The sequence below is a fragment of the Lysobacter sp. Hz25 genome, from assembly GCF_046097045.1.
In the GTDB taxonomy this organism is placed as follows: domain Bacteria; phylum Pseudomonadota; class Gammaproteobacteria; order Xanthomonadales; family Xanthomonadaceae; genus Lysobacter; species Lysobacter antibioticus_B.
Genome location: NZ_CP175666.1, coordinates 4,504,451 through 4,562,121 on the forward strand (window position 1 = coordinate 4,504,451; position 57,671 = coordinate 4,562,121).

The 57,671-nt window shown below is 66.3% G+C and carries 44 protein-coding genes, 5 tRNA genes and 1 pseudogene (2 of these 50 running past the window's edge); 15 read left to right on the forward strand and 35 right to left on the reverse strand.

Annotated elements, in window-relative coordinates; genetic code table 11:
• The 21 genes from rpoC to ACKN61_RS18670 form a co-directional block, all read right to left on the reverse strand.
• Positions 1–1,429: the 5' portion of a DNA-directed RNA polymerase subunit beta' gene (rpoC, locus tag ACKN61_RS18570; protein WP_408950740.1), read on the reverse strand. Its footprint begins 2,813 nt before the window's first position; 1,429 of the gene's 4,242 nt are visible here — the first part of the coding sequence; it begins with the start codon at positions 1,427–1,429; its stop codon lies beyond the left edge, outside the window.
• 111 nt (positions 1,430–1,540) lie between these two features.
• Entirely contained in the window at positions 1,541–5,704 is a 4,164-nt protein-coding gene (rpoB, locus tag ACKN61_RS18575) for a DNA-directed RNA polymerase subunit beta (RefSeq protein WP_408950741.1), read from the reverse strand.
• Positions 5,705–5,978: 274 nt separating this feature from the next.
• Positions 5,979–6,350, reverse strand: a complete 372-nt coding sequence (rplL, locus tag ACKN61_RS18580; RefSeq protein WP_057918903.1) for a 50S ribosomal protein L7/L12 — start codon at positions 6,348–6,350, stop codon at positions 5,979–5,981.
• Between the two features lie 71 nt (positions 6,351–6,421).
• A complete protein-coding gene (gene rplJ / locus ACKN61_RS18585) occupies positions 6,422–6,955 on the reverse strand; it encodes a 50S ribosomal protein L10 (RefSeq protein ID WP_031373758.1) in 534 nt (177 codons plus the stop codon).
• Positions 6,956–7,522: 567 nt separating this feature from the next.
• Positions 7,523–8,221, reverse strand: coding sequence for a 50S ribosomal protein L1 (rplA, locus tag ACKN61_RS18590; RefSeq protein WP_031373757.1), 699 nt, complete (start codon positions 8,219–8,221; stop codon positions 7,523–7,525).
• Between the two features lie 2 nt (positions 8,222–8,223).
• Complete coding sequence (gene rplK, locus ACKN61_RS18595) at positions 8,224–8,652, reverse strand: 50S ribosomal protein L11 (RefSeq protein WP_031373756.1); 429 nt, start codon at positions 8,650–8,652, stop codon at positions 8,224–8,226.
• Positions 8,653–8,900: 248 nt separating this feature from the next.
• Positions 8,901–9,476, reverse strand: coding sequence for a transcription termination/antitermination protein NusG (nusG, locus tag ACKN61_RS18600; protein WP_031373755.1), 576 nt, complete (start codon positions 9,474–9,476; stop codon positions 8,901–8,903).
• A gap of 13 nt (positions 9,477–9,489) precedes the next feature.
• Positions 9,490–9,867, reverse strand: coding sequence for a preprotein translocase subunit SecE (gene secE, locus ACKN61_RS18605; protein ID WP_057918904.1), 378 nt, complete (start codon positions 9,865–9,867; stop codon positions 9,490–9,492).
• A 96-nt stretch (positions 9,868–9,963) separates the two neighbouring features.
• Positions 9,964–10,039 (reverse strand) — tRNA-Trp (locus ACKN61_RS18610).
• Between the two features lie 151 nt (positions 10,040–10,190).
• Positions 10,191–11,381: an elongation factor Tu gene (gene tuf / locus ACKN61_RS18615; protein ID WP_031373753.1), complete on the reverse strand. Its 1,191-nt coding sequence runs from the start codon at positions 11,379–11,381 to the stop codon at positions 10,191–10,193.
• Between the two features lie 72 nt (positions 11,382–11,453).
• Positions 11,454–11,529: transfer RNA gene (locus ACKN61_RS18620), tRNA-Thr, on the reverse strand.
• A 94-nt stretch (positions 11,530–11,623) separates the two neighbouring features.
• Positions 11,624–11,698 (reverse strand) — tRNA-Gly (locus ACKN61_RS18625).
• 160 nt (positions 11,699–11,858) lie between these two features.
• Positions 11,859–11,944: transfer RNA gene (locus ACKN61_RS18630), tRNA-Tyr, on the reverse strand.
• Positions 11,945–12,071: 127 nt separating this feature from the next.
• Positions 12,072–13,163 (reverse strand): redox-regulated ATPase YchF, encoded by a 1,092-nt coding sequence (gene ychF, locus ACKN61_RS18635; RefSeq protein ID WP_031373752.1) that lies wholly within the window; start codon positions 13,161–13,163, stop codon positions 12,072–12,074.
• A gap of 85 nt (positions 13,164–13,248) precedes the next feature.
• Positions 13,249–13,830 carry an aminoacyl-tRNA hydrolase gene (gene pth / locus ACKN61_RS18640; RefSeq protein WP_408950742.1) on the reverse strand — a complete coding sequence of 194 codons (582 nt, stop codon included), beginning with the start codon at positions 13,828–13,830 and terminating at the stop codon, positions 13,249–13,251.
• Between the two features lie 59 nt (positions 13,831–13,889).
• Complete coding sequence (locus tag ACKN61_RS18645; RefSeq protein ID WP_408950743.1) at positions 13,890–14,549, reverse strand: 50S ribosomal protein L25/general stress protein Ctc; 660 nt, start codon at positions 14,547–14,549, stop codon at positions 13,890–13,892.
• Positions 14,550–14,724: 175 nt separating this feature from the next.
• A complete protein-coding gene (locus tag ACKN61_RS18650) occupies positions 14,725–15,684 on the reverse strand; it encodes a ribose-phosphate diphosphokinase (protein ID WP_408950744.1) in 960 nt (319 codons plus the stop codon).
• An 84-nt stretch (positions 15,685–15,768) separates the two neighbouring features.
• A tRNA-Gln gene (locus tag ACKN61_RS18655) sits at positions 15,769–15,845 on the reverse strand.
• The gene (gene ispE / locus ACKN61_RS18660) at positions 15,808–16,737 is read right to left on the reverse strand and encodes a 4-(cytidine 5'-diphospho)-2-C-methyl-D-erythritol kinase (protein ID WP_408950745.1); all 930 of its coding nucleotides are present in this window, start codon (positions 16,735–16,737) and stop codon (positions 15,808–15,810) included. Before ispE ends, ACKN61_RS18655 begins: the two co-directional genes overlap by 38 nt.
• Before the next feature lie 64 nt (positions 16,738–16,801).
• Positions 16,802–17,416, reverse strand: coding sequence for a lipoprotein insertase outer membrane protein LolB (gene lolB, locus ACKN61_RS18665; RefSeq protein WP_408950746.1), 615 nt, complete (start codon positions 17,414–17,416; stop codon positions 16,802–16,804).
• Between the two features lie 89 nt (positions 17,417–17,505).
• Positions 17,506–19,149 carry a tetratricopeptide repeat protein gene (locus tag ACKN61_RS18670; protein ID WP_408953859.1) on the reverse strand — a complete coding sequence of 548 codons (1,644 nt, stop codon included), beginning with the start codon at positions 19,147–19,149 and terminating at the stop codon, positions 17,506–17,508.
• Between the two features lie 371 nt (positions 19,150–19,520).
• Between ACKN61_RS18670 and hemA the strand changes: the two genes are divergently transcribed.
• The 4 genes from hemA (at position 19,521) to ACKN61_RS18690 (ending at position 24,590) form a co-directional block, all read left to right on the forward strand.
• Positions 19,521–20,825 (forward strand): glutamyl-tRNA reductase, encoded by a 1,305-nt coding sequence (hemA, locus tag ACKN61_RS18675; RefSeq protein ID WP_408950747.1) that lies wholly within the window; start codon positions 19,521–19,523, stop codon positions 20,823–20,825.
• A gap of 64 nt (positions 20,826–20,889) precedes the next feature.
• On the forward strand, positions 20,890–21,984 hold the full coding sequence (gene prfA / locus ACKN61_RS18680; protein WP_408950748.1) for a peptide chain release factor 1: 1,095 nt from the start codon (positions 20,890–20,892) through the stop codon (positions 21,982–21,984).
• A 356-nt stretch (positions 21,985–22,340) separates the two neighbouring features.
• Positions 22,341–22,799, forward strand: a complete 459-nt coding sequence (locus tag ACKN61_RS18685) for a GNAT family N-acetyltransferase (protein ID WP_408950749.1) — start codon at positions 22,341–22,343, stop codon at positions 22,797–22,799.
• A 123-nt stretch (positions 22,800–22,922) separates the two neighbouring features.
• The gene (locus tag ACKN61_RS18690) at positions 22,923–24,590 is read left to right on the forward strand and encodes a tetratricopeptide repeat protein (protein ID WP_408953860.1); all 1,668 of its coding nucleotides are present in this window, start codon (positions 22,923–22,925) and stop codon (positions 24,588–24,590) included.
• A 25-nt stretch (positions 24,591–24,615) separates the two neighbouring features.
• Here the strand turns inward: ACKN61_RS18690 and ACKN61_RS18695 are convergent, their stop codons facing one another.
• Positions 24,616–26,427 carry a right-handed parallel beta-helix repeat-containing protein gene (locus tag ACKN61_RS18695; protein WP_408950750.1) on the reverse strand — a complete coding sequence of 604 codons (1,812 nt, stop codon included), beginning with the start codon at positions 26,425–26,427 and terminating at the stop codon, positions 24,616–24,618.
• 173 nt (positions 26,428–26,600) lie between these two features.
• Here ACKN61_RS18695 and moaB point away from each other — a divergent pair, with 173 nt between their 5' ends.
• Genes moaB through ppk2 form a run of 3 tightly spaced genes read left to right on the forward strand, consistent with a single transcriptional unit; the run spans position 26,601 to position 28,269 of the window.
• A complete protein-coding gene (gene moaB, locus ACKN61_RS18700) occupies positions 26,601–27,119 on the forward strand; it encodes a molybdenum cofactor biosynthesis protein B (protein WP_408950751.1) in 519 nt (172 codons plus the stop codon).
• Positions 27,120–27,124: 5 nt separating this feature from the next.
• Complete coding sequence (locus ACKN61_RS18705; protein WP_408950752.1) at positions 27,125–27,493, forward strand: helix-turn-helix domain-containing protein; 369 nt, start codon at positions 27,125–27,127, stop codon at positions 27,491–27,493.
• Positions 27,490–28,269, forward strand: coding sequence for a polyphosphate kinase 2 (gene ppk2 / locus ACKN61_RS18710; RefSeq protein WP_408950753.1), 780 nt, complete (start codon positions 27,490–27,492; stop codon positions 28,267–28,269). The genes ACKN61_RS18705 and ppk2 overlap by 4 nt, the downstream gene beginning before the upstream one ends.
• 1,098 nt (positions 28,270–29,367) lie before the next feature.
• Here the strand turns inward: ppk2 and ACKN61_RS18715 are convergent.
• A complete protein-coding gene (locus ACKN61_RS18715) occupies positions 29,368–30,111 on the reverse strand; it encodes a helix-turn-helix transcriptional regulator (protein WP_051885348.1) in 744 nt (247 codons plus the stop codon).
• Positions 30,112–30,245: 134 nt separating this feature from the next.
• Here ACKN61_RS18715 and ACKN61_RS18720 point away from each other — a divergent pair, with 134 nt between their 5' ends.
• Positions 30,246–30,668, forward strand: coding sequence for an AbrB/MazE/SpoVT family DNA-binding domain-containing protein (locus ACKN61_RS18720; RefSeq protein WP_408950754.1), 423 nt, complete (start codon positions 30,246–30,248; stop codon positions 30,666–30,668).
• A gap of 53 nt (positions 30,669–30,721) precedes the next feature.
• Positions 30,722–31,531, forward strand: coding sequence for a DUF2145 domain-containing protein (locus ACKN61_RS18725; protein WP_408950755.1), 810 nt, complete (start codon positions 30,722–30,724; stop codon positions 31,529–31,531).
• A gap of 6 nt (positions 31,532–31,537) precedes the next feature.
• On the opposite strand, the gene yccX is transcribed toward ACKN61_RS18725, so the two are convergent.
• The 3 genes from yccX to ACKN61_RS18740 are packed head-to-tail and all read right to left on the reverse strand — an operon-like array spanning position 31,538 to position 33,722.
• A complete protein-coding gene (yccX, locus tag ACKN61_RS18730; RefSeq protein ID WP_408950756.1) occupies positions 31,538–31,807 on the reverse strand; it encodes an acylphosphatase in 270 nt (89 codons plus the stop codon).
• Complete coding sequence (locus ACKN61_RS18735; RefSeq protein WP_408950757.1) at positions 31,804–32,454, reverse strand: TlpA family protein disulfide reductase; 651 nt, start codon at positions 32,452–32,454, stop codon at positions 31,804–31,806. The genes yccX and ACKN61_RS18735 overlap by 4 nt, the downstream gene beginning before the upstream one ends.
• A complete protein-coding gene (locus ACKN61_RS18740) occupies positions 32,451–33,722 on the reverse strand; it encodes a YihY family inner membrane protein (protein ID WP_408950758.1) in 1,272 nt (423 codons plus the stop codon). Before ACKN61_RS18740 ends, ACKN61_RS18735 begins: the two co-directional genes overlap by 4 nt.
• Before the next feature lie 191 nt (positions 33,723–33,913).
• Between ACKN61_RS18740 and wrbA the strand changes: the two genes are divergently transcribed.
• From wrbA to ACKN61_RS18770, 6 genes are all read left to right on the forward strand, one after another.
• Positions 33,914–34,507, forward strand: coding sequence for an NAD(P)H:quinone oxidoreductase (wrbA, locus tag ACKN61_RS18745; protein WP_408950759.1), 594 nt, complete (start codon positions 33,914–33,916; stop codon positions 34,505–34,507).
• Positions 34,504–34,854: a DUF2069 domain-containing protein gene (locus ACKN61_RS18750; RefSeq protein ID WP_408950760.1), complete on the forward strand. Its 351-nt coding sequence runs from the start codon at positions 34,504–34,506 to the stop codon at positions 34,852–34,854. The genes wrbA and ACKN61_RS18750 overlap by 4 nt, the downstream gene beginning before the upstream one ends.
• Positions 34,855–34,994: 140 nt before the next feature.
• Positions 34,995–35,480: an asparaginase domain-containing protein gene (locus tag ACKN61_RS18755; RefSeq protein WP_031373731.1), complete on the forward strand. Its 486-nt coding sequence runs from the start codon at positions 34,995–34,997 to the stop codon at positions 35,478–35,480.
• A gap of 106 nt (positions 35,481–35,586) precedes the next feature.
• Positions 35,587–36,237, forward strand: a complete 651-nt coding sequence (locus ACKN61_RS18760) for a hypothetical protein (protein ID WP_408950761.1) — start codon at positions 35,587–35,589, stop codon at positions 36,235–36,237.
• Positions 36,238–36,401: 164 nt separating this feature from the next.
• The gene (locus ACKN61_RS18765; RefSeq protein ID WP_408950762.1) at positions 36,402–37,037 is read left to right on the forward strand and encodes an ECF-type sigma factor; all 636 of its coding nucleotides are present in this window, start codon (positions 36,402–36,404) and stop codon (positions 37,035–37,037) included.
• A gap of 14 nt (positions 37,038–37,051) precedes the next feature.
• Entirely contained in the window at positions 37,052–39,925 is a 2,874-nt protein-coding gene (locus ACKN61_RS18770; RefSeq protein ID WP_408950763.1) for a protein kinase domain-containing protein, read from the forward strand.
• A 27-nt stretch (positions 39,926–39,952) separates the two neighbouring features.
• Here ACKN61_RS18770 and ACKN61_RS18775 read toward each other — a convergent pair whose 3' ends face one another.
• The 9 genes and pseudogenes from ACKN61_RS18775 to ACKN61_RS18815 all read right to left on the reverse strand — a co-directional run.
• On the reverse strand, positions 39,953–43,864 hold the full coding sequence (locus ACKN61_RS18775) for a beta strand repeat-containing protein (protein WP_408950764.1): 3,912 nt from the start codon (positions 43,862–43,864) through the stop codon (positions 39,953–39,955).
• A 551-nt stretch (positions 43,865–44,415) separates the two neighbouring features.
• Positions 44,416–46,056, reverse strand: coding sequence for a M20/M25/M40 family metallo-hydrolase (locus ACKN61_RS18780; RefSeq protein WP_408950765.1), 1,641 nt, complete (start codon positions 46,054–46,056; stop codon positions 44,416–44,418).
• A 484-nt stretch (positions 46,057–46,540) separates the two neighbouring features.
• Positions 46,541–48,823 (reverse strand): M14 family zinc carboxypeptidase, encoded by a 2,283-nt coding sequence (locus ACKN61_RS18785; protein ID WP_408950766.1) that lies wholly within the window; start codon positions 48,821–48,823, stop codon positions 46,541–46,543.
• Positions 48,824–49,135: 312 nt separating this feature from the next.
• Positions 49,136–51,151 (reverse strand): proprotein convertase P-domain-containing protein, encoded by a 2,016-nt coding sequence (locus tag ACKN61_RS18790; protein ID WP_408950767.1) that lies wholly within the window; start codon positions 51,149–51,151, stop codon positions 49,136–49,138.
• Between the two features lie 706 nt (positions 51,152–51,857).
• Positions 51,858–53,861, reverse strand: a complete 2,004-nt coding sequence (locus ACKN61_RS18795; protein ID WP_408950768.1) for a PKD domain-containing protein — start codon at positions 53,859–53,861, stop codon at positions 51,858–51,860.
• 295 nt (positions 53,862–54,156) lie between these two features.
• A complete protein-coding gene (locus tag ACKN61_RS18800; protein WP_408953861.1) occupies positions 54,157–54,786 on the reverse strand; it encodes a PKD domain-containing protein in 630 nt (209 codons plus the stop codon).
• Positions 54,772–56,109, reverse strand: a pseudogene (locus ACKN61_RS18805) (M12 family metallo-peptidase); the annotation flags it as partial. The pseudogene ACKN61_RS18805 and the gene ACKN61_RS18800, both read right to left, overlap by 15 nt.
• Before the next feature lie 439 nt (positions 56,110–56,548).
• Positions 56,549–57,067 carry a hypothetical protein gene (locus ACKN61_RS18810; protein ID WP_408950769.1) on the reverse strand — a complete coding sequence of 173 codons (519 nt, stop codon included), beginning with the start codon at positions 57,065–57,067 and terminating at the stop codon, positions 56,549–56,551.
• A 285-nt stretch (positions 57,068–57,352) separates the two neighbouring features.
• Positions 57,353–57,671: the 3' portion of a S8 family peptidase gene (locus tag ACKN61_RS18815; protein WP_408950770.1), read on the reverse strand. It continues 1,460 nt past the right edge of the window; 319 of the gene's 1,779 nt are visible here — the last part of the coding sequence; its start codon lies off the right edge, out of view; it ends in the stop codon at positions 57,353–57,355.

The following is a 57,671-nucleotide window of genomic DNA, read 5'->3' on the forward strand; positions in this document are numbered from 1 at the left end:
GGGCTTCCAGCGAGAGCGGCACGTGGACGGCCATCTGGTCACCGTCGAAGTCGGCGTTGAACGCGGTGCAGACCAGCGGGTGCAACTGGATCGCCTTGCCTTCGATCAACACCGGCTCGAACGCCTGGATGCCGAGACGGTGCAGGGTCGGAGCGCGGTTCAACAGCACCGGATGCTCGCGGATCACCTCTTCGAGGATGTCCCACACCTCGGCCTCTTCACGCTCGACCAGCTTCTTGGCGGCCTTGATCGTGGTGGCCAGGCCGCGACGCTGCAGCTTGGCGAAGATGAAGGGCTTGAACAGCTCCAGCGCCATCTTCTTCGGCAGGCCGCACTCGTGCAGACGCAGGGTCGGGCCGACCACGATGACCGAACGGCCCGAGTAGTCGACGCGCTTGCCGAGCAGGTTCTGACGGAAACGGCCCTGCTTGCCCTTGATCATGTCGGCGAGCGACTTGAGCGGGCGCTTGTTGGTGCCGGTGATGGCGCGGCCGCGACGGCCGTTGTCCATCAGGGCGTCGACCGACTCCTGCAGCATGCGCTTCTCGTTACGCACGATGATGTCGGGCGCATTGAGTTCGAGCAGGCGGCGCAGGCGGTTGTTGCGGTTGATGACGCGGCGGTACAGATCGTTCAGGTCGGAGGTCGCGAAGCGGCCGCCGTCCAGCGGCACCAGCGGACGCAGGTCCGGCGGCAGCACCGGCAGCACGGTCATGACCATCCACTCCGGACGGTTGCCGGACTCGAGGAAGGCTTCGACCAGCTTGATGCGCTTGGTGAGGCGCTTGAGCTTGGTTTCGCTGTTGGTCGAGGCGATCTCCTCGCGCAGCTGCAGCATTTCGGCCTGCAGGTCGATCGTGCGCAGCAGGTCGTACACGGCCTCGGCGCCCATCGCGGCTTCGAAGTCGTCGCCGTGCTCCTGACGCGCGGTCAGGTACTGCTCTTCGGTCAGCAGGTTGCCGCGTTCCATCGGGGTCAGGCCCGGCTCGGTCACGACGTAGGCTTCGAAGTACAGGATGCGCTCGATGTCGCGCAGGGTCATGTCGAGCATCAGGCCGATGCGCGAGGGCAGCGACTTCAGGAACCAGATGTGCGCGACCGGCGAAGCCAGGTCGATGTGGCCCATGCGCTCGCGGCGCACCTTGGCCAGGGTCACTTCGGTGCCGCACTTCTCGCAGACCACGCCGCGGTGCTTCATGCGCTTGTACTTGCCGCACAGGCACTCGTAGTCCTTGATCGGTCCGAAGATGGCGGCGCAGAACAGGCCGTCGCGTTCGGGCTTGAAAGTACGGTAGTTGATGGTTTCCGGCTTCTTCACTTCGCCGAACGACCACGAACGGATCAGGTCGGGCGACGCCAGCGCGATCTTGATCGCGTCGAAGTCCAGCGCGGGACGCTGCTGGTTGAAGAGATTGAGCAAGTCTTTCATGGGTTTCTCCGGGAATCGGGAATCGAGAATTGGGAGTCGTCAGATCGGGCTTCGGGACGGGGACGGAACGCTTTCGCGATTCCCTCCCGCATTCCCGACCCCCGGCGGTCCTCAGTTCTCTTCCAGCTCCATGTTGATCGCGAGCGAGCGGATTTCCTTCACGAGCACGTTGAAGGACTCCGGCATGCCGGCGACCATCTCGTACTCGCCGTCGACGATGTTCTTGTACATCTGGTTGCGGCCCTGCACGTCGTCGGACTTCACCGTCAGCATTTCCTGCAGGGTGTAGGCCGCGCCGTAGGCTTCCAGCGCCCAGACTTCCATTTCGCCGAAACGCTGGCCGCCAAACTGCGCCTTGCCGCCCAGCGGCTGCTGGGTGACGAGCGAGTACGGACCGGTCGAACGCGCGTGCATCTTGTCGTCGACGAGGTGGTTCAGCTTCAGCATGTGCATGTAGCCGATCGTGACCGGACGTTCGAATGCCTCGCCGGTGCGGCCGTCGTGCAGGATCGTCTGACCGCTGCTCGGCAGCTCGGCCAGCTCGAGCATGCGCTTGATCTCGAACTCGGCCGCGCCGTCGAACACCGGCGTCGCCATCGGCACGCCGTCGACCAGGTTGTGCGCCAGGGTCAGCAGCTCTTCGTCGGTGAACTGCTTCAGATCGACGCGTTGACCGTGCAGCTTCTGGTCGTGGTTGTAGATGTCGTCGAGGAACTTGCGCAGTTCGGCGATCTTCTGCTGCGCTTCCAGCATGCGCTGGATCTTCTGGCCCAGGCCCTTGGCGGCCCAGCCCAGATGCACTTCGAGGATCTGGCCGATGTTCATACGCGACGGCACGCCCAACGGGTTCAGCACGATGTCGACGGTCTGGCCGTCGGCCGCGTACGGCATGTCTTCGACCGGCACGATGGTCGACACGACACCCTTGTTGCCGTGACGGCCGGCCATCTTGTCGCCCGGCTGGATGCGGCGCTTAACCGCCAGGAACACCTTGACCATCTTGAGCACGCCCGGCGCGAGGTCGTCGCCCTGGGTGATCTTGCCGCGCTTGTCGGCGAAGCGGCGGTCGAATTCCTTCTGGTGGACGTCGATCTGCTTCTGGGCGCGTTCGATCGCTTCGATCGCGTCCTCGTCCTTCATGCGCAGGGTGAACCAATCGGACTTCTTCAGGCCGTCGAGCACCAGGCTGGTGACCGTGTCGCCCTTCTTCAGGCCGGCGCCGCCGTTGGCGGTCTTGCCGATCAGCTGCGAACGCAGACGGTCGTAGATCGCCGCTTCGAGGATGCGGAACTGGTCGTCGAAGTCCTTCTTGACGCGACGGATTTCCGACTCTTCGATCTGGCGGGCGCGCTTGTCCTTCTCGATGCCGTCGCGGGTGAAGACCTGCACGTCGATGACGGTGCCGTCCATGCCTGGGGGCACGCGCAGCGAGCTGTCCTTAACGTCCGAAGCCTTCTCGCCGAAGATCGCGCGCAGCAGCTTCTCTTCCGGGGTCAGCTGGCTCTCGCCCTTCGGCGTGACCTTGCCGACCAGGATGTCGCCGGCGCGGACTTCGGCGCCGATGTAGACCACACCCGACTCGTCGAGGCGGTTCAACGCCTGCTCGGAGACGTTCGGGATGTCGGCGGAGATTTCCTCCGGTCCCAGCTTGGTGTCGCGCGCGACGCAGGTCAGCTCTTCGATGTGGATCGTGGTGTAGCGATCCTCTTCGACCACGCGCTCGGAGAGCAGGATCGAGTCTTCGAAGTTGTAGCCGTTCCACGGCATGAACGCGACCAGCATGTTCTGGCCGAGCGCGAGCTCGCCGATGTCGGTCGAGGGGCCGTCGGCCAGCACGTCGCCGCGGGCGATCACGTCGCCGACCTTGACCAGCGGGCTCTGGTTGATACAGGTGTTCTGGTTCGAACGCGTGTACTTGATCAGGTTGTAGATGTCGACGCCGGCATCGGCGACGCCGGAGATTTCCGACTCGTTGACCTTGACCACGATGCGGGCCGCATCGATCTGCTCGATCGTGCCGCCGCGCAGCGCATTCACGGTCACGCCCGAGTCGCGCGCCACGGCGCGCTCGATGCCGGTACCGACCAGCGGCTTCTGCGCCTTCAGGGTCGGGACGGCCTGGCGCTGCATGTTCGCGCCCATCAACGCGCGGTTGGCGTCGTCGTGCTCGAGGAACGGAACCAGCGCAGCCGCGACCGACACGGTCTGCATCGGCGAGACGTCCATGAAGTGGATCTCGGACGGCGGCTTGAGCAGGGTTTCGCCCTGGTAACGGCAGGCGACGAACTGCGAGCTGATCATGCCCTTGTCGTCCTGCGGCGCATTGGCCTGGGCGATGACGTACTCGTTCTCTTCGATCGCCGAGAGGAACTCGACGTCGTCGGTGACCTTGCCGTCCACGACCTTGCGGTACGGCGTCTCGAGGAAGCCGTACTTGTTGGTGCGGGCGAACACGGCCAGCGAGTTGATCAGGCCGATGTTCGGGCCTTCAGGCGTTTCGATGGTGCAGACGCGGCCGTAATGGGTCGGGTGCACGTCGCGCACTTCGAAGCCGGCGCGCTCGCGGGTCAGACCGCCCGGGCCGAGGGCCGACACGCGACGCTTGTGCGTGACTTCCGACAGCGGGTTGTTCTGGTCCATGAACTGCGACAGCTGCGAGGAGCCGAAGAACTCCTTGATCGCGGCGGCCACCGGCTTGGCGTTGATCAGTTCCTGCGGCGTGAGACCTTCGGACTCGGCCATCGACAGGCGTTCCTTGACCGCGCGCTCGACGCGGACCAGGCCGACGCGGAAGGTGTTCTCGGCCATTTCGCCGACCGAACGCACGCGACGGTTGCCCAGGTGATCGATGTCGTCGACCACGCCGCGGCCGTTGCGGATCTCGGTCAGGACGCGGATGACGTCGAGGATGTCCGAGGTCTTGCCCAGCTCGGTGCGCAGGCGCACGGACTCGTCGTCCTTGCGCTCGGCGAAGTACTTGGCGTCGTACAGCACCGAGGCGCCGAGGGTTTCCTTGCGGCCGATGCGGCGGTTGAACTTCATCCGGCCCACGCCCGACAGGTCGTAGCGCTCGAAGGTGAAGAACAGGTTGTGGAACAGGTTCTGCGCGGCGTCCTTGGTCGGCGGCTCGCCGGGACGCATCATCCGGTAGATTTCGACCAGGGCTTCCAGCTGCGTCTTCGACGGATCGATGCGCAGGGTGTTGGAGATGTACGGACCGCGGTCGAGGTCGTTGACCCAGATCGTGCCGACCGACTCGATGCCGGCCTTGCGGAACGCGGCGAGCTGGTCGTCGCTGATTTCGTCGTTGGCCGAGGCCAGCAGTTCGCCGGAACGGGTGTCGACGACGTCGTGCGACAGGATGCGGCCGACCAGGTAGCTGTCGGGCACGGCCAGCGCGGCGATGCCGGACTGCTCGAGCTGCTTGACGTGGCGCGCGGTGATGCGCTTGCCGGCTTCGACGATGACCTTGTCGCCGTCGGCCAGATCGAAGTCCAGGGTTTCGCCGCGCAGGCGCTCGGAGACCAGCTCCCACTGCACGCCCTCGGACATGATGTGGAAGGTGTTGATCTCGAAGAACTCGGCGAGCATTTCTTCGTTGTTGTAGCCGAGCGCGCGCAGCAGCACGGTGACCGGCAGCTTGCGGCGACGGTCGATACGGGTGAACAGCGCGTCCTTCGGATCGAACTCGAAGTCGAGCCAGGAACCGCGGTAGGGAATGATGCGGGCGCTGTACAGCAGCTTGCCCGAGCTGTGGGTCTTGCCGCGGTCGTGGTCGAAGAACACGCCGGGCGAACGGTGCAGCTGCGAGACGATGACGCGCTCGGTGCCGTTGACGATGAAGGTGCCGTTGTCGGTCATGAGCGGGATTTCGCCCATGTAGACCTCCTGCTCCTTCACGTACTTGATGGCCTTGGTCGACGACTCGCGGTCGTAGATCACCAGGCGCACGGTCACGCGCAGCGGGGCGCCGTAGGACAGGCCGCGGTTGCGGCACTCGCGCTCATCGAACACCGGGTCGCCGAGCTTGTAGCCGACGTATTCGAGAGCAGCGTTGCCGCTGTAGCTGGAGATCGGGAACACCGACTTCAGGGCGGCGTGCAGGCCGCGATCGGCGCGCTTGGCCGGGTCGGTGTGTTCCTGCAGGAATTCGCGATAGGAATCGACCTGGATCGCGAGCAGGAACGGCACTTCGAGGATGGACTTGCGCTTGCCGAAGTCCTTGCGGATGCGCTTCTTTTCGGTGAACGAATAGTTCGTGGAAGCTGTGGTCATGGTGAGCTACCGCCTCGATTAACTTTAATGGGCCGGGAAAGCCGCCGTGGCGTCCTTCCGGGCAGACCGCGCGTCCGCGGTCCGGGGGAACAAGGGAAAATTGCCAGTGGGAAGTCGCTGGTATTGCCGGCACCAGCACGCCTTCTCCCGCTACTTCCGACTGGTAACTCGGATGACGCCGGGAACATCGGTTCCCGTGGAACGGCCAAAGGCCGGGGACTTTCGTCCCCAGCCTTCAGTGGTCGCCAAAATGACTCGGCGACGCAAGTACGACTTACTTGACTTCGACAGCTGCACCAGCGGCTTCGAGGTCCTTCTTGAACTTCTCGGCGTCGGCCTTCGAGACGGCTTCCTTCACGGTCTGCGGAGCGCCTTCGACCAGGTCCTTCGCTTCCTTCAGGCCCAGGCCGGTGATGGCGCGGACGGCCTTAATGACTTCGACCTTCTTCTCGCCGGCAGCCTTCAGGATGACGTTGAACTCGGTCTGCTCTTCGACCGGAGCAGCGGCTTCGGCGGCAACGCCGGCGACGACCGGAGCGGCGGCGGAAACGCCGAACTTCTCTTCGATCGCGCGGACGAGTTCCATGACTTCCATCAGGCTCTTTTCGGCGATGGCTTCGACGATTTGTTCGTTGGAAAGGGACATTTGAATAACCTCAGGAAATATTGATCTTACGAATCGGATTCAGTGAAGCGGTCGCGAATGCGGGGCGGCGATTACGCCGGTTCCGCTTCGGCCGGAGCTTCGACAGCGACTTCGCCACCGCCCTGCTGGTCGGCCACGGCCTTGACGGCGCGGGCGAACATGCTGGCGGGTTCGGACAGGACGCGGGCCAGCATGGCCAGGGCCTGGTCGAGGGTCGGCAGCGAGGCAAGCACATCGACGTGGCTGGCCGGGTACACCTGGCCTCCCAACGCGACGACCTTGGCCTGCAGCTTGTCGTTGCCCTTGGCGAATTCCTTGATCAGACGACCGGCGGCGCCGGGTTCTTCCGTCGAGAACGCATACAGCAACGGACCGACGAGCTTGTCTTGGACGCACTCGTATTCGGTACCGGCGACGGCACGCGAGGCCAGGGTGTTCTTGACGACACGCAAGTACACACCGGTTTCACGAGCCTTCTTGCGCATCGCGGTCATTTGACCGACCGTGATGCCTGCGTACTCGGCAGCAATCAAGGAGTGAGCCTTGGCGGCGACTTCTGCCAGTTCGGCGACTACTTCTTGCTTCTGAGACAGATTAAGAGCCATTGCACTCCTCCAAGGCCGGGATTCGGGATTCGTGAGCGGGGATCGACGAAGCGGCTTGCGCCTGGCTTGGACCGATGCCCTATCCCGTACTACCCATCCCGGCACTATTAACTCCGCTTACGGCTCCTGCCGCTTGCGGTCCTGGGCGGCGACCGTCCTTGGCGCCGGGGACGCCGAAGGCATCCCGGGTGGTGGCCTTTCCTGAAAATAGTTTCAGGGGCGGCACCATCTACGCCGGCCCGGCTCCGAAGAGTCCGAATTAAGCGATCCCGCTGTACCGACGGCGACTCCTTGCCGTGTCGAGCTTCCCTGCCCGTCGTCGGTATGCGCTGACCGCGCCTGCGGTCTTTGACGGCGATCGCTTCGGGTTGCCCCTGGGCGATAGCCCTCAAAAGTTTCGGCTGACGGCGTTGGATTGCCGTTCGCCTTTGTTCGGTGGACTCCCGCCATGGCGGAAGCCCGGATTCGTTGCCTGCAACCAGAGTTCGGCGGCTCTGGATCCCCGCCTTCGCGGGGATAACGCATCGGCAAAGACGCTCGCGCTAAGCGCGCGAGCGCGTTACTGCATTACTTGAGCGACAGCGAGGTCAGATCGACGGTCACGCCCGGACCCATGGTCGAGCTGATCGAGATCTTCTGCAGGTACTGACCCTTGGCGGTCGCCGGCTTGGCCTTGATCAGGTCGAGCAGCAGCGCCTGCAGGTTGTCCTTCAGCGAGGCGTCTTCGAACGAAGCCTTGCCCAGGGTGCAGTGGATGATGCCGGCCTTGTCGGTGCGGTAACGCACCTGGCCGCCCTTGGCGTTCTTGACCGCTTCGGCCGGGTTCGGCGAGACGGTACCGACCTTCGGGTTCGGCATCAGGCCGCGCGGGCCGAGCACCTGGCCCAGCTTACCGACGACGCGCATGGCGTCCGGGGTGGCGATGACGACGTCGTAGTTCAGATCGCCGGCCTGCATCTTCTCGGCCAGGTCGTCCATACCGACGGCTTCGGCGCCTGCGGCCAGGGCCTCGTCGGCCTTCGCGCCGGCCGGGGCGAACACCGCCACGCGCACGGTCTTGCCGGTGCCGGCCGGGAGCACGGTCGAGCCACGGACCTGCTGGTCGGACTTCTTCGCGTCCACGCCCAGGCGCACGGCGACGTCGACGGACTCGACGAACTTGGCCTTGGTCGCGGTCTTGACGATCTTGACCGCTTCTTCGAACGAGTAGGCCTTGCCCGGGACCACGGCTGCCTTGATTGCTTTTTCGCGCTTCGTGATTGCCATGATCAGCCCTCCACCACCAGACCCATGCTGCGGGCCGAACCCGCAATCGTCTTCACTGCCGCTTCCAGGTCGGCCGCGGTCAGATCCGCTTCCTTCGCCTTGGCGATGTCTTCGAGCTGCTTACGGGTGACCTTGCCCACCTTCTCGGTGTTCGGGCGCTTGGAGCCCGACGAGATGCCGGCGGCCTTCTTGAGCAGGACCGAAGCCGGGGTGCTCTTGGTGACGAAGGTGAAGGTACGGTCCGAGTAGGCCGTGATGATGACCGGGGTCGGCAGACCCGGCTCGAGCTTGGAGGTCGCGGCGTTGAACGCCTTGCAGAACTCCATGATGTTCAGGCCGCGCTGACCCAGCGCAGGACCGACCGGCGGCGAGGGGTTGGCCTGACCGGCCTTCACCTGCAGCTTGATGTAACCGACTACTTTCTTTGCCATTGCTCTGCTCTCCGGGTGCTAGCGCCTGGACCTCAGGCTCCCCATCGGGCCGGAAATCGCGCGTTCCGGCATCGCGTTTTACTTGCGCAGACAGCCGCCCCGGACCTTTTCAGAGGGGGCAGCTGAATGAATGGGCCACCGCATCTAGGCAGTGAGCCGCGCACTATATCAGGTTTTTTGGAATACGACACGACGAGACCCGGCAAGCCGGGTCTCGTTCGATGGGGTCAGCCAGGCCGGGGCCGGGCTCAGGTGGCCTTTTCGACCTGCCCGAATTCCAGCTCGACCGGGGTCGAGCGGCCGAAGATCAGCACTGCAACGCGCAGGCGGCTCTTCTCGTAGTTGATTTCCTCGACCACGCCGTTGAAATCGACGAACGGACCATCGACCACGCGGACCATTTCGCCCGGCTCGAACAGCACCTTCGGACGCGGCTTTTCGACGCCTTCCTGAACGCGCTGCAGGATCCGGTCCGCTTCGCGGTCCTGGATCGGCAAGGGGCGATCGGCGGTGCCGCCGATGAAACCCATGACCTTCGGGGTTTCCTTGATCAGATGCCAGCTTTCGCTGTCGATGCGCGGAATACCGGCTTCGTCGTGCGTGGCGATCTGCACCAGGACATAGCCCGGGAAGAACTTACGCTCGGACCGGCGCTTCTGGCCGGAACGCATTTCGACGACTTCTTCGGTCGGCACCAGGACGTCGCCGAAGCGGTCCTGCATTTCGAAACGGACGATGCGGTCGCGCAGCGCCTGCGCCACGGACTTTTCGAAGCCGGAATACGCATGTACCACGTACCAGCGCTTGTTATCTTGCGAATTCACGTCGGTCGTCTCCTCAACGCGACAGCAGGAACTTGACCGCAGCCTGGATCACATAATCGAAGCCGGACAGGATGAGGCTGAGAATCGCGACCGCGATCATGACCACCCAGGTGGTCTTGAGCGCTTCTTCGCGGGTCGGCCAGACCACCTTGCGCAACTCGAAACGCGATTCCGAGAGGAATTCGCGGGTCTGTGCACCCTTGGTGGAAAACATGAACACCACCGCGCCGGCGAGCAGGCCGGCGACGACCACGCCGCTACGCAGCGGGCCGCTCCAGTTCTCGAACCAGAGGTAGGCGAACACACCGCCCAGCGCAAGCAGCAGCGCCAGCGCGTATTTGGCGATATCACCGGCGCCGCCGGATTTATGTTGTTCGGCCTTGCTGTTCATTCTCGGGGCGATTCCCTCGCGAAAGCCCGCCCATCCCTGCGCGGCCCTTTCAATGCATTCCAGTCGCCGGATCGTCCGAGCCGGCTCGGTATCGAGTGGCACGCCAGGAGGGACTCGAACCCCCAACCTGCGGTTTTGGAGACCGCTGCTCTGCCAATTGAGCTACTGGCGTACGTCTTTGAAGTCTTCTACCCGACTCAGCGCCCGAATCGGGCCCGGCATCGAGCGGATATTCCAAGGTGTACTAAACAACGAAGGCGGACCGGGTTGCCGGCCCGCCGTTCGCGGCTTGCGGCGGCCTTGCGACCGCCGCGATGGTGCAATTACTTGATGATCTTGGCCACGACGCCGGCGCCGACGGTACGGCCGCCTTCGCGGATCGCGAAGCGCAGGCCTTCGTCCATCGCCACCGGGTTGATCAGCGTGACGACCATCTTCACGTTGTCGCCCGGCATCACCATCTCGACGCCCTCCGGCAGCTCGCAAGCGCCGGTGATGTCGGTGGTGCGGAAGTAGAACTGCGGACGGTAGCCCTTGAAGAACGGGGTGTGACGGCCGCCTTCGTCCTTCGACAGCACATAGACTTCGGCTTCGAAGTCGGTGTGCGGCTTGATCGAACCCGGCTTGCACAGCACCTGGCCGCGCTCGACGTCGTCGCGCTTGGTGCCGCGCAGCAGCAGACCGGCGTTGTCGCCCGCCTGACCCTGGTCGAGCAGCTTGCGGAACATTTCCACGCCCGTGACCGTCGTCTTCTGGGTCGGACGGATACCGACGATTTCGATTTCGTCACCGACCTTCACGATGCCGCGCTCGATACGGCCGGTCACCACGGTGCCGCGGCCCGAGATCGAGAACACGTCTTCCACCGGCATCAGGAACGGCTTGTCGACATCGCGCTCCGGCTGCGGGATGAAGCTGTCCAGCGCCTCGACCAGACGCAGGATCGACGGCACGCCGATTTCGCTCTGATCGCCTTCCAGCGCCAGACGGGCCGAGCCGTGGATGATCGGGGTGTCGTCGCCCGGGAACTCGTACTTGCTCAGCAGCTCGCGCACTTCCATCTCGACCAGCTCGAGCAGCTCGGCGTCGTCCACCATGTCGGCCTTGTTCAGGAACACGACGATGTACGGCACGCCGACCTGGCGCGACAGCAGGATGTGTTCGCGGGTCTGCGGCATCGGGCCGTCAGCGGCCGAGCACACCAGAATCGCGCCGTCCATCTGCGCGGCGCCCGTGATCATGTTCTTCACGTAGTCGGCGTGGCCCGGGCAATCGACGTGCGCGTAGTGACGCGTCGCCGATTCGTATTCCACGTGCGCCGTCGAGATCGTGATGCCGCGCGCCTTTTCTTCCGGCGCCGCGTCGATCGCGTCGTATGCCTTGAACTCGCCACCGAAACGCTCGGCGCCCACCTTCGTCAGCGCCGCCGTCAGCGTCGTCTTGCCGTGGTCAACGTGGCCGATCGTGCCGACGTTCACGTGCGGCTTGGTGCGCTCGAATTTACCCTTAGCCATGGCTGTCGCTTCTCGTTTGTGGGTCTGTATGTCGCGGCGGCTGTTGGTAAAGCAGCCTTGTCTTGCTTTGGATGGTGCTCACGAAAGGAATCGAACCTTCGACCTCCTCCTTACCAAGGAGGTGCTCTACCGACTGAGCTACGTGAGCGTGAAACCTGGGTGTTGCGACCCGCCTGCGCGGGCTTTACTGCAATGGGACCGACGCGGGCGAATTCAACCTTACCGCCGACGAAGCCGTTCAATGGAGCGGGAGACGGGATTCGAACCCGCATTATCAGCTTGGAAGGCTGAGGCTCTAACCATTGAACTACTCCCGCGCCGCGTACAGCCATTACAGCGTTGGAACTTTAATCTGAAACCCGCATCGCCGACATCCTTGAAAGCGAGATCGTCGTTGCTTGATTCCACTAGTGCCTGCCGCGCCAGAAGCCGTCGAACTCGAAAAACCTGACGAACCGTTGCCTGTCGCGATGAAACTGGTGGAGGGAGGTGGATTCGAACCACCGAAGGCGTAAGCCAGCAGATTTACAGTCTGCCCCCGTTGGCCGCTTGGGTATCCCTCCAAAAGAGCCCGTAATTCTGGCGCGCGTTCTTCAGGAAGTCAACGCGTTTTCGTACAACTTTTTTCGGAATCTTCTCGCGCCGGCCGAACCGGCTGCCAGGCGCCCCCGAAACGGCCGCATAGTGTACTCAGACATTGAACCGGAAGTGCAGTACATCGCCCTCTTGGACGCGATATTCCTTGCCTTCCAGGCGCAGACGCCCGGCATCGCGGGCTCCGGCCTCGCCCTTGTACTTGATGAAATCGTCGTAGGAGATGGTTTCGGCGCGGATGAAGCCCTTCTCGAAGTCGGTGTGGATCACCGCGGCGGCCTGCGGCGCGGTCGAACCGGCCTTGACCGTCCAGGCGCGCACTTCCTTGACCCCGGCGGTGAAGTAGGTCTGCAGGCCCAGCAACTCGTAACCGGCGCGGATGACCCGGTTGAGGCCGGGCTCGGCCAGGCCGAGGTCGGCCAGGAAGGTGTCGCGGTCGGCGTCGTCGAGCTGGCTCAGCTCTTCCTCGATCGCGGCCGAAACCGGCACGACCTGGGCGCCCTCGAGCTTGGCGCGCTCGCGCACCGCATCCAGGTGCGGGTTGTTCTCGAAACCGTCCTCGAGCACGTTGGCGACGTACATCACCGGCTTCAGAGTGAGCAGGAACAGATCGCGCAGGGCGGCCTTGTCGTCCTCGGACAGGCTCAGCGCGCGCGCCGGCTTGCCGGCGTCCAGACCCTCGCGCACGCGGCCCAGGACCTCCTTGCGCACGATCGCTTCCTTGTCGCCGGTCTTGGCCGAGCGCTCGGCGCGCTGGTAGGCCTTCTCGACGCTTTCCAGGTCGGCCAGGGCCAGCTCGGTATCGATGGTCTCGATATCGGCGATCGGGTCGACCTTGTTGTTGACGTGGATGACGTCCGGATTCTCGAAGCAGCGCACCACGTGGGTGATGGCGTCGACTTCGCGGATGTGGGCGAGGAACTTGTTGCCCAGGCCCTGCCCGCTCGCGGCGCCGGCGACCAGGCCGGCGATGTCGACGAATTCGACCGCGGTCGGCAGCAGCTTCTGCGGCTTGACGATCTCGGCCAGCGCGTTCAGGCGCGGATCCGGCACCGGCACGGCGCCGACGTTCGGCTCGATCGTGCAGAACGGGAAGTTCGCCGCGGCGATCCCAGCCTTGGTCAGGGCGTTGAAAAGGGTCGACTTGCCCACGTTGGGCAGGCCGACGATGCCGCATTTGATACCCATGGCTTTGATCCGGTATTCGTGATTCGAGATTTGGGATTGGGGACTCGCAGGCAGCGGGGCCTGGCGAATCCCCAATCCCGAATCCCTAATTACGGGGCGTGTGCAGGCGGGTCATGGCGTCCATCAGGTTGCCCTGCACCGCCAGCGGCATGACCTCGATGGCGTCGTCGATCGCGCGCAGGATGGTCGCCTCGTCGGCCTTGCCGGGACGTCCGAGCACCCAGGGAGTGACCTTGTCCTTGTGGCCGGGGTGGCCGATGCCGATGCGCAGGCGGTGGAACTTGCCGTGACCGAGCAGTTGGATGGTGTCGCGCAAGCCGTTCTGGCCGCCGTGGCCGCCGTCGAATTTGAGCCGGGCCGTGCCGGGCGCGAGGTCGAGCTCGTCGTGCGCCAGCAGCGCCTCTTCGGGCTCGATCTTCCAGTAACGCAGGGCCGCGGCGACCGACTTGCCCGACAGGTTCATGAACGTGGCCGGCTTGAGCAGCCAGACCGGGCGTCCGGCGATCTCGATCTTCGAGGTTTCGCCGAACAACTTGGACTCCAGACCGAACCGGCCGCCGAACTTTTCGTTCAGGGCGTCCACAAACCAGAACCCGGCATTGTGCCGGGTCCGGGTGTGTTCCGACCCCGGGTTGCCGAGGCCGACGATCAGGCGCAGATCTGCCATCGCGTAAGACTATCCGTGTACGCAAACCGGCGCGCCGATCAGGGCGCGCCGGTCCACGATCACTTCTTGTCTTCGTCCTTCTTGGCGACCTTGGCAGCCGGCACTTCGGCGACCGGCGCCTCGGCGGCTTCTTCGGTCTCTTCCTTGCCGTGCTTGGCGATCACGACGGCGACGTCGTGTTCCTTGCCCAGCTTCAGCTCGGGGATCTCGACGCCCTTCGGCAGCTTGAGCTCCGAGAGGTGGACGATGTCGCCGACGGCGAGCTTGGACAGGTCGATCTCGAGGAACTCCGGCAGGTCCTTCGGCAGGCAGCTGATTTCGACTTCGTTGAGCTCGTGGGTCACGACGACGTCGGCAGCCTTGCCGGCCGGCGACTTGTCTTCGTTGAGGAAGTGCAGCGGCACCGCGACGCGGATGGCCTGGTTCTCATCCACGCGCTGGAAGTCCAGGTGCATGATGATCTGCTTGTACGGGTGGCGCTGCATATCGCGCAGCAACACGCTCTCGCTCTTGCCGTCGACATCGAGGGTCAGGATCGAGGAGTAGAACCACTCGTGCTGGCTGGCCAGCCACACTTTCTCGTGATCGAGCTGGATCGGCTGCGGCGTAGCCTTGCCGCCGTAGATGATGGCCGGGATGCTGGCGGCACGACGCAGGCGGCGGCTCGCACCCTTCCCCTCGACGTTGCGGCCAGTGGCCTTGATGATGTGTTCGGACATTGTCGTTTACTCACTTTTACAGCGTTAGGATCGCCTCGCGGCGATTTGGAGACTCATCCGCGACCAGATGAGCCTTTGGAGCTGGGATTGGGGATTCGGGATTTGAGATTCGCAACGGCGGTCATGCCGCTCTTGCTTCGACGAATCCCTAATCCCGAATCCCCAACCCCGGATTTCAATCCACGTACAACGAGCTGACCGACTCGCCGAAGGCGATGCGGCGGATCGTTTCGGCCAGCAGCTCGGCGACGCTGAGCTGGCGGATGCGGCCGGTGGCGCGGGCCGCGGCGGTCAGCGGGATGGTGTCGGTCACCACCAGCTCGTCCAACTGCGACTTCATTACGTTGTCGATCGCCGCGCCCGACAGCACCGGGTGGGTGCAGTAGGCGACGACTTTCAGCGCGCCCTGCGCCTTGAGCGCGGCCGCGGCGGCGCACAGGGTGCCGGCGGTGTCGACGATGTCATCGACCAGCACGCAGGTCTTGCCGGACACGTCGCCGATGATGTTCATCACCGTGGCGACGTTGGCGCGCGGACGGCGCTTGTCGATGATCGCCAGGTCGGCGTCGTCGAGGCGCTTGGCGATCGCGCGGGCGCGGACCACGCCGCCGACGTCGGGCGAAACCACGATCAGGTTGTCGGTGCCGTGCGCGCGCCAGATGTCGGCGAGCAGCAGCGGCGAGGCGTAGACGTTGTCGACCGGGATGTCGAAGAAGCCCTGGATCTGGTCGGCATGCAGATCGACCGTGAGCACCCGGTCGGCACCGACGGCGCCGAACATCTTGGCCGCGACCTTGGCGGTGATCGGCACGCGCGAGGAGCGCGGGCGGCGATCCTGGCGGGCGTAGCCGAAGTACGGCACCACCGCGGTCACGTTGGCCACCGATGCGCGCTTGAGCGCGTCGATCAGGACCAGCAGCTCCATGAAGTTCTCGGCGGTCGGCGCGTTCGTCGACTGAATGACGAACACCTCCTGGCGACGCACGTTCTCTTCGATCTCGACCTGCACTTCGCCGTCGGAGAAGCGCCCGACCAGGGCCTTGCCGAGCCGGATGCCGAGTTCCTTGCATACCGCTTCGGCAAGCGGACGGTTGGCATTACCGCTGAATACCAGCAGGTTGCGATCGTTTTGCACTGTCTTCTCCGCTTCGCTCTGACCGTGGCGGCTGGTGATGATTGGGGAGTGGGGAATCCACGATTCCCAACTCCCAGCATTCGATGGCAGGGGCGGTAGGATTCGAACCTACGAATGCCAGGATCAAAACCTGGTGCCTTGGGCCTCTTGGCGACGCCCCTGCGGAAGATTTGCCTCGAGCGTGGCACACAGCGCGGAACGCCCTGCACCGCCCGCCGTCCAGACCCGTAGGCCGGAAGGCAGTTCCGCCAGCGCTGCCTCGGCGGATTCGCGCTGCGCGAACTCGACGAAACACCCGCTGCCAGAGCCGGTCAGGCGTGGCGAACCGATCTGCGACAACGCGGCGAAGGCGGCCTCGACGGCAGCTTCGCGCTTGCGCAACACCGGCTCGAACGCATTCCCGAGCGGCTTACCCGAAACGAAGTCCGACATTGTCGCGGGCGCGGCATCCCGCGTCAATTCAGACGATTGAAACAAGGCCGCGGTCGGCGCATGAACGCCGGGGTCGACCAGCACGTACCAGGCCGGCGCCAGCTCGACCGGCCGCAGCACCTCGCCGACGCCTTCGGCCCACGCATTCTCACCACGCACGAAGACTGGCACGTCAGCGCCCAGGCGCAGCCCGAGTTCGGCTAGACGGTCCACACCGAGATTCGTGCCCCACAGAGCGTCCAGAGCGACCAAGACGGTTGCCGCATCCGACGACCCGCCGCCGAACCCGCCGCCGGCCGGAATGCGTTTTTCGATGACGATGTCGGCACCTTGACTGCTGTTCGACTCCTTCTGTAGCAGCAAGGCAGCCCGCACGGTGAGGTCGTCGTGCTCGGCCACGCCGGCCACCGAGGCGCCGTGACGGATCACCCGACCGTCCGCGCGCGGGCGCAGGCGGATGGTGTCGCCCCAGTCGAGCAGACGGAACACGGTCTGCAACAGGTGGTAACCGTCGGCACGGCGACCGGTGATGCGCAGGAACAGGTTCAGCTTGGCCGGGGCGGGCCAGGTCGACCAATTCGACTCGATCGGAGCGGTCGGCTCGGAGAAAGGGGCGGACATGATCGGATCGCAGCTCGGGGGCGTTATCGGTCGGGCGTTAAGGGGCGGGATTGAACGCTCAGGATCAACGGCCGGCGCCGTCGGACGCCTGCACCGTCTGCGCGCCCTGCCACTGGTCGACGATCAGGCGCACGCGGGCGTCGCCGCGGCGCGCGTCCAACCGCGACGGCAGGTCGCCGGTGAGCGGCCATTCGTAGGCGATGTTCCAGCCGGCCTGCTCGATCGAAAGCGGGCGGCCGTCGGGCCCCGCGGCGATCCGCGGCGCGGCGGCGCCGGCGGCCGGCAAGGCGCGCAGCCAATCGGCCAGGGCCTCGACCGGAATATCCCAGCCGGTGGCCTCGTGCAGCACCGCCGCGGCGTCGACGCCTTCGCGCGGACCGCCTTCGAGGCCTTCCAGACGCGCTTCGCCGGGGCCGCCGGCGAGACGCCAGCTCTGCCGGGTGACCGGCGCGCTGAGGGCGACTTCGTAGCGCTCGCCGCGCTGGCTCCATTCGATGCGGCCGCTGCCGCCCTTGCCGGCGTTGGACACGGCGATGCGGCCGGTCAGCGACCACTCGCCGCCGGCGCGGACCCGGGCGATGCGCCCGGCTTCGCGCTCGGCCGCGACCGCCGTGGGCAACACTTCCGGCGGCGGGCGCCTGACGCCCTGCCCGGCGCAGGCGCTCAGCAACAAAACCAATACCGCGGCCGCGACGGACTTTGCCGGGCGCGAAACAGGGTGCGCCGAAATAGAGCGCGCCTTAAGACGCGAAGCGACCGACCGCGCGCTCACAGGCCGAGCTTCTTCAGCGCGCGCAACAGCGAGCGGTTGTCGGGATCGATCTTGCGCGCCTGCTCGAAGTATTTGCGGGCTTCCTCGCGCTGGCCGCTCTGCCACAACACCTCGCCGAGATGGGCGGCGATTTCGGCGTCCTTCTGCATGGTCAGGGCCCGGCGCAGCTCGGTTTCGGCTTCTTTGATGCGGCCAATGCGGTACAGCACCCAGCCGTAGCTGTCGACGATCGCGTAGTTGTCGGGCTCGGCGTTGCGCGCGCGTTCGATCAATTCCAGCGCTTCCTGGAAGCGCGTGGTGCGGTCGGCCAAGGTGTAGCCGAGTGCGTTGAGCGCCGCGATGTTGTCGGGCTCGGCGACCAGGATGCGGCGGAAATCGGCCTCGGCGCGGGCGATGTCGTCGCGGCGCTCCCAGCTCAGGGCGCGGGCGTAGAGGATCTCGGGTTCGTCCGGAAATGCCGCCAGGCCGCGCGCGAACGCGTCGTTCTCGCCAGTGTCGTTCTTGTCCTCGCCGCGCAGATTGGCCTCGACGATATAGGCATCGCGACGGGCGTCGTCGCCGGTCGACGCGTCGGACTGGATCGCGCGCAGGTTCGCGTAGGCCTCGTCGTTGCGCTTGAGCTTGTGCAGGACGTTGCTGCTGCGCAGGCGCGCGATCGAACGCGGCTGCCCGGCAGGCACACCCTGGTACCAGCCCAGGGCTTCCTCGTAACGCTCGAGGAATTCGGCCAACTGGCCCAGCAGCAGGCGCCGCGCAGGGTCCGGCTTGGCTGCGTTCTCGCGCAGCTCGTCGTAGAGCTTGGTCAGGGTCGGCTTGTCTTCGGCGCGGGCCAGGTAGGACGCGCGCAGCGAATAGGTCTGCTCGTCCTGCGGGCCGCGCGCCAGGGTCGCGGCGACCGCCTGAAAATCGTTGAGCGCTTCGTACTGCTCGGCGATCAGCGCGCGCAGATTGGTGTCGCGATCGGCCAGCGCGACGATGCTCTGCAGCATTTTTCGGGCTTCGTCGTCCTTGCCCGACTCGCGCAACTGGCTCACCCGCAACAGGGCCACGCGCGGCTCGCCGGGGAAGCGGTCGACCACTTCGGCGACGATGCGTTCGGTAAGTTTGGGCTGGTCCAGGCGCTGCGACAGGCCGCCGAACGCGACCCAGGCCATCAGGTTGCCGGACGGGATCTTGCCGCCGTCGACGAGCTTCTCGAGCACGCGCGCGGCCTGCTTCGGGTCTTTGGAACCGCTGGTCAACACGATCAGGGCCTGGCGCCAGCCGGCCTCGGGATCGTTCTCCATCAGAGCGTTGAGCTGACGCAATGCGGCGCGGTCGTCGCCGCGCCGCAGCGACAGGGTCGCTTCGGCGGCGCCGATCGAGGTGCCCTTGCCGCCCAGCTTGCGCCACAGCGCCAGGGCCTCGGCGGCCAGCGCGTCCTGCTTGGCGACCACGGCGATGCTGGTCGCGCGCTCGGCCAAGCCGACGTCGTTGGCGGCGCGCGCCGCCTTGAGATAGGCCTCGGCGGCTTCGTTCAGCTTGCCGGACTGGAGGGCGAATTCGCCGCTCAGCAGCGATTCCAGCGAGGCCCCGGTCGGGTCCTTGGCGGCGCGCGCCTGGATCGTGGACTTGGCCGTGGCCAGGGCGGCGGCCGACACCGGCGTCGACGGCTCGGCGGCGGCGCTGCCGAGCCAGCCGCCCAGGGCCAGGGCCAAAACCGCGATTTGCAGGCCCCGCCGCGGCGCGGCGGGCCGGCGCGAACCGAGGCCGGCGTGGGCGCGCCGCGCGGCCTCGACCGAGTCGTCGCTGCCGTCATCGTTGCCATCTATTGGACCGATCGAGCAAATCGAATCGTAGGGAACCACGTGGGGACCAGTGGGCCGGTAGAATGGCGGCCTTCAGCAGCCCGCAGCTTATCGCAAGCACCTGAACCGATGTCCCGCGACGCACGCCGCCTCATGAAACTTTTTTGCGTCGCCGCGACGGCGGTTTACTGCGTCCGCCGCCCGGGATCGAAGCGCGCCCACCGATGAGTCTGTTCGTTCTAGGCATCAACCATCAGACCGCGCCGGTCAGCCTGCGCGAGCGCGTGGCGTTTTCCGGCGACACCGTCACGGCCGCGCTCGACGCCCTGCGCGCGCTCGCGCCGGTACGCGAAGTGGCGTTGCTGTCGACCTGCAACCGCACCGAGCTGTATGCGGTGGCCGACGACGACGGCCGCGCCCTCGCCGACTGGTTGGCCACGCACCCGGACGACGTCGGCGATCTGCACGCCTACCTCTATCGTCATCGCGATGCCGACGCCGTGCGCCACCTGTTCCGGGTCGCGACCGGGCTCGATTCGCTGGTGCTGGGCGAGCCGCAGATCCTCGGCCAGGTCAAGGACGCCTGGGCGACCGCGCGCGCCGCCGGCACCCTGGGCAGCCAGCTCGACCGCCTGTTCCAGCAGGCCTTCTCGACCGCCAAGCGCGCGCGCACCGACACCCGCATCGGCGCCAATCCGGTGTCGGTCGCCTCGGCCGCGGTGCGCCTGGCGCAGGAGTCGTTCGCACGCCTGGAAGACTCGACCGTGCTCCTGGTCGGCGCCGGCGAAACCGTCGAACTGGCGGCGCGGCATCTGGTCCAGGCCAAGGCCAAGCGCCTGCTGATCGCCAACCGCACCCTCGCCCACGCGCAGGACCTCGCCACCCGCCACGGCGGCGTGGCCCTGCCATTGAGCGAACTCGAACGCCACCTGGGCGAGGCCGACATCGTGCTGTCGGCGACCGCCAGCCGCGAACCGATCCTGCACCGCGCCCAGGTCGCCGCCGCGCTCGCTACCCGCAAGCACCGGCCGATGCTGTTGTTGGATCTGGCGGTGCCGCGCGACATCGCCGCCGACGTGGCCAGTTTGAAAGACGTGTTCCTCTACACCGTCGACGACCTGGAACGCGCGATCGAAGACAACCGCCGCAGCCGCCGCGAAGCCGCGACCGAAGCCGAGGCCATCGTCGAGCTGCAGGTCGCCCGCTTCGTCGAGACGCTGGCCGCGAGCACGCGCACCGCACCGATCAAGCGCCTGCGCGACCATGGCGAGGCCGCGCGCGAAGAAGTGCTGGCGAAAGCCCGCCAGCAACTCGGCGCCGGGCAGGACCCGGCGGAAGTGCTGAACTTCCTCGCCCACACCCTGACCAACCGCCTGCTGCACGCCCCGACCGTGGCCCTGCGCGAAGCTGCGTTGAGCGGCAATACCGAACTCGCGCGCGCGGCCGACAAATTGTTTCCGGCGGTGGGGCCGGGAATCGGAAATGGGGAATCGGGAATCGAAACAGCGGATTCGTCGGGCGACCGTTAGCGACCAGATCTGATCGCATGCGCTTCCGACTCCCGACTCCCGATTCCCTATTCCCGGCTCTCCAATGACTCCCACCCTGCGCCGCAAGCTCGAAGCCCTGGCCGAACGCCGCGAAGAACTCGAACGCCTGCTCGCCGACCCCGGCGTGATCGGCGATAACGACCGCTTCCGCAAGCTCTCGCGCGAATTCGCCCAACTCGAACCGGTCGCGGTGGCGCTGGCCGAGGAAGCGCGCGCCAAGGCCGATCTGGCCGCCGCCGAAGCGATGCGCAATGATCCCCAAGTCGACAAAGACCTGCGCGATCTCGCCGACGAGGAAATCGCCGCCGCGCAGACGCGCCTGGAACAGCTCGACGTCGAACTGCTGGCGCACCTGATCCCGAAGGACGCGCGCGACGAAGGCGACCTGTACCTGGAAGTGCGTGCCGGCACCGGCGGCGACGAAGCGGCGATCTTCGCCGGCGATCTGTTCCGCATGTATGCGCGCTACGCCGAACGCCAGGGCTGGAAAGTCGAGATCGAATCGTCCAATGCCGGCGAGCACGGCGGCTACAAGGAAATCATCGCCCGCGTCGAAGGCCGCGGCGCCTATTCCAGGCTCAAGTTCGAGTCCGGCACCCACCGCGTCCAGCGCGTGCCCGAGACCGAATCGCAGGGCCGCATCCACACTTCGGCGGCCACGGTGGCGATCATCGCGGTCGAGCCGGAAGGCGAACCGATCGAGATCAACCCGGCCGACCTGAAGGTCGATACCTTCCGTTCTTCGGGCGCGGGCGGCCAGCACGTCAACAAGACCGAATCGGCGATCCGCATCACCCACATCCCCAGCGGCGTGGTGGTCGAGAACCAGACCGAACGCAGCCAGCACGCCAACCGCGACAAGGCGCTCAAACGGCTGCAGGCGATGCTCGCCGACGCCGCGGCGGCGAAGGCCGCGGCCGCGCAGGCGCAGGATCGGCGCCTGCAGGTCGGCAGCGGCGACCGCAGCCAGCGCATCCGCACCTACAACTTCCCGCAGGGCCGCATCACCGACCACCGCGTCGAAGGCCTGACCCTGTACGACCTGCCCAACATCGTCGCCGGCGATCTCGACGGATTGATCGGGCGCCTGATCCACGAGCATCAGGCCGACGAACTGGCGCGCTTGTCGGCGGGTTGAGGCGGCCCTCACCCCAGCCCTCTCCGGCCAGCGGGAGAGGGAGCGAGTGCGAACCTCATTTGACCCGGCAACTCTCAGTAGAGACAAAACCGTCCCCACTCCCGCTGGCGGGAGAGGGTTAGGGTGAGGGCCCGCCTTGCATGACGAAACCGCTCCACCCGAATCGAAACGCCGCATTCGACCGCCGCCGCACCGCGCCCGAATGGAGCCATATAGCGCACAGCGCCTGAGCCAAAGCCTCCGCCATGCCCGCGCCTTGTGCGCCGCTGCGCGATTCGTCGAAGTCGCGCCGCACAGTCATGACGCCACGCACGTTCAACGGCCATAATCCGCCCTCCCCCGTCGGATCGCCCGCCATGAGCCTCTCAGTTCGCCGCGCAACCCTCGACGATCTCGACCTGCTGGCTCCGCTGTTCGATCACTACCGGCACTTCTATACCCAACGCCGCGACGAAAGCGTCTCGCGCGCTTTCATCGGCGAACGCCTGAGCCGCGGCGACTCGGTCGTGCTGCTCGCCACGCTCGACGGCGTCGACGGCGCCGGTTTCACCCAGTTGTATCCGACCTTCTCCTCGGTCCGCGCCGCGCGCGTGTGGGTGCTCAACGATCTGTTCGTCGATCCGACCGCACGCCGGCGCGGCGTCGCCCAGGCCTTGCTCGACGCCGCCGCCGGTTTCGCCCGCGCCGATGGCGCGGCGCGGCTGGAACTGGAAACCGACCACGACAACCTCACCGCCCAGGCCTTGTACGACGGCGTGGGCTGGCAGCGCTACGACGGCACCCAGCGCTACCACCTGCCGCTCAGTGCGGCCTGATCGCGCCATGCGCAACCGCTGCATGCCCGAACCCGGCGCGAATGCCCTCGTCGCGAGGTCGGCGCCGTGAACGACCCGCGCCTCGAACTGCGCCAGGCGCTGCAGCGCAATCCCGGCGACGCCATGGCCTGGATCATGCTGGCCGAACACGAACTCGACGCCGGCGATGCCCGCGGCGGCGAAGCGGCGGCGCGACGCGCCTTGAACCTGCGGCCGGGTCATCCCGAGGCGCTCGCGCGCCTGGGCCGGGCGCAATGGATGCAGGGCCGCCGCGACGACGCGGTGACCAGCCTGCGCGCGGCCGCGCACAACGCGCCGCAGCACCCCGGCATCGCGGTGTGGCTGGCGCATGCGCTCGAAGACGTCGGCGATGCCGAAGGCGCGCTCGGGGCCTATGCCCATGCCTATGCGCTCGCACCGCGCGAACCGCAATTGGCCGCCTATCTGCTGGCGTGGCGACGCAAATTGTGCGACTGGCGCGATCTGGATACCCTCGCCGGCCAGGTCCGCGATGCGATCGCACGCGGGCAGGCCTCGGTCGAACCCTTCGCCTTCCTCAGCGAAGACGCCAGCGCCGCCGAACAACGCCGCTGCGCGGCGCTGCGCGCGACGGTGATCGCCGGCAGCGTGCGGCCTTTGCCGGCCGCACCGCAGAAAGACACATCGGCACCGATCCGGGTCGGCTTGCTCTCCAACGGCTTCGGCGCCCACCCGACCGGCCTGCTGATCGTCGCCTTGCTGGAAGCGCTGCAGCGGCGCGGCGGCCTCGACCTGCACCTGTTCGCCCTCAACCGCGACGACGACAGCGCCATCCGCCGCCGCCTGCATGCCGCCGCAAACGCTTTGCACGACGTCGCCATGCAACCTCATGCCCAGGTCGCCGCGACGATCCACCGCGCCGGCATCGACGTGCTGTTCGACCTGCGCGGCTGGGGCGGCGGCGGTGCGCCGGAAGTGTTGGCGATGCGGCCGGCCCCGGTGCAGGTCAACTGGCTGGCGTATCCGGGTACTTCGGCGGCGCCGTGGATCGACTACATACTGGCCGACCGCTACGTCCTGCCGGAAGCGCTGAGCGCCGATTTCAGCGAAACCGTGGCCTGGCTGCCGCGTTGCTTCCAGCCCTCCGACACCACCCGCGAACCGGCCACGCCGCCGAGCCGCGGCGAATGCGGCCTGCCCGACCAGGGCGTGGTGTTCTGCTGCTTCAACAACAGTTACAAACTCAATCCGCGCAGCGTCGCGCGCGCACTTGCGGTGCTGCGCGGCGTGCCCGGCAGCGTGCTGTGGCTGTTGTCCGGCCCGGGCCGCGCCGACCAGCGCCTGCGCGATTTCGCCAGCCGCCAGGGCATCGCGCCGGAGCGCCTGGTATTCATGCGCAAGCAGCCGCATGCCGATTACCTGGCGCGGCTGCGCCATGCCGACCTGTTCCTCGATACCGATCCCTACAACGCCCACACCACCGCCTCCGATGCGATCTGGGCCGGCTGTCCGGTGTTGACCTGCCCCGGCGCGACCTTCGCCGCGCGCGTGGCCGGCAGCCTCAACCACCACCTCGGCCTGGAGTCGATGAACGTCGCCGATGACGCGGCCTTCGTCGCCCGAGCGATCGCGCTCGGCAACGACCCGGGCGCGCTGCGGGCCTTGCGCGGCGAACTCGCCGCACGCCGCAGCGACAGCGGCCTGTTCGACATGGATGGCTTCGCCATCGATTTCGCGGCGATGACGATGGCGATGGCGCGCAGGCAGCGCAAGGGCGAAGCGCCGACGCCGCTGCGCGGGCCGGCGCGCTGATGTATCGGCGCGCCGGCACGATCACTCAACGAACGGTCGCGTAGCCTAACATTCCTTCGTTGACCTTGCCTTCGCAGCCGGGATCCCAGCTCACGAAATAGTCCTCATTGGAGCGGCAACGGTAGAACGGCTGGGCGCCGACGTAAGTAGGCTCGAAGCTGTAACCGAGCACGCTGTGTAATACGCCCATGCCTTCGCAGTTGCGGTCGCGGGTCGGAAAATCCTCGGTCGCGCTGCCGGTCTTGAAGCAACGCAGGATCGGACCGCCTTCCGCTTTCGGGCGAGAATGGGAGCTCAAACCAAAACCGGACTCGAAGCTCGCGCCGCGTTCGTTGCGGATGTTGGCCTCCTGATGCCAGCCGTTGAGCACCGAGCGATGGATCACGTAATTCGCATCGCCGTTGCGCTTGAGCGAAGGGTTCGTATCGGAGAATACGTTGCCCGATTCAGCGACGGCGAAGTTCTTGAATACGCTGACCCCGAGCACGCGGTTGGAGAGCAAACTGGAGTCCGAGTCGACCGCGCCGTTGGCGTTGAGGAAGAACGCCATGCCCTTGATGTTGTAGAGGTAGTTGCCGGACACGTCCAAGTCCCGCACCACGTCCTCAGCGCCGAGTTCCATGCCCCAGGTGTCGGTGCTCTCGCAGGTGGCGCAATAACCGTCGCCGATGATATTGCCCTGCACGACGACGTGAGCGCTGTTGGGTAGATACAGCTGGCCGCCGTTGATCTCCCTGCCCTGCGGATCCAACCACATGCCTTTGTAGTGGTTGCCTGTCAGAACATTACCGCGGATCAGGTTGTGCCCCGGCGCGTCGCCGTACACGCCCTGGAAGGCGATGGCGTTGGTGCGCGTATGCGTGAATACCGAATCGGTGACCGTGATGTAGCGACTGGGCACCGAGAAATCGCCGACCACCGTGCCGACGTACAGGCCGATGATGCCCGAGTCCGCCACCAAGGAACGATTGAAATTGAAGACCCGCGTGCCGGAGACGTAGATCGCGTATCCCTTGCCGTGATAGATACGCAGCCCCTGGAAGTCGACGTTGTTGGACCCGCTCACCAAAGCCACCGACGGACAGTCGTCCTCGGGGCGGCAGCCGGGCACGTTCTCGTCCTCGTCGATGGCCAAGTCGCTGACCCGGATGTATGAAGATTGATTGATATTGATCGCAGGACAAGCCGCGCGCGGCGCATAGCGCGACAAGGTATGGCCGTTGCCCTGCACCACCTTGTAGGTACTGAAATCGAGGTTCAGCAAGGCGCCTCCGCTGCTCGCAGCGGTGCAGCATTCGGCGCCGGCACAGGCCACATCGGCATTGAAGTTGAACACTTGATACTGGGCGCGATTGGCCACGCAAGTGTTGAGCGAGGCGAGGTCGTGGATCTGGCAGGTCGCGGCGCCGCCGCCACTCGGCATCGCAACCGCTCCTGGCGTTCCGATCGGCGCGTTGCCGTTTGGGGCCACGCCGTGCACGTAGACCGATTTGCCGGCGAACTGGACCCAGTCGCGGTCCTGGATCGCGATGGCGAACCGGTGCGCAGTGCCGGACGAGGCGCAGCTCGCGCCGACCGCCGACTCGCTGGCGGCGTTGGCCGGCCAACGCCCGACGAACTGTCCGCGCGGATAGGGGGCGTCGACGAAGACGTCGACCTGGATCGATGCCGAGTTGCCGGATTCGCAGGCCCATCCAGACAACACCGGCCGGCCACCTTCGCCGGGGTAGAAGCCATCGACGTTTCCGAGCACGGCCGCACCGGCCGAGGCGCTGGCGAGCAGGCCGAACAATGCCAGCAAGCCGGCGGCGGCGCGACACAGAGAGGGTTTACGCATGCATTGATCTCCTTGAGTACAGCATCATTCCTGTTGGCGCGGCGACAGGCGCAGCGCCCCAGCTCGTCTTCGCGATCGCTGGGGGCAGGGAGAATATAAGAAGGTGCCCAATGTGCGTTTCAACGCCTGCGACGCCCTGCCCCACAGCCGGCGGTTTGCGTTAGGCTGCGCGCATGACCGCAGAACGCGATTTCATCCCCCTCTCGCTGTGCGTGCTGACCGTTTCGGACTCGCGCACCCTGGCCGACGACAGTTCCGGCGACTATCTCGTCCAATCCCTCACCCAGGCCGGCCACCGCCTCGCCGAGCGCAAGCTGCTGCCCGACGATCGCTACAAGTTGCGCGCCGCGGTGTCGCAGTGGATCGCCGACGACGGCATCGACGGCATCCTGGTCACCGGCGGCACCGGCTTCACCGGCCGCGACTCCACGCCCGAGGCCCTGCTGCCCTTGCTCGACAAGGAAATGCCCGGCTTCGGCGAGCTGTTCCGCGCGATCAGCTACGAGGAAATCGGCACCTCGACCCTGCAATCGCGCGCCTTCGCCGGCCTGGCCAACGCGACCTTTTTGTTTTGCCTGCCGGGCTCGACCTCGGCCTGCCGCACGGCCTGGGAAAAGATCGTCAGCGCCCAGCTCGACGCGCGCACCCGGCCGTGCAACCTCGCCACCCTGCGTCCCCGCCTCAAGGAGTGATCGGCATGCCGCTCGACACCACCCTGCGCCTGTTGGCCAAGGCCCGCGGCCTCAACGCCACCGACATCGCCACCGCGATTCCGCGCGCTGGCGTCGCCACGGTCAGCGCCTGGCTGCGCGGCGACAAGCTGCCCGGCAAGGACCAGCTCGATGCGCTCGCGCGCGCCTTCGGCGTGCCGGCCGGCGCGCTGCTGTCGGAACTCGCCAGCACCCTCGACCCGGCCCGCACTCAGGGCGAACACGACCTGCTCGCTGCCTATCGCGCTCTCAACACGCGCCAACAGGGCGCCTTGCTCGAAGTCGCCACCACCATGGCCGGCACCCAGCGCAGTGCGGCGCCGCGCAAGACCGCGGCGAAGAAGAGCAAACGATGAGCAAGCTCAAGCGCAAGGACTACGAAGCGCAGTTGGAAACGCTGCAGCTGGAACTGGTGGCGATGGCGCGTTGGCTGCAGCACAGCGGCCGCCGCGTGGTGGTGCTGCTGGAAGGCCGCGACACCGCCGGCAAGGGCGGCGCGATCGGCGCGATCTCCGACCACCTCAATCCGCGCCAATGCCACATCGTCGCCCTGCCCAAGCCGAGCGAACGCGAAAGCGGCCAGTGGTATTTCCAACGCTACGTATCGCATCTGCCGGGCGCGGGCGAAATCAGCCTGTTCGACCGCAGCTGGTACAACCGCGCCGGCGTCGAGCAGGTCATGGGCTTCGCCGAACCCGCGCAGGTGAAGGCCTTCCTGCAGCAGGCACCGGTGTTCGAGAAGTTGTTGACCGACGACGGCATCCTGCTGTTCAAGTATTGGCTGTGCTGCGACCAGGAGCAGCAAGAAGAACGCTTCGCCGAACGTCTGGAAGACCCGCTCAAGCGCTGGAAACTTTCGCCGATCGACCTGGAAGCGCGCAGGCACTACGACGACTACACCCGCGCCCGCGAAGCCATGCTCAAGGCCACCCACAGCCCGCACGCACCGTGGACCCTGGTCGATTTCAACGACCAGCGCCAAGGCCGGTTGACCCTGATCCGGGACCTGCTGGCGCGCCTGCCCGACACTCACCTGCCGGATTCGGAACTCGAATTCGCGCCGCTCAAGGGCAAGCCGTCGAAAGAGAAATACGGCGTGCTGAAGCCGATCCGGGCTGGCAAGAAGGGCTGAGCGGTTCGCCATGAAGAGAACTTGGCGAACCCATCCCCTGTAGGAGCGACGTAAGTCGCGACCGCGACCTCTCAATGTCACGCCGATACCGGCCGCAGCCCGTCAGGGTAGGAGCGGCGCAAGCCGCGACTGCGCTGCAGCGGGTTTGCGGCGTTTTTCACAAGCAAGATCAATATCTAGATCAAACGCCAAAAGCCTCCGCCACTAAAGCGGCGGGTTACTTTCTTTTGTCATAAGCAACAAAAGAAAGGTAACCAAAGAAGTTGCTTTTCTTTGAATCACAGGCCCGCGCGTTCGATGCCGACGCAGGGATTTTTCATACGGGACATCCCTGTCCCGATGAAAAACGGCGTGCATCCCTGCGCGCCGCCCTCCGGGTCTTCTGTTGCCTTCGCGAGTGTTTTACGACGCACAGCAACAGCAACAGCAACAGCAATCCTGCAACCACGACGGTACAAAGGGTAGGAGCGGCGCGAGCCGCGACCGCGAATCTGCGGCTGCCGGCACCAGTGATCGTGGTTGCGCGGTCGCGGCTTGCGCCGCTCCTACCCTAAGAGCAAAACACGCGTTGCCGTTGCCGTTGCCGTTGCCGTAAAGAGCTTGGCGCAGTTTCGATCTAGCGATGCGATCATAGACCCGGAGGGCGGCGCACAGGACGTGCGCCGTTTTTCGATAGGACAAGGACGTCCTATCGAAAAATCCCGGCGCTAGCTACGCACTCGTGGCCTGTCCCCTTGCAAGGAGAGCCCTTTTCTTTGGTTACCTTTCTTTTGGGCTTAGCAAAAGAAAGTAACCCGGCCGCGTCAGCGGACGGAAGCTCTGCTCTTGATCGCGGTCGCGGCTTGCGCCGCTCCTACCCTCGCGACAGTTCAAGACTTCGATTAGGGACGTAAGCGATGCGGCCTCTGCGCATTCCGTGGTCGCGGCTTGTGACCGAAGGAAATCCAGTAGGGCGCCGCTCCTACCCCCGCGGGGGTACACCGCTTCGATCAGCGACATCGGCGCTGTCTACGCTGCGAATCCCCTTGGTCGCGGCTCACGCCGCTCCTACAGGACCGCGCCCGATAGCGCCGCGAGACCGAAGCGCGGCCATACCCCTCACTCGCCCTGCGAACGCCGATACGGGTGAAACAGCTGCAACAGCCACGGCTTCTGCGCCAACACCAGGCTCACGCCGACCCGCTCCTGCGCGCTCAAGGCGGCATCGCGCGCCAACAAGCCGTCGAACTCGCGCGCGACCTCGCCCAGGCGCTGCTTGAGCTGACGGATGCCGGCGACGCTCAGGGCGCCGCTGAGCAGCAGCAACACGTCCTGCTCGCCGTCGAAGGGATCCGCGAAATAATCGCCGAGCATGCGCAAGCGGAAATGGCGCTCCATCGGACCGTCGGCACGCCAGCGGAAGTTGCGCGCGGTCAGCGGCCGGCCGCGGTTGCCGGGCATCAATTCGATGATGCCGAGCCGGTCCAAGCGCACCAGCAAGGCCGTCCACTTGACGTCGTCGAAGGTGAAATGCGCCTGCACGTCCGCCTGCTTCCATCGGTTCAAGGTCAGGAACAAGGCCAATAGCAGGGCCGGATCGTCGACCAGGGCCTGCTCCTGCTCTTCGCTGAGCATGGCCATCGGCGCGCGGCCGCGGCCGGCTTCGGCGCTCAACTCGACCAGGCCGATATCGAGCACGTCGCAGATCTGCTCCAGCCGCTGCAGGCTCATCGCCCGTCGCGAAAACATCCGCTTGACCGCGGCCTCGCTGAGCTTGAGGCGCAAGGCCAGATCGCGGTAGGTCAGGTCCTGGGCGCGCAAAAAACGCTTCAGGCCGTCGATCAGTTCGATGGAAATCGCCATGCGTATCAAAATACGCTACCCGGTGGCGAATTCCGAGACACTTTGTCGATGATTATTGCATTCGCCCCGCGTCCCACCGAGGGTGGCCCCGGACCTTCACGAGACGGTGCGAGATGCCAAGGATTGCCAGCCGCATGTGTCCCCTCGCCCTCTCCGTTTCGGCCGCCGTTGGCCTGCTGGCAGGGACGCCGGCCTTTGCGGCGGTGCAGTCCGACGGCCTCAGCCGCCAGTCCGAACTCAGCCTCAACGCCTCGGTCGAAGTACCGGTGGCCGCGGCGCGGGCGCTGTCGGCCGGTGCGAAATTCTCGGTCGCCGGAGTCGAGGCCAGCGCCGAGGGCGTAACGCTGACGGTCTCGGCGGTCGGCTTGGGCACCTCGTTCGCCGTGGTGTTGTCGGCGCAGGCGGTCAAGCAGCTCGGCCTCAAGGTTGGCCAGGCTTTGACCGTGTCGGCGGTCGCCGGCGGTTGGCTGCTCAGCGGCGCCGATGGCGATCCCTTTTGCTTCATCCCCAACGAACGCGCCCGCGCGCTGATGCACAGCGAGCGGATCGATGCATGAGTGCCGCGCGCGTTCCTTTTGCTTATTCCGGATTCGCGGCCTGCAGGATGCTTATGGCCGCGTTGGCGGTGGTGGTCCTCGGAGTGTTGCCTGCACAGGGACGTGCAGGCACTCGCTGCGACGACCAGACCGTCACCCCACAGAAACTGGCCGCGGCGGCGCAGACCGCGCTGACCGTCGCCACCGCGCTCGAGCAACGCGATGCACCCGCCGCGCTGGTCGCCCGCGTCGGCACCGACTTGTCGGCGCAGGGTCTGGTCTATAGCCATGTCGGTTTCGTCGTGCGCGACCATGCCGCCGGCCGTTGGACCGCGGTGCATTTGCTCAACGAATGCGACAGCGACCGCTCCGGCCTGTACACGCAAGGCTTGGTCAACTTCTTCGCCGACGATCTGGTCAACCAGGACGCGCGCATCGTCTGGCTGCAACCGGCCCAGGCCGAACGCCTCGCCGCGCAGCTGCGCGGCCTGCCCAGCGGAGGCCTGCACCAGCCGCACTACAACCTGATCGCACGCCCTGGCAGCGCGGACTATCAGAACTCGACCGCATGGCTGCTGGAGCTGTTCGCCACGACCCTGCCGGACGCGTCCGCGCCGGGCAATCGGCGCGAGGCCTATCGCGCCGCGCTCGCCGATGGCTTTCGCCCCGATCGCGTGCGGATTCCCTATTCCAAGCGAGTGCTCGGCGGTTTGTTCACGGCCAATGTCGCCTTCAGCGATCACCCGATCGGCACCCGCCTCGCCGGCGATTACCCGGTGGTGACCGTGCGTTCGATCGTCGACTACCTGGCGCGCGGCGGGCACATCAGCGAGCAGCGCGAATGGCGCAACGGACGCTTGATAGCGAATCCGGGCGCGCTGTAGCCCGGCTCAACCGCAGAGGAAGCCGGCGCCGGCTTCGTCCTCGCGCGCCGGCTCGCGGATCACCCGGTCGACGCGCGCCTGCGCCGGGCCGTGGCCCAGCCAATCGGCCAGGCGCGCCACGGCGGCCTCGTCGCCGACCGCCAGCACTTCGACGGTGCCATCGGCGATATTGTTGGCGTAACCGCGCAGCCCCAGGGCGAGCGCCTGCTCGCGGGTCGAGGCGCGGAACCACACGCCCTGGACCTTGCCGGCCACGAAGAAACGCGCCGCGCTCATGCCTTCGGCACGGCGATCTGGGCCGAGGCCTTGGCGATGGCGGCCTCGATCTTCTTGGCGTCGACCGGGCCGAGAAATTTCTCCGCGACCTTGCCGTCGGGCCCGATCAGATAGGTCATCGGCAGGCCGCGCGGCGTATCGAAGGCTTTCGGCGGGTCGGCGACGTCGAGGATCGCGATCGGATACGACACCGGGTGCTTCTTGAGGAAGGCCTGCATGTCGGCGAGTTCGATTTCCTCGTAGGCCAGGCCGATCACTTCGATGTGGTCGCGCATGGTGTCCAGCGCCGACAACTCGGGCATTTCCTTGATGCACGGCGCGCACCAGGTCGCCCAGAAATTCACCACCACCCAACGGCCGCGGCGCTCGGCCAGGTCGTAGGTCTTGCCGTCGATGGTGGCGATGCGCAGCTCGGGCGTGTCGCTCGCGGCATCGGCGGGCGGCGCATCGGCCGGCTTGGCATCGGCCGGCTTCGTGTCCACGGCCGGGGCCGGGGCCGGCGCAGGTTTGGCGTCGGTCGTTGCGGCCGGCTTGCCGTCGCTGGCCGGCGTCTGCGGCTGCTGGCAGGCGCCGAGCGACAGCGCGGCAACGGCCAGCGCCAGTGCGGACAACGAACGCAGGCTGGACTTGCGATGACTCGGGATCATGTTCCTTCCTCTTCGGCGTGAATACTGGACACGCGTCGTTTCATGAGCGCGCGCAGGGGCACACGCAGTTCGTCCATCGCCGCGACCGCGGACTGGCCCAGCGAGTCGTCGCGGCACGGCAGCATGGCCTCGGCGATCGGGATGCGCAGGTTGCAGGCTTCGTACAACTCGCCGAGAGTCAGCTCGTCGAGATCACGCGCCAGCAGCCATTCGCCGTTCTCGGCGCGGCGCACCACGCTGATCTCGCCGAGTTGCTCGAGCATTTGCTGGACCAGCGAATCGGTCAGCATTGGCTCCAGTTGCTGGATGTCGTCGATATGCAGGCCGCGGCCGCGTTTGCGCGCCTCGTTGAAGCGGGCGAGCAGACGCAACAGGCCGTACATCTCGAAGCCCAGCGGCAGGCGCATCGAGGCCGGCTGATAGCGGAACGCCGAGATCGACGAGGCCAGCGACGCGCCGAGCAGCACCGCGACCCAGCTCAGATAGATCCACAACAGGAAGATCGGCACGAACGCCAGGGTGCCGTAGATCTTCGAGTACGAACCGAAATTGCCCAGGTACAGGCCGATACCGCCCTTGATGGTCTCGAACAGCACCATCGCCAGGAAAGCGCCGGCGACCGCATGCCGCCACTTGATCGTGCGATGCGGCACGACCCGGTAGATCGCGGCGAAGGCCAACCATTCCAGCAGCATCGGCGCGACCCGCAGCAACAGGCTTTCGAGCCAGCGGCCTGGTTGGGTCGAGAACACCTCCATGGCGAAGAAGCGCGCCGAGATCGCCAGGCTCGCCGCGGCGATCAGGGCGCCGAGCGTCAGCACGGTCCAATAGACCAGGAAGCGGCCCAGGCGCGGGCGCGGCGAATGGATGCGCCAGATCCGGTTGAACGCCGACTCGACTCCGTTGAGGGTGATCAACAACGAGACCACCAAGGCGATCACGCCGGCCGTCGTCAGCTGGCCGGCGTTGGCCGAGAACTGCTTTAGATAGCTCTCCACCGAGCGCGCCGCCGAGGGCACGAAGTTGGAGAAGATGTAGTCGCTGAGGCGGTCGCTCCATTCGCCGAACATCGGGAACGCCGACAACACGCCGAACACCACCATCGACAGCGGCACCAACGCGAACACGGTGGTGTAGGACAGAGCGCCCGCGGCCTGGAACAGGTTGTCGTCGAGAAAGCGGCGGGCCAGGAAGCGGAAGAACGTCCCGGCGCGAGCGCGATCGCGCACCCGGTCGCTCCAGCGATAAATCGAGTCCAAGGGTTCCATCCGGCGCAGGGTAACCGATGGCGCGTCACGAGGGCATGCGCTGCGGTTGCCCTGGGGGTTCGTCGGGGATGAAGGCATTGCGGCACCAGACGAATCGCCCCACCCGCAACGCCCACCCAGCCGCCCTGGCTCCCCAAAACCCCAATCGCCCTGCCCCCATCCTCTATCCTTGCCGCCTACAGGAGAGATCGATGACCGAAGTTCTGGTGCTCTATTACAGCCGCGGCGGATCGGTGGCGCGGCTGGCGCGACAGATCGCGCGCGGGATCGGCGAAATCGACGGCATCGCCGCGCGCGTGCGCAGCGTGCCGCCGGTGGCCGCGATCACCCAGACGGCGGCGCCGCCGGTGCCCGAGGACGGCGCGCCCTACGTCGAAGCCCGCGACCTGTCCGAATGCGCCGGGCTCGTGCTCGGCAGCCCGACCCGGTTCGGCAACATGGCCGCACCGGTCAAGCACTGGCTCGACGGGCTGGGCGCCGAATGGGCCAGCGGCGCCCTGGTCGGCAAGCCGGCCGGCGTGTTCACCTCGACCGCGAGCCAGCACGGCGGCCAGGAATCGACCCTGCTGACGATGATGGTGCCGTTGCTCCACCACGGCTGCGTGATCGTCGGCATTCCCTATACCGAACCCTTGCTCAGCACCACGCGCGGCGGCGGCAGCCCCTACGGCGCTAGCCATGTCGCCGGGCCCCAGGACGACCCGCAGCTCAGCGACGACGAAGCGGTGTTGGCGCGCGCCCTCGGCCGCCGCGTCGCCGAACTGGTCGCGAAGGTGAGCCGATGAGCGCCGCCCCGCCGCGCCCCCGCTCCAATCTCGTCCTGCTGCTCGCTTTGCTGGCTCTGAGTGCGCTGTATGCGGCGTGGATGCTGTCGCAGCGCCATCTGGCCGCGACCCTGGTCGTGTTCGTGCTGCCGCCGCTGTTGCTCGCGATCGGCGTGTGGCGGCAAAACCGCCATGCCGCCTACTGGGCCGGGGTGTTGGCGCTGGGCTGGTTCAGCCACGGGGTGATGGTGGCCTGGTCGCGGCCGCCGGAACGCCTGCAGGGCTGGATCGAACTGGCCCTGGCGGTGACCGTCGTGTTCGCCGCCAACCTGCCCGGCATCCAGGCCCGCTTCGGCAGGACATCCTGATCCGGCCCGGCGGGCATCCCGAGCCCGCGGCACGAAAACCACGCGGCACGACGACGCCGGCATCGACAGCGAACGACCCGGCCGGGCCCTGGCCATGGGCCTATAATCTCCGCTTCCCCGACCTCGCGACCTTACCCACGATGGACCAGCTCTGCATCGTCACCACCGGCGGCACGATCGACAAGATCTACTTCGACGACAAGTCGGACTACCAGATCGGCGAACCGCAGATCGGCCGCATCCTCGACGAGCTCGGCGTGGCTTTCCGTTACAGCGTGATCCCGATCATCCGCAAGGACTCGCTGCACATCAACGCCGGCGACCGCGAGCTGATCCGCGCCGCGATCGCCGCCCAGGACGCGCAGCACGTGCTGGTCACCCACGGCACCGACAGCATGGTCGAGACGGCCAAGGTGCTGGCGACCATTCCGAACAAGACCATCGTCATGACCGGCGCGCTGAATCCGGCGCGTTTCCGCGGCTCCGATGCCGAGTTCAACATCGGCACCGCGGTCGGCGCGGTGCAATCGCTGCCGCCGGGCGTCTACATCGCCATGAACGGCCGCATCTGGGACCCGAGCAAAGTCCGCAAAAACGTGGACGCGAACCGCTTCGAAGCGATCTGAGCGGCGCATCGCGCCGCAGTTCGCGCAAGCGTCTCTTTGCTGCACTGCGATGCTTCCGGATCGATGCATTAGGATCGGGGGCTGTCCGATAGCAATGGTGATCGCGATGCGCGTACTCGTCCTGGCCGTAGCGGTGTTGGCACTGTCGGCTTGTCAGAAACCCGCCGACAGTGCGGATTCCACCCGGACGGCCAAGAACGCCACCGGCCAGGCCCCCTCCGCATCGCCCGCAGCGTCGGCCAATCCTCTATTGCCGCCGGAACGCGTGCTGCGCAGCGACGCGATCGGCTACGACGGCTTCAACGGCAGCGACCAGGCCGGCACCGTCACCGCGAAGTTCGGCGCCGACAGCGCGAGCGTGCGTCAGGCCTGGGGCGGCGAGATGAAGGACAACCGCGATCAGCGCCCGGACGCCGCCTGCCACCTGCTCTATCCGGTACGCGGCGCGGTTACCCACCAGTACGCCTTCCTGATGGCCGGCGACAAGCTCGCCGGCATCGACGTCTACGACGCCAAGGCCATCGCCCCGGGCGGCGGCCGCGTCGGCATGAGCATCGCCGAAATCAACCAGACCTACGCCGGCCGGACCAAGCAGGTCGCCAACCCGACCTTCGAAGGCTCGGCCTTCATCGAAGTCGCCGCGCCGCAGGCCAAGAACAGCCAGCTGACCTTCGAGACCGACGCACTCGGCACGGTCACCCATTGGCGCATCAGCGAACGCGGCGCGCTCGAAGCCAGCGAGAGCTGCACGCGCTGAGGCGCGGTTCCAGCGCCAGTCGCACAGGCCCGCCCTGGCCGAAACCGGCGCCGATCGGGCGCGCCGGTCGGTGCCGGGCCGCCACTCGTCGCGCGGCACACCCGGAGCATGGTCATTTTTTGTGACTTTCGTCACTATTGAATGGTCAACGGGAGCCCGGAGCCATGCTCATCGCCTCGCCGCCGCCAGTCCAAACCTCGTGGGTCTTGCCCGACGCCACGGTCGAATCCGTTACCGTCCTGATCCAGCAGGCGCGGCAAGGGCGTAGCGACGCCTGGAACCTGATCTATGCGCGCATCTACCAGGATCTGCACCGGCTGGCGCGCTCCGAGCTGCGCCAGCGGGGCCGTCGTCCGTCGCTGTCGCCGACCTCGTTGATCAGCGAAGCCTGGCTGAAGATGGCCGGCGCCGCCTCCACCGCGGAAAGCCGCTTTCATCTGATCGCCTTGATCGCCCGCGCCATGCGCTACGCGATTCTCGACGAAACCAAGAAGGCGGTCGCGAGCAAACGCGGCCAGGGCGCCGAGTTCGTCGATTACAACGAAGACTTCAAGACCGGCGAAACCGCGCGCATGGAGGAGTTGGTGCTCATGGACCAATTGCTCGAACACTTGGGCAAGATCGACAAGCGCCTGGTCTCGGTGGTCGAGCTGCGCTACTTCGGCGGCATGTCCGACCGCGAGATCGGCGCGCTGTTCGAGGTCAGCGAAGAGCGTATCCGGCGCGAGTGGCGGACCGCGCGCAGCTATCTGATCGCTCACCTCGGCGCGGCCCCGCTGCCCGACCCTCCGGCCGCCTGAGCCCGCCTGCGTCCATGTCCTCGGTCGAGGCCCGCGTGCTGTCGCTGTTCAGGGCCTTCATCGATCTGGACACACGCCTGCGCCCCGGTTTCCTCGCCGAGATACGCCACGACGATCCGCAGGCACACACGCTGCTGGCGGCGATGATCGCGGCCGATGCGGTCGCGCATCCGCTCGACGAACCGCTGCGCCCTCCACCGAGTGCGCACGATGAAGCCACACCCGGCTCCGACACGGAAGGCGACGAACGCATCGGCACCCGTCTGGGGCCATGGCGGATCGTGCGCAAGATCGGCGCCGGCGGTATGGGCATCGTCTACGAGGCGCAACGCGACGATCGGCAATACCTGCAACGCGTGGCCTTGAAATGCGCGCGTATCGAATTGTCGTCGCCGCGTCTGGCCGACGCCCTGCTGACCGAGCGCAATCATCTGGCACGGCTCCAGCATCCCAACATCACCGCCCTGCTCGACGGCGGGCTCGACCCCGACGGACACCCCTGGTTCGTCTTGCAGTATGTCGAAGGCCTGCCCATCGACGACTGGTGCGACCGGCATCGCAAGACCCTGGAAGAACGTGTCGCGGTGCTCGGGCAAGCCTGCGATGCGCTCGCCTACGCGCATGGCGAAGGCGTGCTGCACCAGGACCTGAAGCCTTCGAACCTGCTGGTGACCGCCGAAGGCCGAGTGCAGTTGCTCGACTTCGGCCTGTCCGCGCCGCTGAGCGCGCATGGCGACGCGGCATCGATACCGATTGCGCTGACGCCCGGCTATACCGCGCCGGAGATCGTCTTCCAGGGCTCGCCGCCGAGCGTCGCGGCCGATCTGTATTCGTTCGGCATGGTGATGCGGCGGTTGTTGACCGGCAGCGCCCCCTGCCAATCGCTGCTCGCCGAAGCCAGCCGTTGGATGGGACCGCCGCGTGCCGATGCTGGCCTGGTGCAGGCGGCCCTCGCGGCACCGCCGGGCGTCGCCGAAAACCGGAGCTTGCCCGATAACCGCGCCCTGGCCAAACGCTTGGCCGGCGGTCTGGACGCAATCGTCGAACGCTGCACCGACGCCGACCCGCAGCGGCGCTACACCAGTGCGCAGGCGCTCGGCGAGGACTTGAAACGCTGGTTGCAACAGCGCCCGGTCAGCGCGCGCAACGGCTCGCCACTCTACCGCGCCGGCCTGTTCCTTCGTCGCCATCGCCTGGCCCTGGGACTGACCGGCGCCATCGTCGCAACGGCGGCGGTCGGCATCGGCGCGACGCTGTGGCAGGCGCAACGCGCCCAGCGCGAAACCGACGCCGCGCTCGCGGTCAATCGATTGTTCGAAGACACCTTGGGAACGGCAACGCTGTCCGGCCTCGGCGATACGCCGTTCTCGTCGAGCGAGCTGTTGCGCAAGGTCGAGACGAAGATCCGCAAGCTCGGTCTGGAAGAACAACCGCGCGTATTCGCCGGCGCCCTGACCTCGCTGGCGCGCAGCCACGCGGTGATCGGCGATTACCACGGCGCCACTCGCCTCGCCGGTGAAGCCTCGCAGGTGCGCGGCGGTGGGGATGCGGCCTCGGCCGAGACCCAGGCCACCCTGGCCTCGCTGTTGAATCTGCAGGCACGCCACACCCAGGCGCGCGAGATTGCAGGACAAGCCCTGCAGGCGCTGCCCGACGACGACGCGAGCCGCTCCACCCGCCTGCGCCTGCTGACCGAAATCGCCCGCAGCGAATGGGAGCTGGGCGAGCACCGGCAAGCGCGACAAAACCTCGACCGGGCGCTAGCGCTGGCGCGCACGCGCCTCGACGCCGAGCCCGCGCCCTATGTCGAGCTGCTGACCTTGCGAGGCCACTGGAATACGCGCTTGTTGAATCTGTCCGCAGCCGAAGCCGACCTGCGCCAGGCGATCGCGCGGTCGGCCGACGAGCCTTCGCAACTCGCCAATCTCGCCCGCGAAAGACTGGTACGCCTGTTGACGGTGCAAGAGCGCTACGCCGAAGCACAGACCATCGCCCGGCAACTGCTCGACGACCGTCGCCGCAACCTGGGCGAGCGCCACCCGGACACCGGCCGCGCCTGGGTGGTGCTGGCCGACAGCCAATGCGCCGGCGACCGACCCGAGGATTGCCGGACTTCGATCGCCCGCGGCCGGGAGATCCTGCGCGCCGGTTACGGCCCGTCGCATCCCGAGTACGCCGAAGCACTGCGAGTGTCGACGCAAATCTACTTTTTCGACGAGAACAGCTACGCCGAGCACCTCGACGAAATGCGACGCGCGGTAGCGATCATGCGCGCCTCCTACGGCCCGAAGCACGAACTCAGGCTGCGCGCGGAAGCGGACCTCGGCGTGATGCTGCTGCATCGCAAACCGGCGGCGATGCCGGCCGCAGTCGCTGCGACGCTGAAAGACGAAGGCATGAAACAGCTCGCCTCGTTCATCGCCGAAGCGAACCGGCAGAAGACGCCGGTGTTCGCGCCGAAACTTTACTACGCCCGGGCCCTGGCCACGCGCAACCTCGGCGACGATGCGGCCCAAGCCCTGCGCCTGCTCGCCGAAACCGAAACCGACGCGAAACGCTATTTCGGCCCATCGCATACCCTGCGATTCCGGATTGCCTTCTCGCGCGCAGTCATCAGCTACAACCTCGGCGACCTGAAGGGCGCCGAGGCGCAACTGATCGCCTTGACGCCGCAAGTCGAAGCCGCCCTGCCCCAGGTCCGCGCCCGCTTCGCGCTGACCAACATCTACCAATTGCGCACCGAGATCGCCCTACAACAGGGCGACCGCGAGCAAGCGCGCCTCTCTCTGATCCGGATGCGCGACACCGCCGCACGCTGGCTCGGACCGGAGCATGCCTCAACCCGCCTGGCCCGCGCGGCCCTGGACAAGTTCGCACGCGCCGATTGACGCGATAGCCCGAGGCCGACTCGCCGTTTATTGCACGGTGCACGCCAAAGCCACCGTGACCGTATCGTTGAGCGCCATCGCGCCCAGCGCCACGCCGGCATCCAGTTGCGCCGTCGTCAACGTCGCCGAGGGGCAGGCCGCACCGGCACACGTCGCAGGCCCCGGGCAGCTCAGGCGCACGCGGCTCGCGGACGGATCCCGCAATACCGCGCCGGTCACCGCATCCGGACCACGATTGGTCACCACCAGCGTATACGTCGTGGCCGCCCCGGGAGTCAGCGTGTCGTTGGCCTGGTCGTCCGGGCCATTGGCCATGGTATTGGTCTTGCTGATCGTCAGGTCGGCCAAGGGCTTGCGCGTGTTGGTGAGCGTGCAGGTCAGGTCGTCTCCGGCCACCGGGGTCAGGCTGAAACTGCCGCCGCTGCCGCTCGGCGTTTGCCCGCCCACCAGGGCGTTGCTGCAAGCGTAGGTCGCGGTGTAGTTGTTGAGATCCGTACCCGCGGCCGCGGTTTCCGACAAGGTGTACGGCGTGCCTGCAGCCGCGGGGTCCAGGCTCACCGTGCCGGTCGCCGTGGTGCCGGTGCCGGTCGTCGTCACCGGCGCCGGCGCGCCGCTGCCTGCGATCTGCAAGGCGAATTGATCGGTCGCTACGAAACGTCCCAAGGGCAAGGCCTTCTGCAGGCGCAGCACCGCGCGCTTGCTGTTGGTGTACGTGCAGGTCACGGTTTCGCCGGAATCGACATCGATCGTCGCGATGCGGTTGGCGAGGTCGGCGGCGGTACCGCTGTCCGGGTCGCTGCAACTCAATCCGGTCAACGACCAACCGGCGATCGCGGCCTCGGTCACCGTATAGCTGCCCGGCTCCAGGCCGGTGAAAGTGCGCGTGTTCGACAAGGTGCCGTCGGCATCGTCGTCGAGACTGAAAGCGCTCAAGCCCGTGCCGGTCGTGGTGAAGGCGAAGTCCTGGGCATCGTTCGGCACCGCGTCCTTGACGATCACGATCGTGCCGGTCGGCGTGTCGGTGTCGGTGGCGCTGTTGTTGGCCGCAGTGACGTCGCTGGTGCCCGCCCCGACCGCGACGGCGGCGAGGTTGGCCAGGGCGCCGGTCGCACCCGCGGCAATGCTTCCGGTGACGCTGAAGGTGACGCTGCTCGAGGTATTGCTGCTATACGGCAGCGACGGAATCACGATGCCGCTGCCCTGCATCAGTGCGACGGTGGTATTGGCCACGCTCGGGCAGACGCCTCCGCCGATCGGGCTGCCGCAGGTCACCGAGCTCACAGTGAAATTAGCGATCGCCGGATCGGTGAAGACCGCATTGGCGGCACCGAACGGACCGGCATTGGTGACCACGACGGTGTAGGTGCGTGCCGTGTCCGGCGTATAGCTGTCGGTGGCCAGATCGTTCGGGCCGGAGACCGGTGTGTTGGTCTTGGTGATCTGAAGATCGGCGCCGAAGGTGATGTTCGCGGTCGGGCAATTGGAGCCGTCGTTGGCGCTCGAACCGGGCGCGCCGCTGATCAGGGTGGCGGTACCGGTGGCCAGATCGAACTTGTAGAAGCCGCTGGGCGGGTTGTTGCCCGAGCCGTACAGCCCGTTGGGCGCGCCGTACATGGCGCCGAAATAGCCGTCGGGCAGGCTGTTGGACGCACCGATATTCGCCACCGCGCCGGTGCTCGGGTTCACCGACACCAATTGGCCGGTGAGGGTGACGCCATACAACAGACCATTGACCCAGGCCCAGTCGGCGATATCGATCGCCGCGCTCAGGCTGACCGGCGTCGCGGTCATCGTGGTCACGTTGATCGCGTACATGGTCGTGCCGGCGGCGAGGTTGCTCTTAACGTAAAGAACATTGCCGGCCGTGCCGAACGCGCCGCTGATATAGGTCGCGACCGGCAATCCGCTGACGGCGCCCAGGCTGACGGCCGCGCCGTCCGAGCCGATCCGCACCAAGGTATTGCTGGTCGGGGTGATCAGGCCGTACTGGTAGTTGTCGGCCGGGTTGTAACCGACCGCGTTGTACACCACCGCAGCCGTGCCGACGGCATTGAAGGTCAACGGATTGGCGTTGGTGCCGATCTGATAGAGCGTGGTCGGCGTCGGCGCGCCCGGCGACTGCTCCAGCCACAGCCGCGAATCGCAAACGCCGAAGCTGGGCTGCATGCCGTCGGTGTCCGAAGCGGTGTTGTCGGCCGCGGCATTCTCGCTCACGCCGACCGGCACGGCGATCGCCGCGGTATTGGTCAGGCTGCCGGTCCGGGCCGCGGCGACCGTTATATTGACGGTAAACGTCACGCTGCCGCCCGGGGTCAAAGTGGGAATGACGATGCCCGCGCCCTGCATCAGGGCCACCGTGGTGTTGGCCGCGGAAGGACAGGCCGAGCCCGCGGTCGGGCTGCCGCAGGTCACGCTGGCGACCGTCACCCCGCTCACGGCCGGGTCGGTGAAGACGGCGCCGCTCACCGAACTCGTGCCGGCGTTGGTCACGACGATCGTATAAGCGATGGTCTGGCCCGGCGCATAGATCGTCTGGCCATCGGTCTTGGTGATGCGCAGATCGGTGGTCGCAGGGCCGTTGAACTCCGAGGTCGCTCCGCTGGTGCAGGCCGCGGTAAGACAGCGCGTCGCGGTCATGCGTAAACTCGCCGCGCTCACTCCCGCAATGGTGCAACTGCTGGGCACCGTGGCGCTGAAAGTGGTGACGATGCAACTGCCCAGCCAGGCCTGGCCTTCGCCGAAGCCGGTGGGATCCAGGCCGCCGGTATTGTTGTAGAAATCGATCCGGTAACCGTTGGCGTTCGCCGTCGTGTTCAGGGTGAAGCTGACGGCATTGCCGTTGATGCCGGCGATCACCGGAAAGTTCTGCAGCCCGTTCGGCCCGGTGTCGGTATCGCCTGCATCGTTAGCGGTCACGCCGCTGGTGCCGAGATCGATGCCCAGGCCGCCGTTACCGGAAATATTGATGTTGGCCGCAACGAAGTTGTTCTGCGCGTTGGCGCCGATGATGCTGACGCCGTCGCCGCCGTTACCGGTGACGGTGTTGCCGGTGATCGAATTGCTGGCGATCCCGCCGGCCCCCGACGAACTCAGCCGGATACCGTCCCCGCCCATGCCGGTGATGCTGTTTCCCTGAATGGTGTTGCTGTTGGTCTGCGCTCCTTGGGCATCGGTCAGGCAAATGCCGGTGCCGGTTCCGCCGGAGAGGGTGTTGTTGGTGACGGTGTTGCTGTTGGTATTTCCGGCCGCGAAGTTCTGATACAGATTGATGCCGCAGCCGTTCGACGCCGACAGCTGATTGTTGCTGACGATCACGTTGCTGCCGCTGCCCACGCCGATACCGCTGTTGATCGTGGTCGCGTTGATGATGTTACCGGTGATGGTTCCGTTGTATCCGGCGATGGAAACAAAGTTGTAGTAGCTGATGCCGTAGGCAAAATTTCCGCTCAGCGTATTGTTCGTAACGCTGCAATTGTCGCTATCCAGGCATCGGATGGCGTCGAAGGTCGTCGCGTTACCCGTCAGCGTATTTCCGGTAATGGCGACGTTGGCCGCACCGCTATCGGCGGATACCAGGGTTTGATTGAAATTCGTAATGACGTAGTTCTGCAGCAGACTCCCGCTGGCGCCGGCACCGGAGAATCGGATGGCGTTGTAGCTTCCCCCGCCGCCGTTAAGAGTGATGCCGCTGTTGTTCATGCTCAGCGTATCGGTGATCGGCGGCAAGGCCGAGGTGACGCCTATCGTTCCCGAGACGCTGAACGCGATCGTATCGGCGACCCCGACGGTCAGATTGGCCGCCATAATCGCCGCGCGCAGCGTCGGACAGCTGAAATTCGGACTGGTGCCCGTGCAGGTGCCGACGGCATCGCCCAGGCCGGTGACCGTATAAGTCGCAGCAAAACCGCTGCCCGCCCACAACGACGAGGCCGCGAGCATCCACAGGCAGGCGATCCTGAACCTGCGCGGCCGTTTCCGTTCAGCCCCGGCTGTGCGAGCTGCGGCCACGGGCTCGGCCCGGCGGCGTGCCGCCGCGATCCAAGTACGCAAAGTCATGGTGCTGTTCCCCTGAGTGGTCTCGATGCGAACGCCGCAGCGATCGGCCTGCGTTCGAGCGCGAACCGTTCCGGGACACGGCATCGGTTCGCCCCGACTGCGGGCGGTTCAGAGGGAAAGTAGAAAGGTGCGCCTGAAAACGTCGGGGCGGATTCAGAGAGGATTCACCTTGGCGACAACGACGCCGGCATGGCCAGAACAGCCTTAAAATCAAGGGTTTGCACTGCCGCGAACGCGGACGGACGAGGTCGCGGCAAGGGCCGCAGCGCTGCTGCCTCGATCCAAATCGCAGGCCGGCCGGCACGGCACCCTGCCGCATTCGCCGTCACTGCCGCACGATCAAAGCCCACGACTACCGCCGACCGCATCGGGACCGCAAAAGAAACGGGCTCCATCGCGGAGCCCGTTTCGGTTCGATCAATTACCGGCCGGCATCAGAAGGTGATGCTCCAGGTGTCGATGCGGCCGACGTCGTTGTTGGCGTTGTCGTTGACGCGCAGCTTCCAGGTGCCGTTGAGCGGTTCGCTCGACAGGTTGAAGTTGAAGGTGCCGCTCAGATTGTCGGCGCTGCCGCCGGCGCGGTTGCTGATGTTGTAGAGCGAGCCGTCCGGCGCGACCAGGTCGACCTTAATGTCGCCGCGATAGGTGTGGATGATGTTGACCGAGACCGAGGCGCTGGTCGGCGCGTTGCCGGTGCGGCCGGACACGGTGATCGGGCTGTCGACGGTGGCGTTGTCGTTGATCGCGTAGTCGGTGCCGTTGGTATAGGTCTGGGTGCCCGGACCCGGGCCGGTACCGGCGGTCTTGCCGAGCTCGCCGAGGAAGGCCAGGCCGAGCTTGGCGAAGGGCACGCTGTTGGCGGCCGAGTTGCCCATGTTGGCGAGGGTGTCGTTGGGCGTATGGATGGACCCGAAGTAACCGCCGCTGGAGGTGCCGCCCTCGAAGTAGATCGCCGCGGGGAAACCGGCCGAGGTCCAGGAGGCATGGTCGGAGCAACCGTAGCCGCAGGTGTAGCTGCCGACGGTGCCGCCGATGTAGGTCGTGTACAGATCGCGTAGGAACTGCTGCAGGCTGGAATTCGAGTAATCGCTGACCAGACGCACCGCCGGCGCACCGCTGGTGCGGTAGTTGGTCATGTCCAACTGCAGCACGCCGACCACGTTGACGCCGCGGTTCTTGAAATCGGTGGCGATCGCCTTGGAACCGCGCAGGCCGACTTCTTCGGCGGCATAGCCCATGAACTTGATCGTGCGCTTGGGCTTGTAGCCGCTCGCCATGGCCACGCGTAGCACTTCGGTCAGGGTGGCGATGCCGGAGGCGTCGTCGTCGGCGCCCGGCGCGTTCATCGAATCGCCGCTGCCGCTGCTGGAGATCGAATCCAGGTGCGCGCCCAGCACCACCACTTCGTTCGGCAGCTCGCTGCCCTGGATGGTCAGGATCGCCGAGGGCTGGGTCGAACACGTGGTGCAACCGGTATAGAGCTCGGCGGTGACGTCGCTGCGGCCGTTGGCCAGCCCGGCCCAGGTGTCCTTGATCCAGGTCGCCGAGGTGCGGCCGTGGCTGGAGGCGTAGTAACGGTTCGGGTACTGGGTCGACAAATGGCTGATGGTGCCGCGGATGTTCGCTTCGGCGACCTGGCTCAGCCAGGGATTCACCGTCGCCTGGTTGTCGATGGTGTAGGTGGCGAACTTGGTGTTCATCGCTTCGACGCTGCGCTCGCTGCGCACGAAGGCTTCGGCCTCGGCGCGCGTCTCGAAGGCGACGAAACCGCCGCAGCGCTTTTCTTTCTCGTGGACATGACGGGTCACATCCGCGAGTTGATAGGTCTTCAGTTCGGCCACCACCAGCTTGGCACCGGCCGGATTGCTGACGCCGGTGGCGTTGCGCGCGAGCGACTGCACGCCGGCATCGAAGGTCTCGCGCGAGGTGACGATGAACACCGGCTGGAACGGATCGTCGGTGGCATCGGCCGGACGTGCGTGATCGTGGCTGTGCGTCTGCGCCACCGCCGGTGCGATGGCGGCGGACAATGCGAGGGCTAGCAAGGCGGGCAACGGGGCAAAGTGCTTGTTCACGGAAGGCGCTCCTGTTCGGCGTCGCCCGGCCGGATGCGGGCGGCATCGGCGCAGGGACGCGATGGACTGGGATGACGGCCGCAGAGTGCGGTTCGTCGCGAGAGTTTGCTGCGCGTGAAAGCGGCGCCGAACGGTGCGGGGGGAAACGTTCCGATACGCCCGGGACTCGACCCTAAGCGCGATCCGATATGACGAACAAGCGACAACCTGTTCGAGCGCACATTCGCGTTCGTGACCTCGGTCATGCATACGCGCAGTAACCGCTTACGGCGCACGCCTGGAGGGCGAAATCGATACTAAAACCGCGAAATTTTCACTGTTTCGACGATGGAAACATCGCCGTAACGGACGCCGATCGTGTAAATCATGCAGCGCAACAAGCGGCAGCGAACGCGCCCCGAGGCCGCATGCACTCCCCCACAAACGCGCATCCCCGACCAAAGCCGGGGATGCGCGCTGCAACTTGCCTACGATGCGGAAACGATCAGAAGGTGATGCTCCAACTGTCGATGCGGCCGGTGTCCTGGGTGGCGTTGTCGTTGACGCGCAGCTTCCAGGTGCCGTTGAGCGGCTCGCTCGACAGGTTCTTGATGAAGGTGCCGACGACGTTGTCGGCGCTGCCGCCGCTGCGGTTGTGGATGTTGTAGAGAGTGCCGTCCGGCGCCACCAGGTCGACTTTCAGATCGCTCTTGTAGCTGTGCAGGATGTTGACCGCGATCGAAGCGTCGCTCGGTGCGTTGCCGGTGCGGCCGGACACCACGATGCTGCTCTCGACCGTGGCGTTGTCGGGGATCTGCACGTCGGTGCCGTTGCTGTAGGTCTGGGTGCCGCCGCCTCCGCTGACCGTAACCGAGGCGGTCTTGCTGTGGCTGGCGTTATCGTCGTCGGTGACCGTCAGGGTGACCGTATAAGTGCCCGATGCGGCGTAGGTCTTGCTCGGGTTGGTCGCAGTCGAGGTGGTGCCGTCGCCGAAGTTCCAACTGCGCGCCACAATGCTGCCGTCGCTGTCGCTGGAGCTGTCGGTGAAGTTCACACTGAGACCGCTGGAGCTGGAAGTGAAATTCGCGACCGGCGGGGTATTGATGGGACCGGTGCCGCCGACGGTGAAGCGCACTGCGTTCGGCGTGCCGGGCTTGCCGGCGGCATCGGTGCCCTGCACGTACAAGGTGTGCACGCCGCTGGCCAGGCCGGTGGTCGGTATGCTCGCGGTCACGACTTCGCGGCTGCTGTTGTAGCTGCCGTCGCTGGCGTTGAGCGGATACGAGACCGCGCCGGCCGCCCACGGCGGCGCATCGAGGTAGGCCCGCGCCGAGGCGATGTTCTGCACCGGCTCGGTGCCGTTGCTCTGGTTGAACACGCTGTCGTCGACGGTCGCCGTCAGCGTGACCGGGGTGCCGGCCGGCACGGTCGCCGAAGACACGCTGACCGCGGTGGTGTCGGGGCCGGACGGCAGCTTGTACGGTGCCCACAGGCTGCGCGCGGCGTAACGCAGGGACTTCAGGTTGTCCGGCAGGGTCGTGCCCTGGAAGGTGCTGCAGCTCTCGAAGAACGATACGCCCAGCTCGATCGTGTACGCCGGCACGCCGAGCAGGCCGTACATCGTGTCGTCGGTGGTGCCGTCGGTGGCGTAGAGCTCGTCGGATTGTTGCGGGCGGTAGTTGTTGTGGAAGGCCATGCGCCGGCCGAGCGCACGCAGCGCCGCGCTGTTCGGCGCGGGATTGCTGGTGTCGCCCCACGACCACAGCACCAGTTGGGCGGCGCTGTGGATGTCCATGAAAATGCCCTGGTAATCCTCGGGTGCGGCGGTGTTGACGTCGTCGGGACGGCGGTCCGGGAAGATGCCGCCGGTGTACACGCCGCTGCTGTTGCGGGTGCCGGCGACCAGGCGCATCAGGTTCTGCGTCTCCGGCTCGGAGGCCGCGAGCGGGCCGCGATAAGTCTCGGCGCAGGCGTTGCCGCTGGAGCCGCCGGCGGCGCTGTTCCAGTGATAGGGGAAGTTGCGGTTGAGGTCGACGCCGATCGACGAAGCGCTGCAGGCGCCGTTGCTGTTGTTGACGTTCTTGCGCCAGGACGAGCCCGCCTCGGCCTTCTTGCGGCCGTCGGGGTTGGCCTGCAGCACGAACTGGAAGGCGAAGTTGTCGAGCAGCCAGGTCGCCTCGTCGTTCGTGCCGTAGTTGTTGGCCAGCCATTCGGCGAAACGGGTGACGGTTTCGGCCGGCGTGTACTCGCGCGCGTGGATCGAACCGAACAACACCAGGGTCGGCTTGTTCGGCAGCGCGGCGTCGGTCGCCGAATTGGTCAGCTTGAGCACCTTCATCTCGTAGCCGGTGCCGGCGCTCTGGGTCTTCTGCCAGCTCGGTCCGATGTTGGTCACGCGCGCCAACTGCGGCTTGCTCGCCGCCAGCTGGTCCATGGTCGTATAGGTTTCCTCGACCGTGCGATAGCAGGCATAACCGGGAATGCTCTTGATGCCGAGCGCGGAGCTTTGCAGCGCGGTCTGCAGGCGTTGCAGTTTCTCGGTCGCGTCGCGATCGACCTCGTACTTGAAGCCGGCGCGGCTCAGCGCGGCCAGATCCTCCGGCATGGCTTCGACGCGGACGGTCTTGGCCTCGCGGTCGACGATCAGATGCTGGAAGCGCGACGCGATGCGTTGCAACTGCGCGCTGTTGGTGTATTTGGCGGTGACGAAGACAGGCAGATCATCGGCGGCCTTGGCGCCGGCGGACAAGGCCAGCAACAGGGGCAGCGCGGCGTATTGGAAGCGCATTGGGAAACTCTCCATGTACCGGTACGTTGGACAGCGATGCGGTGGGTGCGGCCACCATGCTGGGTACGCGGCACGTGGGCTGACAAGCGTCGCCCGTCGCGGCCATGCCTCGCTTTCGTGATGCGTACGGCAGAACGGCGCAGTGGTCTGCGATGACGCATGGCGCGTCTTTGGATCGGGGTGCACGCGGCGAGGTCGCCGGGCCGCGCGGAATTCCATTCACCAACAGGACTTCGTCCATGGCGCTTCCCCGCGCACGGAGAAGCGCCGATGGAAACGCCGCGCGCCGTTACGGCGCGCGGCGTCGGTGGATCAGAACGTGATGCTCCACTTGTCGATGCGGCCGGTGTCCAGGTTCGCATTGTCGTTGACGCGCAGCTTCCAGGTACCGTTGAGCGGTTCGCTCGACAGGTTCTTGGTGTAGGTGCCGATGACGTTGTCGGCGCTGCCGCCGGTGCGGTTGTGGATGTTGTAGACCGTGCCGTCCGGCGCCACCAGGTCGACCTTCAGGTCGCTCCTGTAGGTGTGGTAGATCGTCACCTGGATCGGCGTGGTCGCCGAGCCGTTGCCGCTGCGGCCGGACACGGTGATCGAGCTTTCCACGGTGGCGTTGTCGCTGATCGCCACGTCGGTCTCGTTGGTGTAGGTCTGCGCACCCGGGCCGCCCGACACCGTGACCGTGCCGGTCTTGGTGTTGGTCGCGCCATCGTCGTCGGTGACGGTCAGCGTGACGGTATAGGTACCGGCGGTGCTGTAGGTCTTGGACGGGTTGGTCGCGGTCGAGGTGGTGCCGTCGCCGAAGTTCCAGCTACGCGAGGCGATGCTGCCGTCGCTGTCGGTGGAGCTGTCGGTGAAGGTCGCGGTCAGGCCGCTGACCGACGAGGTGAAGTTCGCCACCGGCGGATTGTTCGGCGTGCCGCCGCCCGAATCCAGGCCGTCGATGAACTGCGCACCGGTGTTGCCCGGGTCGAGCCAGTTGCTCAGGCGCGAATCCGCCGCGCCGCCGCCGGTCCACGAGGTGAACACGCGGCCGTAGTAATCGCTGCGGTTGGTGCCGGTGGCGCTGCAGCTCGACGGGCCGCCATGCAACTGACCCAGCACGCGCTTCTCTGGGCTGTAGATCGGCGAACCCGAGGAACCCGGCTCGGTGACGCCGCCGGTCGGTTGCCACTGCACGCGCAAGTGGGTGGTGCCGGCGCCGCCGCCCCAGGCCACGAACGAAGTCGGCTCGGTCGAATTGCTGATGCGCTTCTCGGCCACGTTCGGGTGATGGATCGCGATGGCACCCGGATAGTTCTGGTCGCGGCGGTCCCAACCGGCCCAGAACAGATTGAACGCAGGGTTGGCCGGCGTGTTCAGTTCAAGCAGCGTGAAGTCGGAGGTCGCGTAAGTCGCCTTGTAGGTCGATCCGGACTGGGTGTTGGCCATCGAGCCGTCGCCGTTGGCGCCGCTGGCGGGCGTGTTCGGCGGGCGACAGGTCGAGTTCTGGTAGTTCCAGTACACCACGATGCTGGCCGCGGTCGACGCCGTACCCATGCCGCAATGGTGCGCGGTCAGGAAGTACATCTTCTTGTCGTTGGCGGTGTTGTTGACCAACGAGCCGGTGCAGGCCAGCGAGCCGTTCTTCGAGTAGGCCGCGACCGAGCGGATGATGTCGCGACGTCCGTCGCCTTCGGGGCAGACCACGTCGATGTTGCAGGCGCCCGAGACGCCCTTTTCGCCGCTTGCTGCCGCAGCCAGGCGGCGCGCGAGCGGTCCGAAGCCGACATAGTCGTGACCGAGCTTGGTCAGATGCAGCTTCAGCTCGCCCATTTTTGCGGCGGGCACGACCACTTCGATCACCGCCTCTTCGCCGGGCACGATCGCCGTCCACAACTGGCCGGAGGGATTGTTGTCGCGGTCGGTGTATTCGCGGATCAGGCTGCGATCGCCGCCTGCGGTCTGCGTCGCCGGATACACCAGCAGACGGCCGCCGGCCGGCATGTGGTACTGGGTGAAACCGAAGTTCAACGACAGCGCCTTGTCCGAACGCACGCGCTGGCGCCAGATGACGTTGTCGGCATCCAGCTTCTCCCACACGCCCGAGTTCAACGGCGTCATGTCGAGATCGAGCGAGGCGGCGAAGCGAGGAATCTCATTGCGCGCTTCGCGCACGCGGTCTTCCGCGCGCAACTTGGCGACGTCCACCGCCGGCATCGCGCGCAGCGCGATCTTGTCCAGGCGCGAGATGTTGGCGTGATCGAACGCTGCCGGGCGCGTGGCCGGGGCAGCAAGTGCGGCACTGATCGACAGTCCGAGCAGCAGCAAGGAACCACAAAGTCGTTTCATGAGTCTCTCCGTCCGTAGTAGAGGCAAGACCGCGACGCCGGCTGGGCCGGAGTGTTCGACAATGGCGATGGCGACGGGGTCAGGCGATGGGAACTGGATGCTCCAGCGTTTGATGCAGGCGAGGCCGCATGCTTCCCCTGAGCGTGCGTTTTTTCTACGACGCGTGGTGCGCGTTGCTACCGTGCCTTTGCGACCACGGCGCGACTCTGAGGCACACGCGTCGCGCACAACAAGACGCAAACGCGTCGAGTCGACATCGCATCCGTGCCTGACGTCACGCATACAACGAAGATTTGTTTCGATTGAAATCGGTGTGCCGGAGCGGAAATTGAAACTGAGAACCCGTCCGCGTTCATGATGCAATGCACGACACGAACCCGGGGAACTCCGACGCAGCCGCGTCGACGGCCCATCGCCGGCGCCGCTTTTCCGATGCCATTCCCGCGCGGAAAGATACCTCTTCGACTACGGCTTGCCCCATCGAGAACGGCGGCATTCGGCAGGGAGCGGTGCGTTCGTGCCGTCGAAGGTGCGCCCGGGTCTCTGCCGCTCGGCACGGCCGGCCTCGCCCGCTCCATCGACATCGTCGCCTCCATGCCTCTATGCCCCACAGGCAGATCCGCCAGCGACTCGAAATGGGTTGCGCAAAGAAAAACCCCGGCCGAAGCCGGGGTTTTACAGGGTCATCGTATCGATGCCCAGTCGATCAGAACGTGATGCTCCAGCTGTCGATGCGGCCGGTGTCTTGGCTCGCATTGTCGTTGACGCGCAGCTTCCAGGTGCCGTTGAGCGCTTCGCTCGACAGGTTCTTGTTGAAGGTGCCGGTGACGTTGTCGGCGCTGCCGCCGGTGCGGTTGTGGATGTTGTAGAGGGTGCCGTCCGGCGCCACCAGGTCGACCTTCAGGTCGCCCTTGTAGGTGTGGACGATATTGACCGCGATCGGCGTGCTGGCCGGCGCGTTGCCGCTGCGGCCGGACACGACGATCGAGCTTTCGACCGTGGCGTTGTCGGGAATGTTGACGTCGTTGCCGTTGGTATAGGTCTGCGCACCGCCGGTGCCGACCGTGACCGAAGCGGTCTTGGTGTGGGTGGCGCCGTCGTCGTCGGTGACCGTGAGGGTGACGGTGTAGGTGCCGATCGTGTTGTAGGTCTTGCTCGGGTTGGTCGCCGTCGAAGTGGTGCCGTCGCCGAAGTTCCAGCTGCGCGAGACGATGCTGCCGTCGCTGTCGCTGGAGCTGTCGGTGAAGTTGACCGTCAGGCCGCTAGCACTCGAGCTGAAATTGGCCACCGGCGGGGTATTGGTCGGCGTGCCGCTGGAGTCGATGCCGTCGATGAACTGCGCGCCGGTGCCGGACGGGTCGAGCCAGTTGCTCAGGCGCGTGGCAGCGGAGCCGCCGCCGGTCCAGGAGGTGAAGATACGGCCGTAGTAGTCGCTGCGGTTGGCGCCGGTGGCCGAGCAACTCGACGGGCCGCCGTGCAGTTGGCCCAGCACGCGCTTCTCCGGGCTGTAGACCGGCGAACCCGACGAACCCGGCTCGGTCACGCCGCCGTTGGCTTGCCAGAACACGTGCAGGTGGGTGCTGCCGCTGGCGCCGTTGTAGCCGCTGATCTGGGTCGCGGTGGTCGAGTGGCTGATGCGCTTCTCGGCGACGTTGGGATGATGGATTGCGGTCGCGCCGGAGAAGTTCTGGTCGCGGCGGTCCCAACCGGCCCAGAACAGGTTGTGGGCCGGGTTGGCGGCGGTGTTGAGTTCGAGCAGGGTGAAGTCGGACGCGGCGTTGGTCGCGCGGACCACCGCACCGGTCTGCGACTGCGACAGCGAGCCGTCGCCGTTGGCGCCGCTGGAGGACGAGCCCGGGGCGCGGCAGGTCGAGTTCTGGTAGTTCCAGTACACCACCATGCTCGCGGCGATCGCCGCGGTGGTCATGCCGCAGTGGTTCGCGGTCAGGAAGTACATCTTCTTGTCGTTGGCGGTGTTGTTGACCAACGAGCCGGTGCACCACATCGTGCCCTGCTTGGAGTAGGCCGCGACCGAGCGGATCACGTCGCGGTGGGCGTTGCCTTCGGGGCAGACGACGTCGATGTTGCAGCTGCCCGACACGCCGGTGGCCTGCTCCAGCGCGGCTTCGCGCGCGAGCCGACCGAGGCCCTTGTAGTCGTGTTGGACGCCGGCCAGGTGCAGCTTGAGCTCGCCGACCTTGGCGCGCGGCACGACCACTTCGATCACTGCCTCGTCGCCGATCACCACCGGCGTCCACAGCTCGTTGAAGGCGTTGTTGTCGGCCGCGGTGAAGCTGCGCACGCGCGAGGCGTTGGAGCCCGGGGCCTGGTCGGCCGGATAGATCAGCATGCGTGCGCCGGCGGGCAGCTTGAACTGATCGAAATGGAAATTCAGGGTCAGCGCGTTCTTGGATTCGATACGCGTGCGCCAGACCGCATGGTCGGCGTCGAGGTCTTCCCAGGTGCCGCTGTTGAGGGTGTTCATGTCCACCGGCAGCGAGGTGGCGAAGCGCGGCGCTTCGTTGCGGCCGCGCTTAAGGTCTTCGGCGCGCAGCTTGGCGACGTCCACCGCCGGCATGCTGCGCAGGGCGATGCGGTCGATGCGCGAGAGACGGGCATTGTCGAAAGCCGCCGGACGCAGGGTCGGGGCGGCGAGCGCGCTGCCGATCGACAGTGCGAGCAGGGCCAGGGAAGCGGTCAGTCGTTTCATTACTTGCTCCATGTTGGGAAGGACGACGTGGTGGCGAAGTTCCGCGACGAGGCCTGGACCGGCCCGGAGCATCCGGCCCCTCGAGGCGAAGGGCCGGATGCCGGGCGAGCGCGTCCGCAGCGAGCTGCGGTCCGCGTCCGGATCGCATCCCGCCACGGCCGTTTCAGACCATCGTCGAGCGGAAAGCGGACTCCCCTAAGCCCGCCGGTATTTCAGAAGCCCGGCTCCTCAGAAGCCGGGACTTCCCCGTACACGAGGTCCCTCCGGAGGGAGGTTCCTCAAAACGCGAAGCCGATCAGAACGTGATGCTCCAGGTGTCGATGCGGCCGACGTCCTGCGAGGCGCGGTCGGCCGCGCGCAGCTTCCAGGTGCCGTTGAGCGGTTCGCTCGACAGGTCCTTGGTGAAGCTGCCGGTGACGTTGTCGGCGCTGCCGCCGCTGCGGTTATGGATGTTGTAGACCGAGCCGTCCGGCGCGATCAGGTCGACGATCAGATCGCCCTTGTACGGGTGGACGATGTTGACCGAGACGCTGGCATTGCTCGGCGCGTTGCCGCTGCGCCCGGACACGGCGATGCTGCTGCTCACGCCGGTGGCGTTGTTGTCCGGGATGTTGACGTCGGTGCCGTTGCTGTAGGTCTGCACGCCGCTGGCGTTGACCGTGACCGAGGCGGTCTTGCTGTGGGTGGCGCCATCGTCGTCGGTGACCGTCAGCACCACGCTGTAGGTGCCGGCCGCGGTGTAGGTCTTGCTCGGGTTGGTCGCGGTCGAGCTGGTGCCGTCGCCGAAGTTCCAGCTGCGCGAGGCGATGCTGCCGTCGCTGTCGGTGGAGCTGTCGGTGAAGTTCACCGTCAGGCCACTGGCGCTGGAGCTGAAGTTCGCCACCGGTGCGACATTGGCGCCCGGGTCGGCGCGGAATGCCGCCATCGCCGCCTTGGTCTGCACCAGTACGCGCTGGTTGTGGTTCACATCGGCCGTGCCCATCGCCACGCCGCCGTAAGTGACGTCCGGATTGGACCAGTAGTTCAGGCGGGTGCAGGCCGTGCCCGGGCACTGGTAAGCCATGATGGTGCGCCAGCGAGCGCCCTGCGCGGGCATGTACTGGTAGCCGTGGCCGTAAGCGTAAGGCTGCGTGTTCGGATCGTTTTGCGGGTTGTGACGGGCCGACAGCAGGTGGCCGATCTCGTGGGCGAAGCTGTAGTAGCCGGTCGCGCAATCGTAGTGGACGGTCGCGAACGCGGTGGCGGCGTTCGACCCGATCGCGGCGGCGCGACCGCAGTTGCTGTCGTCGTTGATGACCAGGACGTTGACGTCGGCGGCATTGGTGTCGCGGGTACCGTGGATGTCGTCCATGTAGCCGTCGTTGGTACCTTCGAAGCGGTCCACGTCGGTGGCGTGGCCGTCGCCGACCGAGGTGTATTGGACGGTGCGGTAATTGGCCAGCACCATGTTGATGCCGACGTTGGAATTGACGTAACCCTGGTTGCTTTCGGCGACGGCCAGTTCGACCAGCGCCTCCATGTCGCCGCCATAAGCCGTGACCGCGTCGTTGGTCGCGACCACTTGGACGCGGATGGTAGCGGTGGCTCCGGGTTCGGTCGCGGCAGGGCCGACCAGGCCACCGCTGCGAGCGGCCTGCGTGGCGGCCGCGCGCATATCGATCTGGGGCAGGCTCGCCTCGTTGTAGTCGGCGGCATGGTCCGGCGGCATGCGGGTTTCGTCGACCTCGATCACCGCATGGCTGCCGTCGGCGAGCGGACGGATGCGATACAGCTGGCCGTCGACGCGGACGTTGCCGGTGACGCCGTTGCCGCGGCGCACCAGGGCGACCGAGTTGCGTTCGTCGTGACGCACTTCGCGCGCAGTGCGGGCGGCGGCCTTGCCGGTGCCCCGCAGGTGGCCCATCCAGACGGTGCTGCCGCCGCGGGTTTCGCGGACGTTGTCGAGCACGGCGTTGACCAGGTGGCCGCCGAGCTGCAATTCGATCTCGCGCGTTTGCGCGCTGACCACAGCGGGATTCGCGCGCTTGAGCCGCAGCGAGGCGGTAGCCGGCGCGGCGGCCAGGCTTTGCGCACGACCGAGGGCGGACGAGCCCTGGCTGCCGGCGATACCGGCGCGCGGCGTGGCGTCGCCGACGAACAGCGGTTGTGCGGCGAAGGCCGGCAGTGCGGCGATCGCGGATGCGAGTACGGCGACGCGAGCGGTGTTCAGGCCGCGCGCACGGACGCGGTTGCGAGACTTGCTGGTCATTGGTGGAACCCCCGAAGGAAGTAGAGCCGCAAACGCGGCCGAAAGGTGATCGCCGGAACATCGAAGGCAGGCGGCCTGTTCGCCAGCACCTGTTCGCTCTCGTGTCCGATCTGGCGTTTCGTGTCTTGATTGCGGATCGCAGTCGTCGTTGCGTCCGCACTTCGACGCTAACGTTTCGTGCAAGGCCGCGGCAACGGTTTGGCCTGCGATTCGACGGCACCGTTCGTGATGCAGGTCATGCATCGGAAAACTCTTTCGCGCAGGCGAAATCCGCCGCTCGCCGAGCGATAAAACCTACGCGCGACGGCACCTTTGGCGCAATAAAAAACCCCGGCTTTTGCCGGGGTTTTTTTGTGCTTCGCAGCGAAGATTGCGTGCCTTTCGTCAATGAATTTCTTGCAGTCTTGCAGGAAGTTTCGACGACGCGTTGCGCCGGCGATTATTTCTCGATGACCTCCGGCCCGCGGATGATCGGATCGAGCGCGATGTGGTTGTCGGGCTCGATGAACTGCACGTCCGGATCGGCGGCGAAGGCCTGCATCAGGCGCTGCGCGCCGGCGCGGTCGAGCGCCGGGCTGACGCTGAACACGTCGGCGTTGATGCCCATGCGGTGCTTCCAGGTCAGGGTCGGGGCGCCGCCCTTGCCGGCCACGCCTTGCAGGCGCTGCGCGGTCTGGTTCAGGCGCGTCTGCACCGTGCCTTGCTGCTTGAGCGGCGCGCTGTCGTCGCGGTACTTGACGATGAACTGCGCGAACGGGCCGCCGCCAGCGGGTTCGCCGACCTGGGCCGGCGCCCGCTTCGGGTTCGGATTCACTTCCGGATTGACTTCGGAATTCACTTGGGATCTCGCGCCGGTAGTGTTGTCGGGAGTGGTGCTGGAGGCCATGCAGGCGGTCATCGCAATGGAGAGGAACAAGGCCGTGGACGACAGCCACAACGTACGGATCGGGAACGGCATGCGGGCTTCTCCTGTAAGCGGGTATCGATGGAACGCATGAGCATGAGGTTCGGGGTTGCAGCGCGCGTTGCGAAGCGGCGTGCACCGCCACCGGTCGCGGCCCGCTGCCGGCGACGCCCCGAGCTTACTCCCGGCGTTCGTTGGCGGACGTGAGCGCGCTATCTGGCACAGCCGGAAGTCGGCATGCGTTCACCTCGGTGACTGCGCGCGGGCCCAAAAAAGAACCCCGGTCGAAACCGGGGTTCTGGACGCACGGCGAGCCTCACGGGCAGCCCGCCGGCGGGTTTAGAACGTGATGCTCCAGGTGTCGATGCGGCCGGTGTCCTGCGAGGCGTTGTCGTTGACGCGCAGCTTCCAGGTGCCGTTGAGCGTTTCGCTCGACAGGTTCTTGGTGAAGGTGCCGATGACGTTGTCGGTGCCCGAGCCGGTGCGGTTGTGGATGTTGTAGAGCGTGCCGTCCGGCGCGACCAGGTCGACCTTCAGGTCGCCCTTGTAGGTGTGGACGATGTTGACCGAGATCGAGGCGTTGCTCGGCGCATTGCCGGTGCGGCCCGACACGGCGATGCTGCTTTCGACCGTGGCGTTGTCGCGGATGGCGACGTCG

Excerpts from the sequence above, each read along its gene's own strand:
- pth (WP_408950742.1), bottom strand. The coding sequence starts at position 13,830 with ATGGCAGATCTGCGCCTGATCGTCGGCCTCGGCAACCCGGGGTCGGAA.
- ACKN61_RS18750 (WP_408950760.1), top strand. The coding sequence starts at position 34,504 with ATGAGCGCCGCCCCGCCGCGCCCCCGCTCCAATCTCGTCCTGCTGCTC.
- ACKN61_RS18765 (WP_408950762.1), top strand. The coding sequence starts at position 36,402 with ATGCTCATCGCCTCGCCGCCGCCAGTCCAAACCTCGTGGGTCTTGCCC.
- ACKN61_RS18715 (WP_051885348.1), bottom strand. The coding sequence starts at position 30,111 with ATGGCGATTTCCATCGAACTGATCGACGGCCTGAAGCGTTTTTTGCGC.
- rplA (WP_031373757.1), bottom strand. The coding sequence starts at position 8,221 with ATGGCAATCACGAAGCGCGAAAAAGCAATCAAGGCAGCCGTGGTCCCG.
- ychF (WP_031373752.1), bottom strand. The coding sequence starts at position 13,163 with ATGGGTATCAAATGCGGCATCGTCGGCCTGCCCAACGTGGGCAAGTCG.
- rpoB (WP_408950741.1), bottom strand. The coding sequence starts at position 5,704 with ATGACCACAGCTTCCACGAACTATTCGTTCACCGAAAAGAAGCGCATC.
- ACKN61_RS18755 (WP_031373731.1), top strand. The coding sequence starts at position 34,995 with ATGGACCAGCTCTGCATCGTCACCACCGGCGGCACGATCGACAAGATC.
- secE (WP_057918904.1), bottom strand. The coding sequence starts at position 9,867 with ATGAACAGCAAGGCCGAACAACATAAATCCGGCGGCGCCGGTGATATC.
- ACKN61_RS18735 (WP_408950757.1), bottom strand. The coding sequence starts at position 32,454 with ATGATCCCGAGTCATCGCAAGTCCAGCCTGCGTTCGTTGTCCGCACTG.
- ACKN61_RS18770 (WP_408950763.1), top strand. The coding sequence starts at position 37,052 with ATGTCCTCGGTCGAGGCCCGCGTGCTGTCGCTGTTCAGGGCCTTCATC.
- ACKN61_RS18690 (WP_408953860.1), top strand. The coding sequence starts at position 22,923 with ATGGCCTGGATCATGCTGGCCGAACACGAACTCGACGCCGGCGATGCC.
- ACKN61_RS18695 (WP_408950750.1), bottom strand. The coding sequence starts at position 26,427 with ATGCGTAAACCCTCTCTGTGTCGCGCCGCCGCCGGCTTGCTGGCATTG.
- ACKN61_RS18785 (WP_408950766.1), bottom strand. The coding sequence starts at position 48,823 with ATGCGCTTCCAATACGCCGCGCTGCCCCTGTTGCTGGCCTTGTCCGCC.
- ACKN61_RS18790 (WP_408950767.1), bottom strand. The coding sequence starts at position 51,151 with ATGAAACGACTTTGTGGTTCCTTGCTGCTGCTCGGACTGTCGATCAGT.
- ppk2 (WP_408950753.1), top strand. The coding sequence starts at position 27,490 with ATGAGCAAGCTCAAGCGCAAGGACTACGAAGCGCAGTTGGAAACGCTG.
- ACKN61_RS18800 (WP_408953861.1), bottom strand. The coding sequence starts at position 54,786 with ATGGCGGCATTCCGCGCCGACCCGGGCGCCAATGTCGCACCGGTGGCG.
- ACKN61_RS18685 (WP_408950749.1), top strand. The coding sequence starts at position 22,341 with ATGAGCCTCTCAGTTCGCCGCGCAACCCTCGACGATCTCGACCTGCTG.
- ACKN61_RS18760 (WP_408950761.1), top strand. The coding sequence starts at position 35,587 with ATGCGCGTACTCGTCCTGGCCGTAGCGGTGTTGGCACTGTCGGCTTGT.
- ACKN61_RS18720 (WP_408950754.1), top strand. The coding sequence starts at position 30,246 with ATGTGTCCCCTCGCCCTCTCCGTTTCGGCCGCCGTTGGCCTGCTGGCA.
- ACKN61_RS18705 (WP_408950752.1), top strand. The coding sequence starts at position 27,125 with ATGCCGCTCGACACCACCCTGCGCCTGTTGGCCAAGGCCCGCGGCCTC.
- rplK (WP_031373756.1), bottom strand. The coding sequence starts at position 8,652 with ATGGCAAAGAAAGTAGTCGGTTACATCAAGCTGCAGGTGAAGGCCGGT.
- tuf (WP_031373753.1), bottom strand. The coding sequence starts at position 11,381 with ATGGCTAAGGGTAAATTCGAGCGCACCAAGCCGCACGTGAACGTCGGC.
- ACKN61_RS18810 (WP_408950769.1), bottom strand. The coding sequence starts at position 57,067 with ATGCCGTTCCCGATCCGTACGTTGTGGCTGTCGTCCACGGCCTTGTTC.
- prfA (WP_408950748.1), top strand. The coding sequence starts at position 20,890 with ATGACTCCCACCCTGCGCCGCAAGCTCGAAGCCCTGGCCGAACGCCGC.
- ACKN61_RS18775 (WP_408950764.1), bottom strand. The coding sequence starts at position 43,864 with ATGCTCGCGGCCTCGTCGTTGTGGGCGGGCAGCGGTTTTGCTGCGACT.
- rplL (WP_057918903.1), bottom strand. The coding sequence starts at position 6,350 with ATGTCCCTTTCCAACGAACAAATCGTCGAAGCCATCGCCGAAAAGAGC.
- ACKN61_RS18725 (WP_408950755.1), top strand. The coding sequence starts at position 30,722 with ATGGCCGCGTTGGCGGTGGTGGTCCTCGGAGTGTTGCCTGCACAGGGA.
- ACKN61_RS18740 (WP_408950758.1), bottom strand. The coding sequence starts at position 33,722 with ATGGAACCCTTGGACTCGATTTATCGCTGGAGCGACCGGGTGCGCGAT.
- hemA (WP_408950747.1), top strand. The coding sequence starts at position 19,521 with ATGAGTCTGTTCGTTCTAGGCATCAACCATCAGACCGCGCCGGTCAGC.
- ACKN61_RS18795 (WP_408950768.1), bottom strand. The coding sequence starts at position 53,861 with ATGAAACGACTGACCGCTTCCCTGGCCCTGCTCGCACTGTCGATCGGC.
- ACKN61_RS18645 (WP_408950743.1), bottom strand. The coding sequence starts at position 14,549 with ATGTCCGAACACATCATCAAGGCCACTGGCCGCAACGTCGAGGGGAAG.
- rplJ (WP_031373758.1), bottom strand. The coding sequence starts at position 6,955 with ATGGCTCTTAATCTGTCTCAGAAGCAAGAAGTAGTCGCCGAACTGGCA.
- yccX (WP_408950756.1), bottom strand. The coding sequence starts at position 31,807 with ATGAGCGCGGCGCGTTTCTTCGTGGCCGGCAAGGTCCAGGGCGTGTGG.
- moaB (WP_408950751.1), top strand. The coding sequence starts at position 26,601 with ATGACCGCAGAACGCGATTTCATCCCCCTCTCGCTGTGCGTGCTGACC.
- wrbA (WP_408950759.1), top strand. The coding sequence starts at position 33,914 with ATGACCGAAGTTCTGGTGCTCTATTACAGCCGCGGCGGATCGGTGGCG.
- ispE (WP_408950745.1), bottom strand. The coding sequence starts at position 16,737 with ATGTCCGCCCCTTTCTCCGAGCCGACCGCTCCGATCGAGTCGAATTGG.